The following is a 57671-nucleotide window of genomic DNA, read 5'->3' on the forward strand; positions in this document are numbered from 1 at the left end:
TTTAGGGCCATTCTCATCCAGCGCTTCAACCAGTGCAAAGGCACCGTCCCGCGGTGGGTCTATCAGCATTTTGTCAAAATGCCCCAGCGCGTTCATGCGTTCGGTGGTCATTTCAAATAAATTTTCAGTCAAAAATTCCGTATTGCTGATGCCGTTGCGCGTGGCATTTTGGGCGGCACGTGCAACCAGTTCTTTACTGCCTTCTATGCCGATGACCTGTTTGGCATGACGCGCGATAGGCAGGGTGAAATTGCCCAGGCCGCAGAACATATCCACGATGCGGTCAGTTGGTTGGGGATCAAGCAACTGCATGGCGCGGCGCATGAGAATGGGATTGACGTCAGTGTTGACCTGCGTGAATTCACTGGGACGGAATGGCATCACCAGATCAAATTCAGGCAAGGTATAAGCCAGCTCAGGTGCATCCAGCGGGTACAAAGGCTGAATAGTGTCCGGGCCTTTGGACTGTGTCCACCACTGGATGTGGGGATGGGCATCGGCAAACTCACGTAACAGTATTTCATCTTCCGGCGGGATCGGCACCATATGGCGTATCACCAGCGCATCCACGGCATCCGTGGCAACTACTTCAATTTGCGGTAGCTGGGCACGGATGGTGAGCGTCATGATGAATGTGCGTAGCAACGGTATCAGTGCCGAGATGCGTGGTGGCAGAATCGCACACGAGGTCATATCCGCGATAAAACTGTTACGGCGTTCGTGGAAACCAACCAGTACACCGCCCTTCTTCTCGACCAGACGTACTGACATGCGCGCACGAGTGCGATAACCCCAGGCCGGGCCGTGAATAGGCGAGAGCATGCTGGTAGCTTTCACTTTGCCGATATGGGCCAGGTTGTCTTCCAGTACGCGCTGTTTGGCGGCAATTTGCGCGCCGGGCTCGATATGTTGCAGGCTGCAGCCGCCACATACGCCAAAATGCGGGCAATGCGGTTTTACGCGCATGAAGCTGGCGCGTACCAGTTTGGTGACTTGCGCCATTTCATAACTGTCTTTTTTACGATAAACCGCGTATTGCACGATTTCGCCGGTAATTGCACCGTCGACGAATATGGTTTTGCCATCTTCCCGATGAGCGACACCACGGCCTTCATGGTTAAGTGACTCGATGGTCAGTGTGGCTGGGACGGTAGCTGCAGCAGGGGTGATATTCATATGGTTACTTAATTGTGGCTGGGGCTGCAAAAATACCGGTAGGCCTGTGTCTCAGGCTTTCCGGTCAAGTTGTGGCATGTGGTTTTAAGCTTGGAAATTAACCCAGGGCGGCAAAGATTGCATCACGGATGGTTTCAACATTGCCGATGCCGTGAATTTTTACATACTTAGGGGCCTGATTGGCGGCCGTGGCAGCCCACCCTGAGTAATATTGCACCAGTGGTTCAGTCTGGGCATGATAGACATCCAGGCGCTTTTTGACCGTGTCTTCATGGTCGTCATCACGCTGTATCAGCTGTTCGCCGGTAACGTCGTCGATGCCCGCTACTTTTGGCGGATTGAACACGGTATGGTAAGTTCGTCCGGAAGCCAAGTGTACCCGGCGGCCAGACATGCGCTGAATAATCTCGCTATCAGGGACGTCGATTTCGACAACGTAATCAATGGGTACACCCGCGGCTTTCATGGCTTCAGCCTGAGGTATGGTACGGGGGAAGCCGTCGAACAGAAAACCATTGGCGCAGTCTGGCTGGGCGATGCGGTCTTTGACCAAGCCGATGATGATGTCGTCGGAGACCAGTTGCCCTGCATCCATTACTGCCTTGGCAGCTTTGCCGAGTTCTGTACCTGCGGTAATTGCTGCGCGCAGCATATCGCCGGTGGAAATTTGCGGGATGTTGTAGTGCTGTTTGATGTAGTTGGCTTGTGTGCCTTTGCCCGCGCCGGGGCCGCCTAAGAGTATGACTCGCATTTCAGGTTAACCTTCTTTGGATAATGATGCTAAAAATAAATTTCGTACATGTGCCAGATCTTCTGCCGTATCGACTCCCGGTGCTGCCGGGTGCGGGCTGATGCTGACGCTGATTTTAAAACCGTGCCACAGTACGCGCAGTTGTTCTAATGATTCAAAGCGCTCAATCGGTGCCGGGCTCAAATTGGCATACTGTTTCAGAAAACCGACACGGTAGGCGTATAGCCCGATATGGCGATAAACCGGCAGGTCGGCTGGTAGCTCGGTACCCGCAGCAAAGGCATCGCGGGCATAAGGAATGGGAGCGCGGCTGAAATACATGGCATGGCCGGCGGCATCCATCACCACTTTTACCATGTTCGGATTCATCATCCCGGCATAGTCGTCGATGGCATGGCAGGCAGTGGCCATGACCGATTCCGGGTGTGCCGCCAGTTCAGCGGCTACGGCGCGGATGAGTTCCGGGGCGATCAGCGGTTCGTCGCCCTGGACATTGACCACAATCACGTCATCGGCCAGGCCGAGTTGTATCACCGCTTCTGCCAGCCTGTCTGTGCCGGATGCATGCTCGGGTGAAGTGGTGATGCTCTGGATGCCGTGTTCATTGACTGCATTGATGATACGTTCGTCGTCTGCGGCGACCCATACTGCAGCGGCCTCGCTAAGCGCGGCGCGTTCAGCAACGCGCACCACCATAGGCTTGCCGTGGATATCGGCGAGCGGTTTGGCTGGCAGGCGCGTGGAAGCGTGGCGGGCAGGGATAATGACGGTGAATTGCATTAAACGACTTCGTCCTCGCCCAGGGTGCGTGCTTCACTTTCCAGCATGACGGGAATGTCATCGCGGATGGGAAAAGCCAATCGTTCAGCTTTGCATACCAGTTCCTGTACTGCCTTGTTGTAGATCAGCGGGCCTTTGCAGATCGGGCATACCAGTATGTCTAATAATTTGCTATCCATGATGTTTTCCTAGTTTGGCGAGTATGTGTGGCAGCAGTTCGGCGGGCAGTTGTGCCTGTACCGGCAACACCCACATCGCTTCAGTCGCGAAAGCCTGACATTTTACCGCATCTTTCTCGGTCATGATGATAATGCCAGGGAAATTCAGATCGGCTGGCTGATATTGGTAATGATCGGCAAAGGCGTGCGGGATGATCCTGATGCCCATGCTGGCGAGTTGATCAAAGAAACGTTGCGGATTACCAATGCCCGCGACTGCATGGACCGTCTGCTGGCTGAAATCAGTTGCAACTGCCAGTCGTTCCGGGTGTACTAAATTGGTGAAATCAAGACCGGTTAGCTGCATTGCATAAGTATGGGGCAGCGTCGGGATGCTGGGGTGTGCTGTGCCAGTCTGATTGATGATAACTGCATCTGCCTGTTGCAAGCGTTTAACCGGTTCGCGTAACGGTCCGGCAGGGAGTAAACAGGCGTTGCCAAAGCCACGGGTGCTGTCGATTACGACGATTTCAATATCTCGCGCCAGCGCGTAATGCTGCAAACCATCATCGCTTAGCAGAATATTGACTTCAGGGTGTGCCGCCAGCAAGGCACGTCCGGCGGCAGGGCGGTCGCGGCCTATCCATACCGGGCAGGTTGCGCGTTGCGCCAGTAGGCGTGGTTCGTCGCCGCTGAGGTGCGGGTCGCTGTATGCAGAGACGTGTTGTGGCGTAATGGCGCTGCCGCCGTAACCGCGGCTGATGATCCCAGGTTGCCAGCCATGCGCAGCAAGTTGCTGGGTAAGCCAGATAACCAGAGGGGTTTTGCCGGTGCCGCCAACACTGATATTGCCGATAATGATGACTGGTACAGCCATTCGCTGCTGGCGGAATACACCAGTTTTATATAGCGCGCGTCGCAGGTAGCTGATAGTGCCAAACAGCCAGGATACAGGAATGAGTAGCGCATGCCACAGGGTAATGCTGCGCCATTGACGTTGGAGCCAGTCAGCAGTGCGGTTACGCTTGCCTACCATTCAAATACGCGCTCGACTAATTCCTGGCTCATGGTTTCAGCCAGTCGCCGTTCTTTCCAGAACAGTCGCCGCGCAATGTCCCCTTGCTGACGGGCCTGAATGGCATTGGCGCGGTAAGCTTGCCAGATAGTAAGCGGGTCGGTGCATGCAGTGATTGCAGCATGCAACTCGGCTTTGGGTAATGCGTTATGGTCAGGGCAGGAAATTGCAGCGCCACCCGCCATGGCTTGCCACAACGTCACTGGATGAATTTGGGCGAGGTGAGTGGCGGTAACGGCAGCAGATATGGCGGGTAGCCATTTTTCGTTATCTACCCAGACAATGCGGCTACCGGTAATCGGAGAGCGATCCCACAGGCTGATCTGCATATGCTCGGTTGCTGGACGCTCACCGCTCACGAACAGTACGTCCTCAGGGGCATGGGCAAACAATTGCCCGGCTATCGCAGCGCTGCTTTCTGCAGTCGCGCCGTGTAGCCACCACAGGTGGCGTTCCGCGCCATGATTAACCAGAGATTTGAAATTGGGGTCGATTTGCGCTTGCGCCAGAATCGCACGCATGTCAGCCATCTCTGTGATGTTGTCGGTGTCGCTGATGGATGCGCCATTGTAGATGCGTTCGCAATGGAAGGTGACGGTTTGTGGCGGGTTGACGACCAGGACATGCTGACGCTGGTCGAGAAACTTGCTCAAATTGGCACGCGGCTGGGTGCCGACGACGATAATGCCAAACGGGTCGAAGCGTTGCATGACACGGGTCAAGGCGCGCGGATGGTCACAGGGAGCATAGCCCCAGCCGGTTTTGTCACAGTCATCGAGCAAGGTTAGCATGTCCGTATATTCATGTTCGAAGGTCAGCACCAGGCGGATATCCAGGCGCTTTTCACGTATGGCGCGCACCAGTTCGACAGCCAGGCGCACGCTGTCTTCGCTACCGCCAGCGATCACCCATACGACTTTGCCACGGTCACCCATGGGTTTAAGCCAGCCCCAGCGGGCAGCAATGCGCGAGATGTGTTTGTTTTTGCGGTCGTGACGGTCAGCTAACCATAAACCGAGACGGTTGCTGCCAAACGGGTCTTTCCAAGTGGTCATAGCAAATACGGGAGAGTGCGCCTCGCGCTAGGCGAGGCGTGGGTTAAAACGAGGTTAATCGCCTTTTTGAGTGGCGAAAGTAATACGGGTAAGTCCTGCTTCACGACCAGCTTCCATGACGTTAATCACTGACTGATGGGTGGCTTTGGCATCTGCATTTATGATGATGACTGTGTCAGCTGAGCCTTTGGCTGCCTGCTTCAATGTCTGCGCCAGGTTACTGACGTTGGAAAAATTGATCGCAGTATCATTGACCTGATAGTTGCCAACAGCATCAACCGAAACCATGATTTGAGCCGGTTTCTCTTTGGCAACATCACCGGTTGCCTGCGGTAAATTTATCTGTAGCTCGGAAAATTTGGCGTAGGTTGTGGTAACCATGAGAAAAATCAGTACCACAAGCAATACGTCTATCATCGGAATAAGGTTAATTTCCGGTTCTTCCTGCTTTTGTCGGCGTTGGAAATTCATACGGGTCTCATTTACTGGCGTTCGCCATGCACAATTTCCACCAGTTTGATTGCTTCCTGTTCCATTTCAACTACCAGCGAATCAACGCGAGTGCGGAAAACACGGTAAAAAATCAGGCTGGGGATGGCGACTATCAAACCAAATGCCGTATTGTATAAAGCCACTGAAATACCGTGGGCCAAGACGGCCGGGTTGCCGCCGGACGGTGTCTGCGCGCCAAATATCTCTACCATACCGATAACTGTGCCCAGCAATCCGAGCAAGGGGGCAACGGAGGCGATGGTGCCAAGTGCGGGCAGGAAGCGCTCCAGTTCGTGTACAGCGCCACGACCGGCTTCCTCGATGGATTCTTTCATGATTTCACGCGAATTTTTTGCGTTACGCAGTCCCGCGGCAAAGATGCGACCTAGTGGTGAGCTTTGCGATAGCAGGTTCAACATATCGCTATTTGCACCTTGTTGACGATAGGCCTGTACCGTTTTGTCCAGTAAGCCTTTGGGAGCGACTTCAGTTGCGCGTAACGAGATGAAACGTTCGATAATGATGGCTACGGATAAAACAGAGGCTAAAATCAACGGCCAGATCGGCCAACCAGCCGCTTCAATAATTGCAAACACGCGTGTACTCCCTAAGACCAAAAACGTACATCACTTTAGCGTGAGAACGCAATTTGGGCAAGCGCGTTAACAGCTTAAATGATTTGTCGCCAGCTAAACCCGTCTTCTTGCCTGGCATAATCCAGCCAGTCGGGAGTGCAGCCCAATGTGTCGGCAAGGCTGCCGAGTGCGAGAGCCGGGGTATTGTTGTGTTTGGAGAGGTGGGCGGCAACGAGGTGCTGCAGACGGCTGGTGCCCAGCTTGCCAAGCAGTGTCGCTGCGGCCTGATTGTTCAGATGGCCGAATATGCCGGATATGCGTTTTTTTAAGCTGACGGGATAGCGACTGTTGTTCTGCAATAACTGGCTATCGTGATTGCATTCCAGCACCAGTGCATCGCAGCCGCTGAGCATGGTTTCAATGTGTGCAGTGGATGCGCCGACATCGGTGAGTACGCCCAATTTGCGTACGCCGTCGCTGAACACGAATTGCGCAGGTTCACGGGCATCATGAGGGACGGGGAAGGGGGTAAGTTCAATATCGCCAATACTGAAACGCGTATGGCTGTCGAGGATTTGCACTTCGGGTAAATTGTCGCATTGCTGGCGAAACATGCTGTAAGTGCCGTGAGTCATCCAGACCGGCAGCTTGTGTTTACGCGCAAAGCGGGCTGCGCCGCCAATGTGATCCCCGTGTTCGTGGGTGATCACAATGGCATCGACATCCTTAGCTTCCAGACCTTTCTGGGCGAGGCGGCTGGTGGTGTCGCGCAAGCCGAAGCCACAATCGAGCATGATGCGTGTGTGCTTGACTTCGACGATCAGTGCATTGCCTTCGCTGCCGCTGCCAAGGCTGGCAAAACGCATTATTTCAACTGTTCCTGCAGCAGCTTGATAATTTTATTGGCGGTTTCAGCTTGTGCCGGGGCGCCTTTTGCATCCAGGACGCGAACATTGGTCCCTGTGGCGGCCTGGTTTTCAGACAGCTCCACCTGGTACTGTTCGGTACTGGTTTTGCTGCTGCTCTTCCAGAATGCCAGCTTGCTGAGGAAGCCTTTGTCTTTGCCGGTCTGGTTGTCCTGGGCAGGGTCGATATAACGGACGAAATAAACACCTTTGGCACGATCACGGTCTTCGACGGTGAAGTTGACGCGATCCAGAGCCAGTCCGACACGGCGCCATGCGCGGTCAAATGGTTCGTTAAGGGTGAGCATCATGTTGCCGTCAGCAGATTTACCCAAGACGGCGTGCTGGACTTGGCTCTGGTCGGCAAGTATCGCATCCGCACGGGCTTTCTCTACACCCAGACGCACCATCAGGCGATTAAGCATTTCAGCTTCCAGGCTTGGATCGGCCGGACGCGGTTGCCATACGGTGTGTTTGCTGTCGCTGCCGTCGTAGACTTCGATCATGCCGCGGTGGCTGATGTAAATTTCGGTTTCATTCGGATTTTTGTTGCTGCGTTCAATGCGGGTACGGAATTTATCCCGCTCGCCGGTTGAATATAAGCCATCCAGAACCTTGCCGATGGTGCTGCGGATGATGTCTTGTGGCAGTTTGGCACGGTTTTCTGCCCATTCGGTTTCCATGATGCCGGTCGTCGGCTGATCAACATTGAGTATGAAGCCATTTTCCTGCCAGAAGTCCTTGATGATAGGCCAGACTTTATCGGGTGCCTGATCAACTACCAGCCAGCGCTCGCTACCGGCGCGTTCGAGACGGACTTTATCTTGCGTCGGCAATACACCGTTGCTGGAGGCAGACTTGTCGCTGCGCTCGGCATTGTATGCAGATAACGTGGCGCGGCTGCTCGGGTTCAGATCAGGAACTTGGTAGTGAGTGTCAGTTGTCGGTGTAGTAAGGTCTGGCGGAACTTCTAGCGTAGGAATCTTGCCTGCGGATTTGTAATCGACTTTTTTGGTTTCGAGTATGTCGAGGGTGCTGCAACCGCCTAAACTTATAATAACTCCAGCGCAAATCAGGGCAATAGATATGGGTGTGCGTTTCATCGTTAAATCCTTAAATGGCATGCGCTTGGTGTAAAGCGGCGCGTAAAGTGTCGTGATGTTCGGAGGAAAGTTCGGTCAGTGGTAAGCGGATGCCGGATTTGATTAATCCCATCTCCGCTAATGCCCATTTGACTGGTATAGGATTGGCTTCTACGAATAATTTGCGATGCAGGCCAAATAGTGTGTGATTGATGTCGCGGCCGCGTTGAATCTCCCCGTTGAATGCGGCGATACACATATCGTGCATGGCCTGTGGGGCAATGTTGGCCGTGACTGAAATCACGCCGTGTCCACCTAGCAGCATAAAGGCCAATGCGCTGGCATCATCGCCGGTGTACAGGGCAAAATCATTGGGCGCGCGCATGATCAGGTCGGTGGCGCGCTCCATGTTGCCGGTAGCGTCTTTTATACCAACGATGTTAGGGATCTGCGCCAGGCGTAATGCCGTATCGTTGCTGATGTCGGTTACCGTGCGGCCAGGTACGTTGTACAGAATGAGCGGAAGTTCCACGGCTTCAGCAATGGTTTTGAAATGGCGGTACAGCCCTTCCTGGCCGGGTTTGTTGTAGTACGGCGCAACTGACAGGCCGTAATCAGCTCCCGCTGACAATGCGCACTGGGTGAGGGCTATCGCTTCGGATGTCGAATTGGCACCCGTGCCGGCGATCACCGGTACGCGCCCGGCAGTGTGTTCGACCACGGCGCGGATGAGGGCACAATGTTCGTCATGATTGACCGTCGGAGATTCACCTGTCGTGCCAACGACAACGATGCCGTCGGTTTTTTGCGCGATATGCCAATCGACTAGCGCGCGCAAGCCCGCCAGATCAAGGCTGCCATCTTCAAACATGGGGGTAACAATCGCGACTAAACTGCCTGTGAGCATGTTTTTTACCTGTTGAGTATGCTAAACAATAATCAGAATTTGTGAGTTTACCCGATAACCTGAATGTAGAAAACTCGCAGTGTGCTCTGGACGTTAAAATAGCGATGTTGAGCCGAGGTGTGTAATATTATGGATAAGATCAGCAGGTGGTTAAAAATAGGGGGGTTCCCACTAATGCCATCGCTGGATGTGGGGAATGTAGAGCATCAGGACATTTTCTGTTAAAGGGTGTGCCTGTTACTGTGCTGGTGCGCATGTGCGATTTTAAGATGCGTGTAATTAGGGGGTAGCACTTGCAGATCGAACCATTGCGTGAGCAGCTTGATACATTGTTGTCCGAAGCGCGTAAAAATGAAGATAAATTGCAGCGTTTCGGCCAGCTGGAGCAGAAGTTGATGGCAACGCGAGCGTTGTCGCAACTGGTGAATATCATCCTTTGCGATTTTCGCCAGAGTTTTGATCTGGATGAAGTGCGTTTGCTGCTGCTGGATGAAACTGGCGAATGGGCAAGGATATTGGGTGGCGTGCGCTTACCTGAGTTGCAGAGCATGGGTTTGGAGTTGGTTGCGCATGAATCCCGGTTGTTAGGCTTATATCAGCAGCCGCTAAGAACCCGGCTGGGGGATTATCAGGCAGCGTTGCATGAAACTATGTTCGTCCACACCCAGTCAGGCTCGGTGGCATTATTGCCTTTGGTGCGGCAGGGTAAGCTGATGGGTGGTTTGCATCTGGCGAGCCATGATGTGCGGCGTTTCATGGCATCAAGCGGCACTTATTTTCTGGATCGCCTGTCTGCATTTCTGGTGATGTGTCTGGAAAACGCATTGTATTTTGACAAGCTGGAGCAATTCGGGCTGACCGATGCACTGACGCAGGTCAATAACCGGCGTTATTTTGATGCGCGGTTAAAAGAAGCCGTGAATCACGCCTTGCGTCATCAGCAGCCTCTCGCTGCGATGATGTTTGACCTGGACCATTTCAAGCAGGTCAATGATCAATGGGGGCATCCGGTTGGTGATACCGTGCTGCAACAGGCTGCACAAGTCATTCAGACCGTTTTGCGTGGCAGCGACAGTTTTGCCCGGTATGGCGGGGAGGAATTTGTGGCGCTGTTGCCGGGTGCTGATAGTGACATCGCAAATGACATCGCGCAACGGATACTGCTGGCGATTGATAGTCATGTGTTCAACGTGGGGTTGGCTGAGCCATTGTCACTGACTATTTCGATTGGTGTTGCCGGCATTGCATTACACAATGTGGGTGCGGCTGAGGAAGCTATCGCCAGGCAGTTGATCAATGATGCTGATGCTGCACTTTATAGCGCCAAAGCGCGTGGACGTAATTGCGTGGTGGTGCAGTCGTGACCACTGAAGTTGTCGTATTGCCCGATGTGCTGGCGCTGATTAACGGCCAGCCGCTGACCGAATTCCCGCAGGATCTGTATATTCCACCCGAAGCGCTGGCGGTGTATCTGGGTGCATTCGAAGGCCCGCTGGATTTGCTGCTGTACCTGATTCGCCGGCATTCACTGGATGTGCTGGATATCCCTATGGCCAGGCTTACTGCGCAATACATGGAATACGTGACCTTGATGCGTAAGCAGCAGCTGGAACTGGCGGCAGAGTATCTGCTGATGGCGGCGCTGTTGATCGAGATCAAGTCACGTATGTTGTTGCCGCGTCCGGTACTCGAGGATGATTCTGGTGAAGGCAGTGATCCGCGTGCCGAGCTGGTGAGGCGCTTGCTGGAATACGAGCAAATGAAACTGGCAGCTGAACATCTGGACGAATTGCCGCGCGTTGGTCGTGATTATCTGGCAGTAAGCGTGTGGAGCGAGCAGGTGGAAAAACTGCTGCCGCAAATATCCACGGATGATTTGACTCAGGCCTGGCTGGGGCTGCTGGCCCGTTCCGGTACTCGTCGCCATCATCGGGTAGGGCGTCAGGAGCTGTCGGTGCGTGAAGCGATGGGGCAGATACTGGATGCCTTGCAAGGCGATTTGTTTATGGAGTTTTCCACTCTGTTTGAAGCCGAACTGGGCGTGTCCCATCTGGTGGTAAAATTCCTGGCGATGCTGGAATTAGCCCGTGAACACCGTGTCGAAATCACCCAGAACGAGGATTTCGCGCCAATTTATGTACGATTAGCTCATGTCAATTAAGCACCTTACGGAATTAAAAATAGTACTGGAAACGATATTGTTTGCCAGCGCTGAACCGCTGACGCTGGAGCAGATGCGTGGCGTATTCGATGAGGATCTGGGTGCGGATATGCTGCGTCGGGCATTGGCAGAATTGCGCGATGAATGGCAGGGCAGGGGGGTGGAGCTGGTGATGGTTGCTGACGGCTGGCGCTTTCAGACTCGAGCGGAGTTTCAGCGTTATATGCAACGTATCAACCCGGAAAAGCCGCCCAGATATTCCCGTGCGGTGATGGAAACGCTGGCGATTATTGCATACAAACAGCCGGTTACGCGCGGTGATATTGAAGAAATTCGCGGGGTGGCCGTCAATACGCAGATCATTAAAACGCTGGAGCAGCGTGACTGGATCAAGGTGGTAGGCCATCGTGAAGTGCCGGGCCGGCCTGCGCTCTATGTGACCACCAGGCAGTTGTTGAGTGATTTGAATCTGCGCGCGCTGGATGAGTTGCCGCCATTGGTGGAGCTGGGGAATCTGGTTGCGCCTAACCCGCATACCGCACAACTGGATTTAGCGCAGGAAGACTAGAGTTTTTGCAGTATAATCATCGATTATACGCAACAATCTGGATAGATCATGCCCGCTTCCCCTATACGCCGCCCGCGTAAACCTGCAACGCCTCCCGCCGAACCGAAATTTGCCAAGGATGTGAAATCGTCTCGGGGTGAACGTGCGCCTAAGGCAGAAGCGCCTCGTCGTCATGTGCCGGAAGTCCCTGCGCCCGTTGCGGAGCCGGTGGAAACCGGCGATGGCGCGCAAAAATTACAAAAAATGCTGGCATCGGCTGGTCTGGGTTCGCGTCGCGAGATGGAGACCTGGATTACTGCCGGGCGTGTGTCGATTAACGGCGTGACGGCTACATTGGGCGAGCGGGTATCGCCGGGCGACAGAGTGCTGGTGGATAAACGCCCGGTGAAACTGAGTTTTGACGTGGAACTACCACGCGTGCTGATTTATCACAAGCAGGAAGGTGAAATTGTCAGTCGCGACGATCCTAAAGCACGTAAAACCGTGTTTGATGCGTTACCTCGGGTGCGCAACGGCAAATGGGTGGCGATAGGCCGGCTGGATTTCAATACGGAAGGCCTGCTGATTTTTACCACCAGTGGTGAACTGGCTAACCGTTTGATGCATCCAAGTTTTGAAGTGGAGCGCGAATACACTGTGCGCATCATGGGCGAGTTAAGTCAGGAGCAGATGAAGAGCATGACCGCGGGTGTTGAGCTGGAAGATGGCATGGCCTATTTCGAGCGAATTGCCGAAATGGGTGGTGAAGGCTCCAACCGCTGGTATCAGGTGATCATCAAAGAAGGGCGTAATCGCGAAGTGCGCCGTATGTTTGAAAAATTCGGCATGATGGTGAGCCGGCTGATACGGGTGCGTTTCGGCATGGTGAATTTGCCGCCACGGGTTAAACGTGGGCATATGCTGGAACTGGAATCCGCCCAGGTCGCAGCGATATTGAAATGGGTGGGCTTGCCGGTGCCGGAACAGTTGCCGCAAAATCGTCCGCAGGATAAAAAGAGATAAATCATGCTGGACTTTATTTTCTTTGACGCCGGAATTCGTGAACGATTCGTGGATTATCTGAAAAGTCTGCTGCTTGCCTGTACCGTGCGTGACGACCATTTCGGCTGGGTAGTTGCGGTGCCGGAAGCGCAACTGACGGATGCGCTGATGCATGAGCTGGAGGCGACTTACGACACCTTGCTGGATGAGCAAATGCGGCTGACTGAACAGCAAGCCGACGGGCTGAAAAGACATGTGGCTGGATTTCATGTCGATTTGCCGGATGGACAAACCAGCATGGTGGCGGTTGCACCGGAGATTGCCAGCCGCCTGATGGCACATTTCACGCTGGACGAAATTCATGCGCTGTTTGCCGCCGTAGCGCGCAGTGCGTTACAACCTGACAACGATCCGATTTGTAAAATGTGATGGGTATCTCAGCGTTCATTGCCATAGGTGTGGGAGCGGCGGTTGGAGCCTGGCTGCGCTGGGGTCTGGGTTTATGGCTGAATCCGCTATTCCCGACACTGCCCCTGGGTACATTGACGGCGAACTTGCTGGGTGGCTATCTGATCGGGCTGGCCATTGCCTTCTTTGCTCAGCAACCTGGGCTGTCACCGGAATGGCGTTTGCTGATCATTACCGGTTTTCTGGGTGGCCTGACCACCTTCTCAACTTTTTCTGCTGAGATTTTTACCTTGCTATCCCGCCAGCAATGGGGCTGGGGCGCACTGTCAGTGAGTCTGCATCTGGCCGGATCGGTATTGATGACCGGTTTGGGCGTCTGGACGTATAAGGTATTGAGAGGTTAATCATGGAGCAAATCTGTTTGCGTTTATATGCGCGCGAAGGTCAGCAACACCAGCGTCATTTGCTGTCTGACTGGTTGCTGGACAGTGCGCGTCAACTGGGTGTTGCAGGCGGAACTGTGTTGCGTGCCAGTGCTGGTTTCGGGCGTCACGGTTTGCAGGAGGATAGTTTTTTTGAACTCGGCGGTGAGTTGCCGGTGATCATTGAACTGGTACTGTCCCAAGCGCAGGCTGAAGCAATGCTGGCGCTATGTGCTGAACAAGGGTTGCATCTGTTCTATACCCGCATGTCGGTAACCTCTGGCATAACTGTTTAATCGATGACAGGATTGCTTGATCAGTTCGTGCTGTTTATCGCCTCATTTGCGGCGAACTGGTTTTCGGCTTTATCCGGTGGTGGCGCAGGGTTGATACAGTTCCCGATGCTGATTTTTCTGGGCTTGCCGTTTGCCGTAGCACTGGCGACGCATAAAGTTGCCAGTGTCGCACTGGGCCTGGGTGCAACTCTGCGCCACTTGAAAAACAACCAGTTCGAGCGGCGTTTCTCGCTAATTATTCTGGGTGCCGGGTTGCCTGGTGTAGTACTGGGAGCAAGTGTGATTCTCGCTATCCCCCCTAAACTGGCGATGTTTGCGTTAGGGGTGTTAACTTTTGGGCTGGGCATTTATTCGGTATTCAAACCCAAACTCGGTATGGACTACGCGCCCCGTAATCAGTCCGGTCGCGCGCTGTTGATCGGTATGCTGGGTCTGTTTGTGGTTGGCTTTCTGAATGGCTCGGTGACGTCGGGTACTGGCCTGTTTCTGACCATCTGGCTGATTCGCTATTTCGGCCTCGACTATCAGCGTGCTGTGGCATATACCCTGGTGCTGTGCGGTTTGTTATGGAATGGCACGGGTGCGCTGGTGCTGGGTTATCTTGGCCATATTGCATGGGACTGGATGCCGGCTTTGCTCGCCGGATCGATACTGGGCGGCTATCTGGGCAGTCATATTGCCATCAAAAAAGGCAATTTGTGGATCAAACGCGCGTTTGAAATAGTGACGATCCTGATCGGATTGAAGTTAATCTGGGGTTAAAAGACAATGAATCTAACCGATAGTTTATTACCCTCGACGCTGGGCTGGCTGTGGATAGTGTTTGCGCTGGTGCTGGCTTGGTCGCTGCGTTCTGCGCCGTGGCCGGTGTTGCGTAAGCCGGGCATACTCAATCTCATGCTCGGTGCGTGTGTGCTGGTGCTGGGTTTCTGGCAAATCAAGGCGGGTATACGTCCCGGTCTGAATCTGCACATCCTGGGTGCAACTTTGCTGACTTTGCTGTTCGGCCCCTGGTTCGCGTTACTGGGGTTGATGCTGGTGCTGTTGCTTACCACGTTCTGGGATGGTGCATGGCATGCGTTTGCACTGAATGCTTTACTGATGGGGGTGGTGCCGGTCACGGTAAGCTGGTGGTTGTATCGCTTGACCGATCGCTATTTGCCCAACCATCTGTTCATTTATATTTTCATTAATGGTTTTGTCGGAGCGGCGCTGTCCGTGGCGCTAACCGGTGTGGCAGTGACCTTGTCCCTGGCGGAAATGGGTGCCTACGCGCTAATGGATTTAGTGCACACCTATTTACCGTATTTCCTGTTGATGGCCTGGTCGGAAGCGGTGACTACCGGCATGTTGATTACCGTGTTGGTCGTATATCGCCCGCAATGGGTGGCGACATTTGATGATAAGCATTACGTAGATAATAAATGACAGAAACAACCAGCGTTACGCCACGTTACTGGCAACCGTCCTCAATTAATTATCCCGAAGCTCTGCCCGTCTCAGCGCGACACCAGGAAATCAGTGCAGCGATACAGCAGCATCAAGCCATTATTGTTTGCGGCGCAACCGGTTCGGGAAAAACCACGCAATTGCCGAAAATCTGTCTGGATGCCGGACGCGGGCAGCTCGGGCGTATCGCCTGTACCCAGCCGCGCCGTATCGCGGCACGTACCGTGGCTTCACGCGTGGCGCAGGAGCTGGGTACGCGAGTGGGTGAGGGGGTCGGCTACAAGGTGCGCTTCAGCGATCAGGTGCGCGCCGACAGCGTGATCAAGGTACTTACCGATGGTATGTTGCTGGCTGAAACCACCGGCAATCGCGATCTGCGTGAATACGACACCATCATCATCGACGAGGCGCATGAGCGCAGTCTGAATATTGATTTTCTGTTGGGTTACCTGCGCCAGCTAATGACGCGCCGGCCTGAGTTGAAGATCATTATTACTTCGGCGACCATTGACGCCGACCGTTTCTCTAAACACTTTAATAATGCGCCGGTAATCGAGGTGTCGGGACGGACTTATTCGGTGGAAATCCGTTACCGACCCATCCTTGCGCCTGAACGTCTTGAAGACGGGCAGAAAGCCCGCGAGACCGATGAGGAGCGCGTTACCCAGGCGATACTGGATGCGACAGATGAGCTGGTGCGGCTGGGTGAGGGCGATATCCTGGTGTTTCTGCCGGGTGAGCGTGAAATCCGCGATACAGCCGAAGCCTTGCGCAAACATCATCCGCCGCATACCGAGATTTTGCCGCTGTTTGCGCGGCTGTCGGTCAAAGAGCAGGAGCGTATCTTTCAGCCGACCAATGCGCGACGTATCGTGCTGGCGACTAACGTGGCGGAGACCTCACTGACTGTGCCGGGAATTCGCTACGTTATTGATCCGGGTTATGCGCGCATATTGCGTTACTCGGCGCGAAATAAAGTCGATCAATTGCTCACCGAGCCAGTATCACAAGCATCAGCCAACCAGCGCTCGGGGCGTTGCGGCCGGGTCGCTGCCGGGGTATGCATCCGTTTGTATTCCGAGCAGGAATATGCGGGCCGCCCGGAATATACCGATCCGGAAATTCTGCGCACTTCGCTGGCGGGCGTGATCTTGCGCATGTCGGCATTGCGGCTGGGGCAGCCAACTGATTTTCCATTCCTGGATGCGCCTGCGCCACGGCTGATCGCGGATGGCTATCAGCTGCTGGAAGAGCTGAATGCGGTGGATAGCACACGGCGGCTGACAGCGGTAGGCAAACAGTTGGCACGCTTGCCGCTGGATCCGAAAATCGGTCGGGTAGTATTGGCGGCGCAACAATTTGGCTGTTTGCGCGAGGCGTTGATATTGTGTGCGGCGTTATCCGTGCAGGACCCGCGTGAGCGCCCTGCAGCGCAAGCCGGTGCGGCAGATGACCGGCATCGGGCGTTTGCTGATGAGGCTTCGGATTTTGCCGGTTTGCTTAAATTGTGGGAATTCTATGATGACGCACTACGCCATAAGAAATCCAATCGCAAACTGCAGGAAACCTGCCGCGAGCATTTTCTCAATCCTACCCGTTTGCGGGAATGGCGTGAGGTGCATGGGCAGCTGGCGACAACCGCAAGTGAGCTGGGGTTAGTGGAGAATGCCGAGCCAGCCAATTACGAAGCGATTCATAAAGCCTTGTTGACAGGATTCCTTGGCAATATCGGCGTGAAAATGGACGAAGGTGGCTTTCAGGGTGCGCGCGGGATCAAGTTCTATGTGCATCCCGGCTCGGCGCTGGCGAAGAAGCCGCCGAAATGGGTGATGGCGGCTGAACTGATCGAAACGACTCGGCTGTATGCGCGTACGGTGGCGAAGATAGAACCGGAATGGCTGGAAGCGATTGCCGCGCATCTGTTGAAACGCCATTACTTTGATCCGCACTGGCAGAAGAAAACAGCGCAGGTAAGCGCCTTCGAGCAAGTGCAGTTATTTGGCCTGATTATCATTCCACGGCGCAGCATCCATTACGGCACGGTTGATCCAGTAGAGAGCCGCCGGATTTTTATCCGTTCTGCGCTGGTGGCAGGTGAATTTGAGACGCGTGCGGCATTCTTTGCACATAACCAGCAACTGCTCAATGAAGTCAGCGAGCTGGAACACAAGGCGCGCCGGCAGGATGTGCTGGTAGATGAGGAGCGGTTGTTTGCGTTCTTTGATGCACGGATCCCGGCGGATATCGTTAATGGCAGCGGATTCGAACGCTGGCGGCGTGAGGCGGAGCGGACTAACCCGCGGCTATTGTATTTAAGCCGCGATGACGTGATGCGCCACGATGCCGGCAGCATCACCGAAGACTGGTTTCCGCAGGCCTTGCAATGGGATGGCCTGAGCTTGCCGCTGCAGTACCGGTTTGAGCCGGGGCATGTACTGGATGGGGTAACCGTAACCATACCGCTGGCGTTGCTGAATGCCTTGCCTGCCTGGCGTTTTGACTGGCTGGTGCCGGGTATGTTGCGGGAAAAACTGAGCTGGTATGTGAAAGCGCTACCTAAACATTTACGCCGGGTGTTCGTGCCGGTGCCGGATACGGTGACGGCGGTGATGTCAGCACTGACGCCGACTGCGCCATTGACCGAGGCGTTGGCTGCCTGGCTGGCGAAACGCAGCGGCCTTAAAATAACAGCCAATGATTGGCAGGATGCACCGCCGCTGCACTTGCAAATGAATTTCCGCGTAGTTGACGAGCGTGGGCAGGAATTGGGCATGGGGCGTGAAATTCAGGCGTTGCGCGAGCAGTTGGGTGAAGCCGCGCAGCTGACTTTCAGTGCACCGGATAATACCTTTGAACAAACCGGATTTAAACGCTGGGAGTTTGGTGATGTGCCGGAGTCGCTGCCGTTTACCCGTGCCGGTCAGTCAGTCACCGGCTATCCCGCGATTATCGATGAGCAGGACAGTGTGGCATTACGTTTGCTGGATACGCCGGCTGCTGCTGAGCGCGCGCACCGGCATGGGGTAGTGCGTTTATGCCGGATGAATCTGGTTGATCAGTTTAAATATCTGGAGAAAAACATCCCGGATTTTACGCGGCTGGCATTGGTATATCGGCAGTTTGGTGATGCGGATACCTTACGTGAAGCTTTGCTGGCAGCTATCGCCGAGCGTGCCTGTCTGGGCGATGATCCGTTGCCGCGTACCAACGTACAATTCGACGCGCAGCTGGTTCGGGCGCGGGCACGCATCAAACCAGTTGCTGATGCGTTAACACGTATCGTTGCACAAGTGCTGGCTTTGCATCAGCAGTTAACACCCAGACTGAAGACACCTTGGCCGCATGTGACCAAGGATGTTGCTGCGCAATTGCAGCAGCTGGTTTATCCCGGCTTCATCACCGCGACGCCATGGTTGCGCCTGCAGCATCTACCGCGTTATCTGCAGGGTATGCAGCAGCGACTGGATAAACTGCCGGATCGGTTGGCGCAAGATCAACAGCATACGACGATGCTGGCGACGCTGACCGCGCAAATGCAGGCGCGTGAGCTGAAGCATCGCAAAGCGGGTGTGGATGATCCACAACTGGAGGAGTTTCGCTGGCAACTGGAAGAGCTGCGTATTTCCTTATTTGCACAGCAGTTAAAAACACCACAGCCAGTGTCGATCAAGCGCTTGCAGAAAATGTGGGAGTCGGTACAGGGTTAATGATGTGAATATTCAGACAATAAAAAAGCCGCAGATATCTGCGGCTTTTTTATGTGTTGCTAATGATGCTTAGTTCAGGATTTCGATTTCTACGCGACGGTTTTCTGCGCGGCCAGCTTTGGTCTTGTTGCTGGCGATAGGCTTGGTCTTGCCGTAACCTTTGGTGGTCATGCGGCTAGCAGCAATGCCTTTAGATTCCATGTATTTTTTCACGGTTTCAGCACGCTTTTCAGATAACTTCATGTTGTATTTTTCTGAGCCGATGCTGTCGGTATGGCCAGAAATTTCAACATTGATATCTGAATACTGGGTCAAAGTCTTGACGTTTTCATCAAGCTTTAATTTGCCAGCAGGGCGTAAAGTTGCCTTGTTGAAATCGAAGTTAGTGCCTTCCAGGATGATCTTGGTGTGAGCAGCTGGACGGACAACTTCCGGGGCTGGAGCAGGTGCTGGCTCTGGAGCCGGTGCTGGAGCAACGTAAGGAGCCGGTGCTGGAGCTGGTGCCGGAGCCGGTGCTGGAGCAACTGGCGCTGCGCCCAATGGAATTACCAGGCCAGCGCTAACAATCCAGTCGCTTGGGTTGATGCTTGGGTTGGAACCAACATTGTCGGTGTAACGATAACGCACATCGGAACGGAAACCTACGCCGTTAAACATTTTCATGAAACCGATACCTGCGTTAGCTGCGAAGTTGGTTTCGTTCAAGTTATGCGCACGGCTGTTCAAACCACCAATACCAGCAACCAGGTATGGAGCGAAATCAGCATTGCGATTGAAGAAATACAGGGCATCAACGCTCAAACCGGTGTTATCCAGTGAGCCGGAGTTGCCTGAACCATTCTTAGCGCTATGTGATGCAAAGTTTGCATTCAATTCCAGATTGATGCTTTCGGTAATTGGCTTACCTACAGCAACGCCGAAACCGATTGCGTCATCCACACCCCAGTCTTTATCGGTAAAGGTATAGTTAACGTTTGGTGCGATGTAAGTACGGGTATCCATGTCTGCAGCAGCAGCCTGGCCAGCCAGTAATACACAAGACATTGCAACAAGATTGCGTAAGGTACGGGACATATTATTCTCCTGGTGATTACAAAAAAACGTTGTTATTTTCATGTCAACGATAGGAATAATTTAGCACAGATAAACGCCTACACCTAAGCATACAAATGTTAAATTTGTGTTTGTATGGTAAATCACACGGCAATTGTTGTTTTTATGCTACTTTTTGGGCGAAATGCTTGTATTACCTCCGGATTGGTTTCCAGGTAAGCGCCGCCGATTAAGTCTATACAGTAGGGAACGGCTGCAAATACGCCATCCAGTGTTTCGGCGATGGCTTTGGGTTGTCCCGGTAAATTGATGATCAGACTGTTGCCGCGCACTACGCCGACCTGACGTGACAAGATGGCTGTGGGGACGTATTTCAGACTCACTGCACGCATGGCTTCGCCGAATCCTGGCAGCACCTTGTCTGCCACTGCCAGCGTGGCTTCCGGCGTGACATCGCGTGGCGCAGGTCCGGTGCCGCCGGTAGTGAGGATCAAATCGCAATGGTTGGTGTCAGCCAGCGCTTTTAAGGTGTCCTCAATCAGGGTTTGTTCGTCCGGGATCAGCCGGGTTTCGAATTCGCAAGGGTTGAGCAATGCGCCTTGCAGCCATGCTTGCAAGGCGGGGATGCCTTTGTCTTCATATATTCCGCTGGAAGCACGGTCGGAAATGGATACGATGCCGATTTTAGCTGTGTTCATATTGATCTCAGAAGGGAAGTGCCAGGCCGGGTGCAGCTTGTTCAAACACGCGTCTGAAGTCGGCCTGGATATGCTCTAAGCCGGCCTGGGTATCGGCTTCAAACCGCAACACGATTACCGGGGTGGTATTGGATGGACGCGCCAGGCCGAAACCGTCTGCATATTCCACGCGCAAGCCATCCAGTTTGATGATGTTTTGTGCGTCGGGAAAAATAGCGGTGGCTTGTAGTTTATCCATCAGCTTGTAGTGCTCACCTTCGGGCAGGGTTATGTTGAGCTCGGGGGTGTTGACGGTATCCGGCAGGCTGTGCAGCGTCGCATTGATGTCGGCCTGTTTGCTCAGGTACTCCAGCAGGCGTGCGCCGGCATACAAGCCATCATCAAAACCGTACCAGCGTTCTTTGAAGAATATGTGCCCGGACATTTCGCCAGCCAGCAGTGCGCCGGTTTCTTTCATTTTGGCCTTGATGAAACTGTGACCGGTTTTCCATAATAAGGGGCGACCGCCGCGCGCGCGTATCCAGTCGAACAGGTTACGGGTGGATTTAACGTCGAAAATAATCTCGGCACCGGGGTTGCGTGACAGCACGTCATCGGCAAACAGCATCAGTTGGCGATCGGGGAAAATGATGGTGCCGTCTTTGGTAACGACGCCCAGGCGGTCGCCATCACCATCGAATGCGAGGCCGATTTCGGCATCGCTGGTTTTGAGGCGGGCTATCAGATCAACCAGGTTGGCTGGTTGCGACGGATCAGGATGGTGATTCGGGAAATTGCCATCGACTTCGCAGAACATTTCTTCTACTTCACAACCCAGGCGGCGATAGAGTTCCGGGCCGAATGCACCGGGTACGCCATTGCCGGCATCAACGATGATCTTCATCGGGCGGGCAAGTTTGATGTCACCGACGATACGCGCGATGTATTCAGAGGCTATGTCATGCTCGCTGTAACTGCCATTGCCGTGGGCGAGATCATTATTTTCGATGCGCTGGCGCAGTGCCTGGATAGTATCGCCGGACAAGGTTTCGCCAGCGAGCACCATTTTCAGTCCGTTGTAATCGGGCGGGTTATGCGAACCGGTGACCATGACCGCGCAATGCGTGTTGAGCTGGTAGGCAGCAAAATAGGTCATAGGCGTTGCCACCATGCCGACGTCAATAACGTTGATGCCGGATTTCTGTATGCCGCGGGCCAGTGCTGCGGCCAGTTCGGGGCCGGACAGGCGGCCATCGCGACCGACACAGATGGTGGTTTGCTGGCGAGCAACAGCCTCAGAACCAATCGCGTGACCAATTGCTTCAACAATTTCGGGTGTCAGCGTTTTGCCGACGATGCCGCGTATGTCATAGGCTTTGAAGATTTCTTGAGGCAGGTTTTGCACAGTGAGCTCCCGATCAGGTGTGAGTTAGTATTCGGATGAAGTCTAAAGCGGATTTATGACAATCAGCATACCCTTAACTATTTCCGCAGACAAGGCGTCAGCCCTGGTGTTGCAGGTAATTCAGCACGTGTTTTGGCAGCCAGTCGACATTGCCGGGGAAAGGGCCGCTATGAAAGCCGACATGACCGCCCTGTTCGGGGTAATGCAGCGTAACCGCAGCAGACACTTCCTGCTGGTCAGGCAGTGCGCTGCTGGGTAAAAAAGGATCGTTCTTGGCGTTAATGATGAGGGTGGGGACGCTGATGTGGATGAGGCCAGGTTTGCTGGAAGCGCGTAGCCAGTATTCATCCGCATTGGCGTAGCCGTGCAGCGGTGCGGTGACCACATCATCGAATTCGCGCAAAGTGGTCGCCGCCTGCACCCGGCTGGCATCAAACAATCCGGGAAATTTTTTCAGTTTCTGTAACGCAGTTTGTTTGAGGGTGGTCAGGAAATGCCGAGTATAAAACAGCTGATTGAATCCTTGATCCAGTGTATTGCCAGCTGCAGTTAAATCCAGTGGTGCAGAGATACCAACAGCAGCCTGGATTACACCATTCGCGGCTGAGCCTTGCTCTCCCAGCCATTTGAGCAGGGCGTTACCGCCGAGCGAAACGCCAACGGCGTAGATAATCGAATCCGGCTCTTGTTCACGCAGGCGTCGCAACACGTAGTTGATTTCAGCGCTGTCGCCTGCAAAATAGGCGCGGGGCAGACGATTGGGTTCGCCTGAGCAACCGCGAAAGTGTACGACGACGCCACGCCAGCCGCGATGTTTGATCTGGTTCATCAGCGCCAGGGAGTAAAACCCGCGGGAATGGCCTTCCAGTCCGTGAAACAGCACTACTAATGGCGCGTCGGCCGGATTGTCCACCCAGTCCAGATCCAGGAAATCGCCATCGGGCAGTTCCCAGCGTTCGCGACGGTAGTGGACTTTGGGCCTGGCGGCAAAAAAATAAGGGTAGAGTGTTTGTAAATTGCCCCCTGGTAACCAGTTGGGTGCTTGATATTCGTGAGTGGGGCTAGGTGTGTCCGGCATTGATGATGTTAAGCTGGTCGAATGGTGTGTGCAAGTATAGCAAAGTGCTGAAAAGTGAGCAGAGTTTGGTTGGTAGCGGGTAAAATGGTACATGAAGATGCTGTTGAATGAAGTGAGTCGATTTGCCGCGTTTGCTTGTCCTGACGCAATGATAACGGGTGTGAGTGTGTATATGGTTAGGAAGCTGTTTTGACGATACGTATTCTGGGTATAGACCCGGGTTTGCGCGTGACCGGGTTTGGCGTGATCGATAAAATCGGCAATCGGCTGGTGTATGTCACCAGCGGCTGTGTTAAAAGTGGTGAAGGCGAACTGCCGCAACGGCTAAGTGTGATTCTGGCAGGGTTGGGTGAAGTGATAGATAGCAATCAGCCGCATCAAACTGCGATAGAAAAAGTATTCGTTAATGTGAATCCTCAATCTACCTTGCTGCTTGGGCAGGCACGGGGCGCTGCGATTTGTGCAGCAGTGCTGAAGAATTTGCCGGTGGCGGAATATACGGCATTGCAAGTCAAACAGGCGGTGGTCGGTAATGGTCATGCGGCCAAAGAACAAGTGCAGGAAATGGTTAAGCGCTTGCTCAACTTGCCCGGCCTCCCCGGTCCTGATGCGGCGGATGCCTTGGCGTGTGCGATCTGCCATGCACATGGTGGGCAAGGCTTGGGGTTATTGGCGACGGCGGGATATCGGGTTAAGAATGGACGGCTGATAGGATGACAAATAATGATAGGTAGAATCACAGGGACGCTTATAGAAAAACATCCGCCGCAAATAGTGGTGGATGCGGGTGGCGTGGGGTATGAAATCGATGTGCCGATGAGTACCTTCTATCATCTGCCGGCATTGGGTGAGCGCGTGGCGCTGCATACCCATCTGGTGGTGCGTGAAGATGCGCAGTTACTGTATGGCTTTGGTAGCGAGGCGGAGCGTGCGAGTTTTCGGCAACTGATCAAAATAACTGGCGTTGGTGCAAAAATGGCGCTGGCTGTGCTGTCCGGCTTAAGTGCGGCGGATCTGGCGCAAGCTGTGGCACTGCAGGATGTGGGGTTGCTGACCAGGATACCCGGTATCGGAAAAAAAACCGCAGAACGCTTATTGCTGGAGCTGAAAGGCAAGATTGCGGATGCGCTGCCTGCAGGTGCTGTGGTGAATAGCAGTTCACAGGTTAATGGTGACGTGCTCAATGCGTTACTGGCCTTGGGCTACAACGAGCGCGAGGCGTCTGGCGCGGTGCGTCAGATTGCTGTCAGTGATAGTGTGGAAGATGGCATCCGGCTCGCCTTGAAATGGTTGTCCAAGCCATGATAGAAACTGATCGTTTAATCGCACCCGCCGCACAGAATGTGGTGGAAGAACAGATAGAGCGGGCGTTGCGGCCCAAGCAGCTGTCTGAATATGTGGGGCAGGAAAAAGCGCGCGGGCAATTGTCGATTTTTATCGAAGCAGCGCGTAAGCGTGGGGAATCACTGGATCATGTGTTGCTGTTTGGCCCGCCGGGTCTGGGTAAAACCACGCTGGCGCATATTGTTGCGCGTGAAATGGGCGTGAATCTGCGCCAGACGTCCGGCCCTGTGCTGGAACGGGCGGGTGATCTGGCTGCATTGCTGACCAATCTTGAGCCGAATGATGTGCTGTTTATCGATGAGATTCATCGGCTCAGCCCGGTGGTGGAAGAGATACTCTATCCAGCATTGGAAGATTTTCAGCTTGATATCATGATCGGCGAAGGGCCAGCGGCGCGTTCGGTGAAGCTGGATTTGCCGCCGTTTACTTTGGTGGGTGCGACGACCCGGGCGGGGATGCTGACTAATCCGTTGCGTGACCGGTTTGGTATCGTGGCTCGACTGGAGTTTTATACGGCCGAGGAGTTGACCCGGATTGTGAAGCGCTCGGCGCAACTGCTGGAAATGAGTATTGTCGATGATGGCGCATTTGAGATCGCACGGCGCTCGCGTGGTACGCCGCGTATCGCTAACCGTTTGTTGCGACGGGTGCGGGATTTTGCTGAAGTGCGTGCCGATGGTCGGGTGACGCGGACTGTGGCGGATGATGCCTTGCAAATGCTGGATGTCGATCATGCTGGGCTGGATGTGATGGACAGGAAATTGTTGAGCGCAGTGCTGGAGAAATTTGATGGCGGTCCGGTAGGGCTCGACAATCTGGCCGCTGCAATTGGCGAATCGCGCGATACGATAGAAGATGTGCTGGAGCCGTATTTGATCCAGCAAGGTTATTTGCAGCGCACTCCGCGTGGGCGTATGGCAACCTTGATGGCGTACCGGCATTTCGGGCTGAATGTGCCGAGTAAATCGGATTTGTGGAATGAGCGCGATGCCTGAGATGGAATTTGTTTGGCCGGTGCGGGTCTACTATGAAGATACCGATGCGGCAGGGGTGGTTTATTACGCCAACTATCTGAAATTTATGGAGCGAGCGCGCACCGAATGGCTGCGTGCATTGGGGGTTGAACAAACCACGTTGCGGGATGAGTTGGGCGTGGTGTTTGTCGTGCGGCATGTGACTGTTGATTATCTTAAACCGGCGCGCTTTAATGACGCATTGCAAGTGTTGACGCGGATCAAACGGCTGAGTCCGGCGCGGATTCGCTTTGCGCAAAGCATACAGGGTGAATGCACGCTGGTGATCAGCGAAATCGAAGTGGTCTGCGTCAACGCGCTGACATTTAAACCGGTTAAAATACCGGATCAAATTTTGCAACTTTTGGAATAAATTACAGTGGATATCGGTGTGAATCAGGATTTATCGATGCTGGCCTTGCTGGCCAGCGCAAGTTTGACCGTCAAGCTGGTGATGGGGTTGTTGCTCATCGCTTCGTTCATGTCGTGGTGGTATATCTTCCTGAAAATGTTCGCGGTGAAACGTGCAGCCAGAATGGCGCAGGCGTTTGAACAAGAGTTCTGGAATGGCGCGGATCTGAATCAAATGTATCAGCGCGTTTCGCGTGACCATGACCGTTGTGGCGAACTGGAACGTATTTTTGAAGCTGGTTTTCGCGAATTCATGAAATTGAAAAATCAGCCGGGAACCGATGCGGCGATGATGACCGAGAGTTCGCGCCGCGCCATGCGTGCCGCGTATCAGCGTGAAATGGATGCATTGGAATCGCATTTGTCCTTCCTGGCGACGGTAGGTTCGGTGAGTCCGTATGTCGGTCTGTTCGGCACGGTGTGGGGCATCATGAATGCATTTCGTGGTCTGGCTAATGTGGCTCAGGCTACCTTGGCGCATGTGGCGCCTGGCATTGCCGAGGCCTTGATTGCGACCGCGATGGGCTTGTTTGCGGCCATACCGGCGGTGATTGCCTATAACCGTTATACCTATGATATTGATCGTCTGGCAAACCGCTTCGAGAGCTTTATCGAAGAGTTTTCCAATATTCTGCAACGGCAAGCGCATAAAAAATGAACGCCCGTCGTCCTCGTAAACAGATGAATCAAATCAACGTCGTGCCTTACATCGACGTGATGCTGGTGTTGCTGGTGATCTTCATGGTGACTGCGCCGATGATAAATCCCGGGCAGGTGGATCTGCCCAGCGTGGCGAAAACGCAAACGGTTGCTGTGCAGCCTTTGCAAGTCACCATACGCGCAAATGGTGACTTGCGGGTGCGTGATCAGGCTCATGCCGGTGATGAGCAAAGTGTGAGTCAGGATGAGTTATTGGCCTTGATACGGCAGAAGCAGGTGGATCAGCCTGATCAGCCAGTGGTTATCGCTGCGGATAAAAGTGTGCGCTATGAAGCGGTGATGAAGGTGATGAGCCTGCTGCAGCAAAACCAGGTTAAGCGGGTAGGTTTGCTCGCCGCACCCGGGGCCAATTAAATGCGGAGTGAATCAGCCACGCCCGGACGTTTACCAGCGGCTGTGTTGGCGATATTGGTGCATGTAGTGTTTTTTGCCTTGCTGGTATACAGCATTAACTGGAAAACGCATGCGCCGGAACCGGTGATGGTGGAGTTATGGCAGCCGCCTGTGGCTACATCTAGCCGGTCCGTTCCGGAGCCAAAACCGCGAATTGAAAAGCAGAGCAAACCCGAGCCGGTAGTGCCGAATCCGGATATTGCACTGGCTGAAAAGAAACGCAAGCTGGCGGAACAGAAAGCACGTGAAGCTGAGCAGTTAGCGCAACAGCAGGCCGAGCAGAAAATAGCTGAGCAGAAACTGGCCGAGCAGAAACTGGCCGAGCAGAAACTGAAGCGACAACAGGAACAGCAGAAGCAGGCCGCGCAGCAACTGGCGGAGCAGAAAGTGGCTCAACAGAAAATTGAGCAGCAGAAGTTAGAGCAGCAAAAGAAACAGGCGGCCTTGCGCCAGATGATTACGCAGCAGTCGCAGAATGAGTTTAATGCGGAATCTGCTCGATCCCTGACCAGCAGTCGCCAGGCTGCGCTGGCAAGCAAGCAGGCTGCAGAACAATCGACTATGCGGGCGCAATATCAGGATAAGATCAAAGCAAAAATCCGCAGCAAAATTATCTTGCCGGATAGCTTGCAAGGTAATCCGCAAGCGCGTTTCGAAGTGTCGGTGTTGCCGACGGGTGATGTGGTGCATGTGAAATTGCTGCGCCCCAGTGGTCAGCCTGCTTATGATAGTGCAGTGGAGCGCGCCATTCTCAAAGCGTCACCGCTGCCGATGCCGCCTGATGCAGCATTGGTCAACGAGTTCAGAGATCTGGACTTGAAATTTGCACCTAATGAACATTAACAAAAGGCTTAGATAAATGCGAAATATAGTGAAATTCTGGTTGCCAAGTCTGAGTGTGATGCTGTTATTGCCAGTGTTGGCACATGCCGCGATGACCATAGAAATTATCGGTGGTGCAGCCAGTAAATTACCGGTGGCGATTGCGCCATTTGTCGGTGCGGGTGATGCGTATCGTACGATTACGGATGTGGTGGCGGCAGATCTTGCACGTACCGGTGAGCTAAGTCTGGTGGATGTGGCTGATCTTAACCCGCCGTTAACTGATCCGGCTGACCCGCGTTTCAGCATAGTGCGCAAGCGCGGAGCCGAAGCTGCCGTGCTGGGGCAGGTCAGCGTGCTGGCGAATGGGCAGATTGAAGTCCGCTTTCGCCTGATGGACGCAGTGAAACAGACGCAAATGGCAGGTTACAGCTATACCACCAGCGCCACACAGTTACGCATGGTCGGCCATAAAATCGCTGATGTGGTGTATGAGAAGCTGATGGGTGTACCCGGAATATTTTCCACGCATATTGCTTATGTGATCAAACAGGGCAAGCGCTATGAATTGCAAGTCGCTGATGCCGATGGCCAGGGTGTGCAAACCGTACTGAAATCGACTGAGCCATTGATCTCTCCGGCCTGGTCACCTGATGGCAGCAAGCTTGCCTATGTGTCATTTGAGGCCAAAAAGCCAGTGATTTATGTGCAGAACATGATGACAGGGACAAGGCGGATACTGGCCAATTTCAAAGGCAGTAATAGCGCGCCGGCCTGGTCGCCAGATGGCAGCAAGCTGGCATTGGTGCTGACTCGTGATGACGGCTCGCAGCTGTATTTGATCAATGCAGACGGCACCGGATTGAAACGTCTTACCTTTGGCGGTGGTATCGATACCGAGCCGGACTGGAGTCCCGATGGTCAGTCTCTGCTGTTTACTTCAGACCGAGGTGGCAGTCCACAAATTTATCAAATTTCTGTGGCTGGCGGCAGTGCAAAACGGATGACTTATGATGGCAATTATAACGTGTCGCCGACCTGGGCACCGGATGGGAAACGTTTTGCTTTTGTGCAGCGTAGTGAAGGCCGTTTCCGTATTGCAGTGCAGGATATTTCTAGCGGCCAGATACAAGTGCTGACGAATACCAATCTTGATGAATCACCTAGTTTTGCCGCTAACGGCAAAATGATCGTTTACGCCACGGAGATTAATGGCCGTGGCGTATTGTCTGCTGTTTCCTCGGATGGCAAAACGCAGGTGCGTTTATCTGATCGCGCGGGTGATATGCGCGAACCGGATTGGGGGCATTAAAGGCTCTGTCATTATGACTGGGGCTGTATTTGTGGTACTTTTCTTTAAATCAAAGGAGTGGTAAATGAAAAAAACTGTATTGGGTCTGGTTATTGTGGGTATGTTGGCAGGTTGCTCGTCGGTTGATACCAAGCCGGCGCCAGTGGTAGATACATCCTCACAGGATGCGGCTGCACGTGCTGCTGCCAAAGCCGCTGCTGATAAAGCAGCTGCTGACAAAGCTGCTGCTGAGGCTGCTGCGTTGGAACAGGCTCGTCTGGCTAGTCAGATGAATCCGTTAAAAGACCCATCCAATATTCTGTCACAGCGTAGTGTGTATTTCGATTTTGACAAATATAATGTCAAAGGTGATTTCCGTCCGATGATAGAAGCGCATGCGGCCTATCTGACCAGCCACAAGGATGCAAAAGTGACCTTGCAAGGCAATACCGATGACCGTGGTAGCCGTGAATACAACCTGGCATTGGGCCAGCGCCGTGCAGATAGCGTACGTAAAGCTCTGAATTTGCTGAATGTACCGGAAGCACAAATGGAAGCTGTCAGTTTCGGCGAAGAAAAGCCGAAAGCAACTGGCGAAGATGAAGCGGCCTGGTCACAAAACCGCCGTGCCGATATCGTTTATCAAGGTGAGTAATGCATGAGGATTAAGTCTGTTTCGCGTCTGGTATTGGGTTTGATATGGTTGGGCGCAGTATCGGCAGCTTCGGCTGCTGATGAGGACACGGTACGCAAGCTGGCTGATATTCAGCAGCAATTGAGTGCCGTGAATCAGCGTTTAAGTGCTCTGGAAACGCAACCGCAGGCGTCTGCTTTGTTGACGCTGCAGTCGCAGATTGAAGCGCTTAAAACCGAAGTGGGGCATCTGCGCGGGCAGCTGGACGTGCAAACCCATGATATTGAAACCACCCAGAAACGCCAGACAGACTTATATCAGGATCTGGACGCGCGCTTGCGGACTATGGCAAGCGCACCGGCAGTTGCGGCACCGGCGACTCCTGCAGCAAGCGCAGGGGTCGCCCCTGCTTCGGGTTCAACAACGAAATCCGCCAATGCTGGCGAAGAACAAAGTTATCAGGCCGCTCTGGCCTTATTCAAACAAGGTGATTATGCGGGTGCTATTGCCGGATTTAAGCAATTTGGCAAGGCCTACCCCAATAGCAGTCTGGCTGCGAGCGCTCAGTACTGGATAGGGAATGCCTATTTCTCTACCAAAGATTTTAAAAATGCATTATCAACTCAGCAGAAACTGATTAGTGCCTATCCGACCAACGCCAAGGTGCCGGATGCGATGCTGAATATGTCCAGTGCGCAAATAGAACTGGGCGATATGGATGGTGCGCGTAAAACGCTGGAAACCCTGGTGGCAAAATACGCGGCTACACGCGCCGCCGTATTGGCAAAAAAACGCCTGGAGCTGTTGAAGTAATGGATGCTGCAACGTTACGCATCACCGAAATTTTTTATTCTGTGCAGGGCGAAACCAGTCGGGTAGGATTGCCGACGGTGTTCGTACGTCTTACCGGCTGCCCGTTACGTTGTGGATATTGTGATACGGCCTATGCTTTTCATGGTGGCGAGTCGCTGACGCTGGCAACGATAATGGAGCGGGTGGCAGCTTTTCACCCGCGTTATGTTACGGTGACTGGCGGCGAGCCGCTGGCACAGAAGCATGTATTGACCTTGCTTACGGCCTTATGTGATGTTGGTTACGAAGTGTCGCTGGAAACCAGCGGTGCACTGGATATTAGTGCAGTGGATTCAAGAGTATCACGTATCGTCGATATTAAAACGCCGGGTTCTGGCGAGGTCAGCAAAAATCGATGGGAAAATCTGACGCACTTGACGGCGCATGATGAAGTGAAATTCGTGATTACCGATGAAGATGATTACCAATGGGCACGGCAGACACTGAATGAGCATGCCCTTAACAAGCAATGCCCGGTATTGTTTTCGCCAGTGCATGGCAGCGGCGCCAGTAATCTGGCTGACTGGATATTGCGCGATCGCTTACCGGTACGGATGCAGCTACAATTACACAAAATTTTATGGAATGATGCGGCAGGCCGGTAATGAATGAACCTAAACATGCCATCGTCCTCCTTTCTGGAGGTCTGGATTCGGCAACAGTGTTAGCAATTGCGCAACGTGATGGGTATATTTGCCATGCGTTGAGTTTTGATTATGGCCAGCGCCACTATGCCGAACTGGCTGCGGCTGCGCGGGTTGCCAGTGTGCAAGGTGCGGCTGAACATCGCGTGTTCAAAATGGATCTGGCCGTGTTTGGCGGGTCATCTCTGACTGATAGTGCAATCGCGGTACCGGAATTGCCGAGTGCGGGTATACCGTCGACCTATGTGCCGGCTCGAAATACCATCATGCTGTCTATCGCCTTGGCCTGGGCAGAAGTGCTTAATAGCCGCGCAATTTTTATCGGGGTGAACGCGGTGGATTACTCCGGTTATCCTGATTGCCGTCCTGAATACATTGCTGCGTTTGAAAAGATGGCTAACCTCGCCACCAAAGTTGGCGTAGAAGGACAGGACCTGCATATTCATGCGCCACTGATGCAGATGTCCAAGGGCGATATTATTCAGCTGGGTACGACATTGGGTGTGGATTACGCAGCGACGGTATCGTGTTACCAGGCTGATGAAGAGGGGCGCGCATGCGGGGTCTGCGATTCTTGCCGTTTGCGAGAGCAAGGCTTTCAACAAGCAGGCATTCCCGACCCGACCCGTTACCGTTTAGTATAAATAGCTTATTGTTATTTTCGCCCGATAAATCATAATCGCACAAGTCGTATTTTGCGCTCGCTTCAGGCAATTTCGTTTTAATCAAAATAAGTGGAGAACCTCTATGTTGTTTGATAGCTTTGCTCAAGCACAATCCGTGCTGTTGTGGGCGACGTTCGGTCTGGCTATGGTGCTGGGTCTGGTTGCCAATAAAACCAATTTCTGCACGATGGGTGCTATATCGGACTGGGTAAACATGGGCGATTTAGGCCGTATGCGCGCATGGATGCTGGCTATGGCTGTGGCTATGCTCGGCGTGTCAGTGCTGGAGTATTTTGGCCTTGCTAATCTGGATGCCTCATTCCCGCCATATCGTGGTGCGCAATTGATCTGGGCAGAAAATATTCTCGGTGGTGTGCTGTTTGGTATCGGGATGACCTTTGCCTCGGGTTGCGGTAATAAAACCCTGATTCGTATCGGCGGCGGTAATATCAAATCGATAATAGTGCTGATGATCATTGCCGTCATTGCTTATTTTATGGTTAACCCATTCCCGGGTACCGATAAGACCTTGTTTACTGTGCTGTTTAATGGCTGGATACGTCCTTTAGCCGTGAATGTTGGCAGTCATCAGGATCTGGCTTCATTTCTGGTGAGTGACGCCAGCCTGAAACAGGCTCGTCTGGTATTGGGTGTGCTGGTGGCGCTGGCGATTGCTGTGTTTGTGTTCAAGTCAGCCGATTTCCGCAGCAACAGAGATAACATCATAGGCGGCCTGGTGGTTGGTTTGACTGTGTTGGGTGCCTGGTACATTAGTAGCGTTATCGGCGTTAAAGTGGATGGCACTACTTACACCTTGCAAGGCTACGTGCAGGAATGGGATTTCGTTGCCGGTAGCGCTGATATCAAGCCTGCCGATAGTCGTCCGTTAAGCCCGCAGTCATTTACCTTTATTAACCCTATGGGTCAGACTTTGGGTTATGTTGCCGGTAAATTTGATATCAGCTTGCTCACTTTCGGCGTAATGGCATTGGCTGGCGTGATAGCCGGTTCGTTACTGTGGTCGCTGTTGAGCAGAAACTTCCGTATCGAATGGTTTGCTTCGTTTGCTGATTTCCGCAACCATGTGTTTGGTGCAATTCTGATGGGGTTCGGTGGCGTATTGGCGATGGGATGTACGATCGGTCAAGGTATTACCGGGATGTCGACATTGGCGCTCGGCTCATTCCTGGCGCTGATCAGCATTATTTTCGGCAGCGCGATCACCATGCGTGTGCAGTACTACAAATTGGTTTATGAAGCAGATGCAAGCTTCATCAAGGCATTGTTAAGCAGTCTGGTTGATTTCAAACTGTTGCCATCGTTCATGCGTAAACTGGAAGCAGTGTAAGTCAGGAACGTTGCTGTATTAAGAACGGCTATTACCGTTAAAGGTAATAGCCGTTTTTTTATGCTATATCAAAACGGCAATTCATCATCCACTAGCTGCTGTCCGAAATTCGATTTAAAAACCGATCCAGCTGATTGGCAAATGCCTGCTGGTCACTCTGCGAAAGTGTCGTTGGCCCGCCTGTTTCAACGCCGCTGCCACGCAATTCGGCCATAAAGTTGCGCATGGTCAGGGCTGCCTGGATGTTTTCCGGTGTGTAAAACTCCCCTCTCGGGTTAAGTGCATGACCGCCTTTATCAATGACGCTGGCTGCCAGCGGGATATCGGCGGTGATAACCAGGTCGCTGGCTTGCATGCGTAACATGATCTCGTCATCTGCCACATCAAAGCCGTGCGGTACTTGCAGGGACCGGATATAGGCAGATGGCGGCGTACGCAACAACTTATTGGCAACCAGCGTCATGGAAATGTGCATGCGTTCCGCAGCCCGGAACAGGATGTCCTTGATCACGCCGGGACACGCGTCGGCATCAACCCAGATATGCATCAGCTAATGTCCAGATGACCAACCTTAACGAGTATGGTGCATCCTGACTCGCTAAAAGGTTGGTGTGTGCTCAGGTGCGGACTGCGCAGCCATATGCCTTGCCCATAATCGCCGTGTTCGTCCTGAAACATGCCGTCGAGTACCAGAATTTCTTCGCCGCCGTAATGGCGGTGCGGTTGAAAGCGTGTACCCGGTTGCCAGCGTACTAATGCAGTGTGTTCACCCTTGAATTCGCTCAGAGGCAGTACGCTCAAACCTTCCACTAAGCCCGGTAACCAGGCTGCTTCGTGGGTGCGTACGACAACCTGCTGCATATCATCCGCCTGCATATAGCGTAATTTTACAAATAGGGTGCAGCCGGAATGTGTAAATGGGCTGTGACGGGACCCAGGAGGATTTTTGATATAAGTGCCGGCAGGATAAACCCCGTGTTCGTCCTCGAGCGTCCCTTCCAGTACGAAAATTTCTTCACCCTGAGGATGGTTGTGGGCATCAAACCTCGCTCCGGCCTGATAGCGTACTATGGAGGTTGCACGTGCCTGTTCTGCGCCGTTGCGTTCTAACAGACGACGTTCGACTCCGGGCAGGGGGGATGGTAGCCAAGGTAAAGCGGCAGGATCCACTCGGGCAACCAGATTGTGATCAGCGTTGATTATCATCGATGTAGAGAGTCATGAAAATTTGATGGATAGACACAAAATAATGTAGTTGCTTAGGCTGGGGTTAGCTGGTTCGGTTCCATCCCTACCATTATGCGCTTATGAGCTGTGTCGTTGCGTGGGGATTGCTGCGCTCAGTTGAGTCTGTCTGTTCTTATGATTAAATGTTCAGGATACGCGCATACATTTGTATTAATTTTATGGTTTCATTTGCATAAAACCATAATGATGATAAGGTTACTGCTTGTGTGAGCGTGACTGTATTTCTAAAAATGGAATTGCAGTAGTATAGTCAGCATAAGTACAACGTTTCATCTTAATTATAAATATATTTATTTTGCGATCCAGGCTGGGTATGCAATCACTGATTATCTCATTAAAAACCAAATTAGCTCAAATCCAGACTATTCTGGATAAAACGCCATCATTGATATTCATGATGGAGCCGGAGTCATTGCGTTTTACTTTTGTTAATCAGGGTTTGATGCAATGTCTGGGCTATACGCAGGAAGAAATGCTGACCATGTCGGCGGATAAGCTGAATCCGTCTTTCTCGAATCAGTATTGCCAGCAGGTATTGGCGCCCTTGTTATCAGGCGCGCAGACAGCAGTTGATTTTGAAATGACATTTCTGCGTAAGGATCTGAGTGCAGTACCCGTGAGCCTGTTTCTGCGTCTGGTTGAGCTGGATGATAAACAGCTACTGCTGGCAATTGCTCAGGATATAACGGTCAGACAAGGCCATGAGGCACATATTGCCCGGCTTACCAATTTTTATAAAGCCCTGAGCGAAGTGAATCAGGCCATTGTGCGCATGCATGATGAAACCGAGCTGTTGACACTGGTATGCAAGGTAGCCGTAGAGTTCGGAGGAATGGCATTGGCCTGGATAGGCCGGTTGGATGCAGCTAATCAATACATTCAACCCGTCATGAGTTACGGCCGGGGTAAAGACTATCTTGATGACATAGTGATCTCGGCATCGGAGGATGAAGCTTCCGGTCGTGGCCCGGTTGGTACGGCTTTCAGGGAACGACGTACAGTCGTAGTAAACGATTATCTGGCTGACGAAATGGTGCGGCCATGGTGGGGGCGAGCGGCTAAGGTAGGTTGGCAGTCTGCGGCTGCGTTTCCGGTTACGCGGGCAGGGAAGATATTTGCCATATTGAGCGTGTATCATGCGCAAGCTCAGGCATTTGATCGGGGAATTATCCAGTTGATCGAGGAGATGTGCAGTGATATCTCGTTCGCGCTGGATAATTTTGATCGCGAGAAGGAGCGGAAGCAGCTTGAGCAAGAGCTGAAATTGTCGGCATTGGTGTATCAAAACAGCAGTCAGGCGATGATGGTGACGAATGAGTCCAATTGCATTATTTCCGTTAATCAGGCTTACACCAGCATTACCGGTTATACAGCAGACGAGGTGCTGGGGAAAAATCCGCGAGTATTGAGTTCAGGCAAGCATGATGCATCTTTTTATAAAGAGATGTGGCATACGTTGAAAGAATGCCAGCACTGGCAGGGCAGGATATGGAGCAAACGCAAGAACGGCGATATTTATCCGGAATGGCTGACGATTAATGTGATTCTGGATGAGGAGGGCGACCCTAATTATTTCGTTGCGACCTTTTACGATATCACGGATAAAGTACACTCCGAAGAGCTGATCTGGAAGCAGGCGAATTACGATATGCTTACCGGACTGCCTAATCGCTATCTGTTGCATCAACGTATGACAGATGATGTTCGGCTTGCGCATCAGCATGGTTTGACGCTGGCGGTGCTCTATATTGATCTGGATCAGTTTAAAGAAGTGAATGATACGCTGGGGCACCAGGTCGGGGATCAGTTGCTGATAGAAGTGGCGCAGCGGATTAAGTCGTGTGTGGGTGAGGCGGTTGTGGTGGCGCGACTGGGTGGGGATGAGTTTACTGTGATTTTGCCCGGGCCGGCTGATAACGCGTATGTGGCTGGCATTGCAGAGAAAATTATCGCCAAATTGGTGATGGCATTTACGCTGTCTGAAATTCAGAGTGCAATTTACATCTCTGCCAGCATAGGTATTGCCAGTTATCCGCACGATGCTGAAAATGCTGAAGATTTGTTAAAAAGTGCCGAGCAGGCAATGTACGAGGCGAAACTGGCGGGGCGTAACCGCTTGAGCTTTTACACTTCGGCTTTGCAGATAAAAGCCAGAAATCGATTAAGCTTGCTGGGTGATTTGCGTGGGGCGCTGGCTGCTAATCAATTTGAGCTGCACTTCCAGCCTATCGTGAACTTGGCAACGGGAAAAATCACCAAGGCTGAAGCATTGATTCGTTGGCAGCACCCTCAGCGCGGAATGGTGAGCCCTGCCGAGTTTATTCCCTTGGCAGAAGAAACCGGTTTGATTATCGCAATTGGTGACTGGGTGTTCCGGGAGGCTGCGCGTTGGGCCCGGCGCTGGAAATCGGACCAGGCAGGAGCAAGTATACAGGTGAGCGTGAATATGTCGCCGGTGCAGTTCAAGGACGACACCTTCAATATTGACGGCTGGTTAGCTTATTTGCAGGAATTGGGTTTGCCGGGAAGAAATATGGTCATCGAGATTACCGAGGGGCTGCTGCTGGATGTAACTTCAGTGATCTCGGACAAGCTGCTGGGCTTCCGGGATGCCGGAATCAAAGTGTCCATGGATGATTTTGGCACCGGCTATTCCGCACTATCCTATCTGAAAAAATTCGATATTGATTATCTGAAAATCGATCAGTCTTTTGTGCGCGATATTACGACTGATCCGAGTGATCTGGCATTGTCCGAAGCGATTGTGGTCATGGCCAACAAGCTGGGGCTAAAGGTGATTGCGGAAGGTGTGGAAACTGCAGAGCAACGCGATTTGCTGGCGCAATGCGGTTGCGATTACGCGCAAGGTTATTTTTACGCAAAACCGCTTACACCGGCAGCATTTGAGCTAATGCTCAAAACGGATGACGGTTAAGCTGCCTGTACCGGTATGTAGTTGCGACTATCTTTGATACGGTTGTTGTCATCGACATAGATCAGACGCGGTGCGAATTTTTCCAGTTCGATTTCGTTGTACGTTGCATAGGTGGCAATGATTAAAATGTCGCCCGGGTTAGCTTTGTGGGCTGCAGCGCCATTCACCGAGATAATGCCGGAGTTACGTTCCGCGCGGATGGCGTAGGTGGTGAAACGCTCACCATTGGTGACGTTATAAATGTCGATCTGCTGATATTCATGGATATCGGCCGCTTCCAGCAGTAAGTCGTCTATCGCGCACGAACCTTCATAATGTAATTCTGACTGGGTCACGAATACGCGATGCAACTTCGACTTCAACATGGTTCTTTGCATTAATTCGATACTCATCTGGGGGTGGAATAGCCGAGCATTATAAACCGAACCCCCCGGGTTTGCATGGCCAGCTTATGCCTCTTCGCTATCCTCATCATTGTCAGCAGCATCGGTGGCAAGTTCAGGATGGTCCTGTTCAATGATGCCACGTATCAGTTTAAACAAGGCGCGGCTGCTTTTCGGCGGCTGCTGCTGGCTGGCTTCCTTGCGTGCGTTACGGATCAGGTTGCGCAGTTGCTGTACGTCAGCGCTGGGATGGTCGGCAATAAATAGAGTGAGTGCGTTGTCATCTGCGATCAGGCGTGTGCGCCAGTGTTCCATCTGATGAAACACTGCGTTTTCATCACTGTGGTGATTGCGCCATTTTTCCAGTTGTTCGGCAATAGGCTGCGCATCGACAATGCGCATCAAGCGACCGATATATTGCTTCTGCCGGCTTAGTCCGCCGTGCGCAGTGATGCGTTTGGCGGCATCAATTGCGTCGCGCAGGGTTTCAGGCAAGTCGAGTTTGTCGAGCTTGCCTTTTGGTAGTGCTACCAGTTCTTCTCCCAGCTTCTGTAAAGCGGTCATCTGGCGTTTGATTTCGCTCTTGCTGATGACGGGGATTTCGTCTTCAAATTCTTCCATGGTGCTCTGATATAGCCTAAATGTTGCTATGATAACGGTTTTAGCCTTTCTTAGTCTGGAGTTTTCGTGTCTGATCAATTTAGCCATACTAAAAACGAGTTGCAATCCCTGGTGCAGGACATGCTGGATTACGCCAAACAGCAGGGCGCAAGCGCCAGTGCCGCTGAAGCGTCGGAGGGAATGGGGCAGTCGGTGACAGTGCGCAAAGGCGAAGTTGAAACCATAGAATACAACCGTGATAAAGGTATCGGCATAACGGTTTACATCGGCCAGCGTCGCGGCAATGCGTCTACTTCCGATTTCAGCAGACAGGCACTGCTGGATACGGTGGATAAAGCACTGACCATTGCACGTTATACCGCAGAAGATGAATTTGCTGGATTGCCGGATTCGGATCGCTTAGCAACTGAATTTCCTGAGCTGGATCTGTTCCACCCGTGGACGCAGTCGATTGAAGATGCAATTGCGATGGCGGGTGCGTGTGAAGCGGCGGCGCTGGCGGCGGATACACGTATCAGCAATTCGGAAGGCGGCAGCGTCAACACGCAGAATTCCCTGTTTGTGTACGGTAACAGTCTGGGCTTCTCTGCAGGTTATCCGACTTCGCGCCATGGCGTGAGCTGCGCGGTAATTGCGGAGTCCGAGCAGGGCATGCAGCGCGATTACTGGTACACATCGGCGCGGCGGGCGGAAGATTTGTTATCTGCAGAAGAAGTGGGACGCCGTGCCGGCGAGCGCACCGTGCGCCGCCTGGACGGACGTAAAGTGAAAACCTGCCAGGTGCCGGTGCTGTTTGAGGCACCGATAGCGGCTGGTTTAATATCGAGCTTTGTGTCGGCAACCAGCGGTAGCAGTCTGTACCGTAAATCTTCATTTTTACTGGATAGCCTCGGGCAGAGCATATTCCCCGAATGGCTGCAGATCAGTGAACGCCCGCATTTGCTGCGCGGCCTGGCGAGCAGCCCGTTTGATAACGAAGGCGTGGCAACGGTTGATCGGGAAGTCATCAAGGATGGCGTATTGCAAGGTTATTTCCTCGGCAGCTACAGCGCGCGAAAACTGGGTATGCAGACCACCGGCAACGCGGGCGGCAGTCATAATTTGCTGGTGAGCAGTACCGGCGAGGATTTTGCCGGATTGCTGAAGAAAATGGGCACCGGCTTACTGGTGACGGAGTTGCTCGGCCACGGCACCAATATGGTGACTGGCGATTACTCGCGTGGCGCGGCCGGCTTCTGGGTGGAAAATGGCGTGATTCAATATCCGGTGGAAGAAATTACCATCGCCGGTAATCTCAAGCAAATGTTCAAGGACATCGTCGCCATCGGTACGGATACGGAAACCCGTGGTTCCAAGCAGACCGGTTCTATCCTGATTGCACAGATGACCGTGGCCGGGGATTAATTGAACATGCAGGCTTTATGGCGAGTAGCGCAAGGCATTGACGCGCTGAATGAATGGGTGGGGCGCAGCATCAAGTGGCTGGTGCTGCTGGCAACGCTGATTTCGGCGGGTAACGCGCTGGTACGTTACGGCCTGGGTGAAAGCTCGAATGCAGGTCTGGAGATCCAGTGGTATTTGTTCGGTGCGCTGTTTTTATTGGGCGCCGGCTATACGCTGAAACATAACGGCCATGTGCGCATCGATTTCATTCATGGTCGTTTGTCGCCACGGGCGCAGGCATGGCTGGAAATCGTCGGCACTGTGCTGTTTCTATTGCCATTTGCGCTGCTGATTATCTGGTTCGGCTGGCCGATGTTTGTCAGTGCCTGGCTCAGCGGCGAGATGTCGCCGGATGCCGGCGGCTTGTTGCGCTGGCCAGTGAAATTGCTGATCCCGGTCGGATTCGGTTTGCTGGCATTGCAGGGCGTAGCTGAATTGATTAAAAACATTGCTTTCCTCGCCGGTTATGGCCCGGCCAAGGAGCGCACAGCATGAGTATGGAGTGGATGGCCCCCGCCATGTTTGCGGGACTGGTGATCGTGCTGTTGATGGGTTACCCGGTTGCATTTTCGCTGGCGGCGAATGGGCTGCTGTTTGCCATCATTGGTATTCAGTCGGGTTACTTCGATATGAGCCTGATGCAGGCACTGCCAGAGCGCGTGCTCGGCATCATGGCGAATCAGACCTTGCTGGCAATTCCGTTCTTTACCTTCATGGGTCTGATCCTGGAGCGCAGCGGCATGGCCGAGGAGTTGCTCGATAGCGTAGGTCAGTTGTTCGGTGCAATCCGCGGCGGACTGGCTTACGCGGTGATTTTCGTTGGCGCTTTGCTGGCCGCTACCACCGGCGTGGTGGCGGCTTCGGTGATTGCGATGGGGCTGATATCACTGCCTATCATGGTGCGTTACGGTTATGATACGCGGTTGGCGACGGGCGTCATTGCCGCCTCGGGGACACTGGCGCAAATTATCCCGCCTAGTCTGGTGCTGATTGTATTGGCTGATCAGTTAGGCGTGTCGGTGGGTGATTTATACAAGGGCGCACTGGTGCCGAGTCTGGTGCTGACCGGGTTATATGTGTTGTTTGTATTCATGGTTACACTGATCAAACCGGCCGCTGCACCAGCCTTACCACTCTCCGCACGTACTGTGCGTGGCTGGGCATTATGGCGCAGCGCGATGCTGGCGATATTGCCACCGTTGTTGCTGATTTTTCTGGTGCTGGGCACGATATTCCTGGGTTGGGCGACGCCTACCGAGGGTGGCGCCATGGGCGCTGCGGGTGCACTGTTGCTGGCCTGGGTGAAACGCCGTTTGCCGCTGGCTATGTTAAAGCAGGCCATGGATACCACCACGCGCTTATCCAGTTTCGTGCTGTTCATTCTCATCGGCTCTACCGTATTCAGTCTGGTGTTTCGCGGCGTGAATGGTGATCTGTGGGTGGAACATTTGCTGACGGGTCTGCCCGGCGGAGCGCTGGGTTTCCTGATTGTGGTGAATCTGCTGGTGTTCGTACTGGCGTTCTTCCTCGATTTTTTCGAGATTGCCTTTATCATCATTCCGCTACTGGCGCCTGTCGCCCAGAAGCTGGGTATCGATCTGGTCTGGTTCGGCGTGCTCATCGGCATTAATATGCAAACCTCGTTCATGCATCCGCCGTTCGGGTTTGCGCTGTTCTATCTGCGTAGCGTGGCGCCTAAGGAAATTAAAACCACTGATATCTACCGCGGCGCGATTCCGTTTGTGCTGATTCAATTGGCGATGGTGGTGCTGGTGATCGCTTTCCCGGGAATCACAGGTAGCACGGATCAGCAGACGTTAGCCAAAGGCGTAATCGAAGTACCTATGGAGCAGGATAGCTACGGTGATTATTATTTGCCGAAGGAGTGGCGTTAAGGGGTAGGTGCATGCAGCATGTTTTAATTATTCATGAAGTCGAGGATTATCCGGCATGGAAGGCTGTTTTTGATCAGGCGGCAGGGATCAGAAAACAGGCCGGTGAAATCAGCTACCAGTTGTTGCGCTACGATAACGATGCGAACAATATTGTGCACTTTTCCGCATGGACGTCACTGGAGAGTGCCCGAAGTTTCTTTGAGTCACAGGAGTTGGTGGAAATCAGAATAAAGGCCGGCGTGAAAGCGCCAGCCTTTATTTATCTGCAGGAGTTGGAGCGAGGTGTGCTGTAGCTTATGGGCTTGTTACAGCCCCAGTGCTCGCGCACCCTGATAAAACGCAAAGCTTACCACCCATGCCAGTCCCAGCGGCCAGGCTACGGCGATTACAGTAAACCAGTTGCTTTTGGATTCCTGCTTGAGCACGGCGACAGTAGACAGGCAAGGGGTATAAATCAGCGTAAACAGCATGAAGCTGTAGGCTTGTACCCAGTCCAGTTGGCTGGCGATAATGCCTGACAGATTGCTTTGCCCGGCACCATAGATCACGGCAAGTGCTCCGATGACGATTTCCTTGGCGATGAAACCGAATAACAACGCGACGGACAGTAAACGGTCAACACCCAGCGGCGCGAAGATCGGTTCCATCCAGCTCGCCAGTTGTCCGGCCAGTGTGGTCGGGCTGGCAGGGGGTACGTCAAATGGGTAATGCGTTAGCGCCCAGACGATAATAACGCCGGCAATAATGAAGCCGGAAGCGCCGCGGATGAAATGGCCGGACTGTTGCCAGCCTTGTGCCAGCAGTTGCTTGAAGGTGGGGAAGCGGTATGGTGGCAGTTCCAGTAATAGTGGCTCATGGCTGCGGTATTTGCCGCGCCATACCATGGCGGTTAGAAACGCCATCAGGAAGCTCATCAGGTACAGCGAAAACATCACCATTGCGGCAGCGCGCGGCGCGAAGATGGCGGTGGTGAAGAATAAAAATACCTGCAGCCTGGCCGAACACAGCGAAAACGGTATCACCATCATGGTCAGTAGCCGTAACGCGCGTGAACGCATGACGCGAGTCCCCATCAGCGCGGGTACGTTGCAACCAAATCCCATCAGCTGCATTACGAATGAGCGCCCGTCCAGCCCCATTTTGGCCATGATGGCATCCATCAGGTATGCGGCACGGGCCAGATAGCCGCTGTCTTCGATGATCGCCATAAACATGAAAAATACGATGATGATAGGCAGAAAGGTCAGTACCGTGCCGACACCGTCAAACAAGCCCTCAACAATGAAACTCTTGAGGGCTGCAGGCGCGTGGCTTAGCGCAGGGACCAGGATAGCGTTCTTGAATTGGTCCAGCAGCCAGCCAGTAGCGTCCTGCAGCGGTGTGCCGATGCCATACACCAGCTGGAACAGCAAAAATACGGTAATGAAAAACAGCGGCAGGCCCAGCCAGGGGTGCAGTAAAACTTTGTCCAGGCGGCGGCTGAGATCGGGTGGCAGTGTAATGGGTGTAGTAACCGTATCGCTGACGATGCGATCAAGCTCTGCCTCGATATTGTCGTCCTGATTAAAGGCTGCAGTGTTCGCGTGTATGGCCTGCGGCTGCTTGTGTAGCAGTGTTTCAATGGCAGTGCGTACGCTACCAAAACCTTGACCGTACTTCGCGCTTATCATGGTTACAGGTACGCCAAGATCAGCGGAGAGCCGTTCCAGATCAATTTTGACACCCATCTGCTTGGCTTCGTCTGCCATGTTGAGCACCAGGGTCAGTGGCAGTTTGAGTGATTTGAGCTGCAATAGTAGCGCGAGCTGGCGATCGAGCTGGGTGGCGTTGAGGATGACGGCCAGACCGTTCACTGCTTGCGATTCGAGGAAGTGACGCACGACCTGTTCGTCGTCGGAAAAGCCATGCAGGTTGTATATGCCCGGTAAATCGACGATTTCCACCATGCTGCCGGCTAACAGGACTTTGGCAGAGAGTAAATCGACTGTTATGCCTGGCCAGTTACCTACGCGGGCGCCAGCACCTGTCAAGCGATTGAAAAAAGTCGATTTGCCGGTATTGGGCATTCCAAGCAGGGCGATGCGTTTCATGATGGTTTTTTAAGCGCTTAGCTGAATGTTGATTTTAGACGCATCAATGCGACGGATCATGAGCTCGGTATGTCCTACCCGGATTTGCAAGGGGCCTTGCCATGGAGCAATACGTATCACTTCGACGCGACGACCCAGACGTAAGCCCAGGGCTGACATGCGTCTGGTTAATTCCGCTCCGGCTTCAATAGCTGTGATGGTGCCGCTTTGATTGGGGTGCAGATGATCAAGTGAAGTATGCATTTTTTCTTAAATGAGAAAGATTCTTATTTATATCATGCCAAAGTTGAATTCGCAAGTTTGAAATGTGGTTATTTGTAACATATAACTAGGATGATAAGTCTGGCCTGGGTATTGCTTAGTATTAATCACATGCTTAAGTTATTGGGGAAATAGAATGTCCGCTATTCCAGTCAAATCTTCTTACGCTGAACCACTGCCTAATGTGCCGTTGCACCGCCATATTTGTCAACAGTTGCAGCAGCATTATCAAGCGCTGCGTCATCAGCATATGCGCGATATGTTTGCGGAGGATCCGCAGCGCTTTGAGCGCTTCTCTTTGCAAGTGGGGGATTTGTTCCTGGATTACTCCAAAAATCGGATTAACAGTGAAACCATGGCGTTATTGGTTAAGCTGGCAGAGGAAGCCGACATAACCGGTTGGCGTGATCGCATGTTCGGTGGCGAGAAAATCAACAATACCGAAAATCGTGCTGTGTTGCATGTGGCTTTGCGCAATCGCAGTGATCGGCCAGTCTGGGTCGATGGTGTAGATGTGATGCCAGATGTGCGCGCGGTCATTGATAAGATGGCAGCGTTTGCCGAGCAGGTGCGCGAAGGTGCATGGCTTGGATACAGCGGTAAACGCATTACTGACGTCGTCAATATCGGTATCGGTGGATCAGATCTGGGACCGCAGATGGTGTATCAGGCGCTCAAGCCGTATCGTCATCCCGATCTGAAAGTGCATTTCATTTCCAATGTGGATGGAACGCATGCTGAAGAAGCGCTGGAAGCACTCAACCCGGAAACGACGCTGTTCATTATTTCTTCAAAAACCTTCACGACACAGGAAACCATGACTAACGCATTCTTTACGCGGAGCTGGTTTTTGCAACATGCACAATTAGAGTGCCATATTGCGCGCCATTTTGTGGCAGTTTCGACTAACCGGGATGCGGTGGTGGCATTTGGCATCGATGCGGCGCAGATGTTCGAATTCTGGGATTGGGTGGGTGGGCGCTATTCGTTATGGTCGGCCATCGGTTTGTCCATTGTGCTGGCCATCGGTCATGAAAACTTTCTCGCGCTGTTGCAGGGTGCACATGACATGGATGAGCATTTTCAGCATGCACCGCTGGCGCAGAATATGCCGGTGATCATGGCTATGCTGGGTGTCTGGTATAACAATTTTTTCGGGGCTGAGTCGCAGGTGATTTTGCCCTATGACCATTATCTGCGCAGTCTGCCAATGTATCTGGAGCAGGCAGATATGGAAAGTAACGGCAAATCCGTCGACCGTAATGGTCAGGTGGTTGATTATGCGACCGGTGCTATCGTCTGGGGGGCAAGCGGGATTAATGGTCAGCATGCGTTTTATCAGCTGATCCATCAGGGTACGAAATTGATCCCGGCGGATTTTATTGTGTCGATGCAGTCACACAGTAGCCTGCAGTCGCATCATGATATTTTAGTGGCGAATTTCCTGGCGCAAACCGAAGCATTGATGCGCGGTCGTACTCTGGAGGAAACGCAGTCCAGCGTAACTGATCAGGCTTATCTGGCACAAAAAGTCTTTGCCGGGAATCATCCGAGTAATGCCTTGCTGGTGAATCAATTAACCCCTCATGCTCTTGGGATGCTGTTAGCTGCATACGAACATAAAATTTTTGTCCAAGGCGTTATCTGGAACTTGAATTCTTTCGATCAATGGGGCGTAGAATTAGGTAAACAGCTGGCGAAGCAGATATTGCCTGAGCTGAGTCTGCATGATGCGGTAACGTCGCACGATGCATCGACTAACGGGCTGATTAATTACTATCACCGTTGGCGTAAGGCAAGTTAACCATGGGTGGATGATGCAAACTACAGTCCGGTGGGGTGATCCTCATAATTACTTTAAAACAAAAACAGCACACATCATTGCGGGAGATGTCGGCGGGACGAAAAGCTGGCTGGTGTGGTTTACGCAGGCTGCACATCAACCATCGCGAGTATTGTTTGAACAGCGTTACGAAAGTGCGAAATTTGGCAGCGCCAGTGAAATGCTGCGCACGTTCATGGCAGAAGCCGGACGCACACTAGCGCCGGATAGTGTGTGTCTGGCATTGCCGGGGCCGGTCGAGCAGCGTCGCGTGACACTGACCAATCTTGATTGGGTGGTGGATGCGGATGAACTCGGCAAAGATCTGGGAATAGCGGACGTTCGTTTCGTTAATGATTTTCAGGCCGCGGCTGCCGGGGTAGCGACACTGCATAAGCATGATTATGAGGTACTTAATTCCGGTTTGACCCGGTTGGGCGCAACGCGGGTGATTACTGGAGCGGGAACAGGTTTGGGGCTGGCCTGGATGCAAGCGGATCAGCATGGTGAGTATCAAACTTTTGCTACTGAAGGAGGTCATATAGATTTTGCACCCGCCAACGCGCAACAGTGCGAGTTGTTAGCGTGGATGGCAGAACACCTGGACAAACAAAAGGCGGTGCATGTGTCATGGGAGCGGATGTTATCCGGCGCAGGACTGGAAGCATTGTATCAATATCAGCACTGGTCTATTACCGGACAAGTGGAAGTGGTAAAAATGGATGCCGCACGGATTCATAGTGCTGCGCTACAAAATGAGCCAATTGCATTGGCCGCGGTACAGTTATTTACGGATATCTATGCGGCCTGGATAGGAAATCTGGCATTGCTGTATCAACCGCGCGGGGGGCTGTATATCGCGGGGGGAATGGCGATCCATTTGCAAGCGTGGCTCAAAGCTGAGCGATTCTTGCATATAGCAGCGGATAAAGGGCGTATGGCATCACTCGTGTGGCAAACGCCTGTTTATCTGATAACGAACCCGCGCCTTGGCGTTCAGGGGGCGATGAAGATTGCAACTGGTTGATTAGTTGGGTCGTAGCTAAATAATAAGGAGAAGTAGGATGACAATGACGAAACACGAACAAGGCAAACTGTACCGTTATTATACTGAACCTAAAATGGTGACAGAGTTAACGCGCAGAACGTTGGTGCTGGTATTGGCGGGAGGTGAAGGTTCCCGTCTGAAAAATTTGACAGCCTGGCGTGCCAAGCCTGCTGTGCCTTTTGGCGGAAAATATCGCATCATTGATTTTGCCTTATCCAATTGTGTTAATTCCGGTTTACGCCGTATCGGCGTTCTGACCCAGTACAAATCCCATTCTTTAATTCGCCATTTGCAGCGTGCATGGAGTTTTATGCGTGCCGAGATTGGCGAATTTGTGGAAATTCTCCCCGCCCAGCAGCGCACCCATAAAAAAGAATGGTATCAGGGCACTGCTGATGCGTTGTTCCAGAATCTGGATATCGTGCGGCGCCATGATCCGCAGTACGTCATTGTGCTCGGTGGTGATCATATCTATACCATGGACTATTCCGCGATGCTGCTGCGCCATGCTGAAACGGGAGCGGATTTTACTGTAGGTTGCATTGAAGTGCCATGTGAAGAAGCCTCTGAATTTGGTGTGATGTCAGTCGATGAAAACATGCGCATTACCAAGTTTACGGAAAAACCGGCCGAGCCGGAGGAGATACCAGGCAAACCGGGCATCGCGCTGGCTTCAATGGGTATCTATATCTTCTCCACCGAGGCGTTGTTCAAAATTCTGGATGACGATGCAAATAAGCTTGGTTCATCACATGACTTTGGCAAAGATATTATTCCAGCCAATATCCATACTTCACTTGCTGTCGCTTACCCGTTCCGTAATGAAGATGGCGAACCTGGCTATTGGCGCGATGTCGGCACCGTGTTTTCCTACTGGAAAGCCAATATGGAATTATGCGAGATTGATCCCGAGCTGAATTTGTATAACCGCGACTGGCCGATCTGGACTTATCAGCCGCAGTCAGCGCCTGCCAAGTTTATCTTCGATGACGAAGGGCGACGTGGTGAGGCAATAGATTCGCTGATTTCTGCCGGTTGCATTATTTCAGGCGCACGGGTAAAGCGCTCGGTGGTGTTCTTCGGTTGCCGCATTGAGAATTTCAGTCTGGTAAAAGACTGCGTGATCCTGCCTAAAGTCTCCATCGGCAAAAATTGCCGGATTACCCGTGCAGTGATTGATAAGGCCTGTGATGTCCCTGACAACACCGTGATCGGGGAAAATCTGGAAGAGGATGCAAAGCGTTTCCATGTGACCAAGGAAGGTATCATTCTGGTGACACCAGAAATGCTGGGCCAACATTTATATCGTTAAGCGGAGTTGGACATGATAGACAGTCGATTAAATGTGGTGTTGTGCTGGCACATGCATCAGCCCTATTACCGTAAAGGTCTGACAGGCGAATATCAGCTGCCATGGGTGTACCTGCATGGCCTCAAGGATTACAGCGACATGGCAGCGCATCTGGAACGCTATCCGCAGATGCGGGCAGTGGTGAATTTTGCACCCGTATTGCTGGAACAGCTGGATGATTACGCACAGCAGATCGGGCGATTTCTGGAGCAGGGTACGCCTACACAAGATCGACTATTGAATTTACTCGCGGGAATAGAGCCTATTCCGTCTGATATAGAAGCGCGCTGGAAAATTGTACGCGATTGCCAGCGCTGTCATGCACCACGCATGATCCATCCTTATCCTGCCTTCAGCCGCCTGTTGCAGATGATAGGCGCAACGGATGATGTGGGGATGGGCAGTCATGGCATGGAGCATGCACTGAGTTATCTGAATGACCAGTATTTTCTGGATTTGCTGACCTGGTATCACCTGGCCTGGCTGGGGCAGAGTTTACGTGCACAACCCATGGTTCAGGCATTGTTTGCGCAGGGTACCAGCTTTACCGAACAGCGTAGACGCGAGTTGCTGACGGTGATGTTCGAGTGCTTGAGCGGATTGATTCCGCGATATCGGGCATTGTCTGAACGTGGTCAGGTTGAATTGTCGATGACGCCGTATGGTCATCCTATCATTCCGTTGCTGCACAGTTTTGACAATATGCAATGTGCAACACCGGAAGCGCCGCGCCCGTTGGCGTCACATTATCCGGATGGCGATGCGCGAAGTCGCTGGCATATTGAACAGGGGCTTGCGGTATTCGAGCATTATTTCGGCCACAAGCCGCAAGGGGTATGGCTGGCTGAGGGCGGCATCAGTGATGATGCTGTGCGATTGCTGGATGATTACAAGATACGCTGGACAGCATCAGGGGAAGGCGTATGGCGCAATAGCTGTCATTTGGCGGGTAGCGGTGAAGAGGATGTGGATCGCAAGCGTGGTTTGTTTACACCGCGTCAACTCCCGAATAGTGAAACGCGCTTATTTTTCCGTGATGATGGGCTGTCTGATTTGATCGGTTTCCGGTACAGCGACTGGCACGCCGATGATGCTGTTGTGGATTTCGTGCAGCACTTGAATAATATAGCTACGTTTTTAGGGGATAAAGCCAGTCAGTATGTGGTTACCATTATTCTGGATGGTGAAAATGCATGGGAATATTATCCTGAAAATGGTCACCATTTCCTCGATGGTTTGTATGATGCATTGTCGCAGGCGCCGCGGGTAAATACCACGACCTTCTCCTCTGTTGCTGCGACTCTGCCAAGCAAACCGATTCCACGTATCTGTGCCGGAAGCTGGGTGTATGGCTCATTCTCTACCTGGATAGGTTCTACTGACAAGAATCGGGGCTGGGATTATCTGGTGGCAGCCAAGCTGGTGTTTGATAAGGTGATGGCAGAAGGCAAGCTGGACGCGGACCGGCAAAAACTGGCTGCCCGGCAACTGGGTATTTGCGAAGGCTCGGACTGGTTCTGGTGGTTTGGCGATTATAACCCTGCCGGGAGTGTCAGTGACTTTGAGCAACTGTTCCGTGAGCAATTGCGTGAATTATATAGTTTGTTGGGCGTAGCGCCACCTGACCATCTTGGTGTGACCTTGTCGCAAGGTGGTGGCAATGCGGAAAATGCAGGCACCATGCGCAGGAACGTAGAATGAGTACTCTGGCACAGCAACAGCGGCAGGCTGGCGTGTTGCTGCATCCAACGTCGTTGCCGTCCGGGCGGGTGGGAGCCGATGCACGGCGCTGGGTGGATCTGCTGGCGGCGGCTGGCGTGGGTGTGTGGCAGATGTTGCCGCTGGGTGTGCCCTTGGCGGGTGTGTCGCCATATCAATGCGCGTCTGCATTCGCAATCAATCCGAAGTTGTTTCCGGAAGACCTGCCGGCGATTAAAAAGACAGATGCGGCATACGCTGACTGGTATCAACGGCAAAGTCACTGGATCGACAATTACGCGATGTTCATGGAGATAAAGCAGCAACATGATTGCGCGCCATGGGTGGAGTGGCCTGAGCCATTGCGGCAGCGTGATCCGGTCGCGCTGCAGGCATTCAGGCAACAGCATCAGGTCAAGATAAACAAGCATGTCCGCCAGCAATATCAGCTCTATGTGCATTGGCAAAATTTACGCAGTTATGCGGCGGAGCACGGTGTGGCGCTATTCGGAGACATGCCGATTTTTGTTGCGCATGACAGTGCGGATGTGTGGGCCAACCCGGATTGTTTTTTATTGGATGCGGCCGGACAGCCAACGCTGGTGGCAGGTGTACCGCCAGATTATTTTTCCGAAACCGGGCAGCGCTGGGGTAATCCCCAGTACAACTGGGAATCTATGCGATTGTCGGATTTCAGCTGGTGGCGTCAACGTCTGCACTATCATTTTGAACTGTTCGATCTGGTACGAATTGACCATTTTCGTGGTCTGGTAGCGTCGTGGATGATACCAGCAGAGAGCCCGACTGCAATGGAAGGATATTGGCAGGAGGTACCTGGTGCTGCACTATTGCAGTGCATTGAGCAGGATATGGGGTCAATGCCACTGGTTGCAGAAGACCTGGGTGTGATTACACCGGATGTCGAGGCATTGCGGCAGCAATTTAAATTGCCAGGTATGAGTGTGTTGCAGTTCGCATTTGATGCTTTTGAGGATAATCCGCATAAGCCGCAGAATGTGACTGAAGACCGGATTTATTACACGGGTACGCATGATAACGATACGACGCAAGGCTGGTTTGACAGTCTTGATCAGGAGCAGCAAGCTGCTGTTTTGGCAGTTTTAAATTTGACGGATACAACAGAAGTGAATGCCGCCATGATCCGTACTGTGCTGGAGAGTCGAGCGGACATGGCTGTTATTCCTTTGCAGGACTTGCTGGGGCTGGGCAGTGAGGCGCGTATGAATACACCGGGTACAACCGACGGTAATTGGCTATGGCGGTTCCGATGGCATGATATCCCGACTGATTTGGCATTAAATTTGCATGAACAATTACAACAAACACGGCGACTAAAATAATGAATAAAGCCTTACACCGCATACAACAAGGTACACATCATGATCCTTTCGACGTACTGGGCTGGCATCCGCAGCCGGGTGGGGATTGGTTACTCCGTTTATTCATGCCTGCCGCTGAAAGGCTGGCGCTGGTGGATGGCAGCATGTTGGCACGGGTTGAGGGCAGTGACGTATTCGAGCTGCGTGTAGCAGAAAAAATTCAGCAGCATCCGCGCTTGCGCTGGCAGGATAAGGCGAGCGATGCATGGCATGAAACTGTCAGTCCATACACGTTCACCCCGCAAATAGGCGAGCTGGATTTGTATTTGCTGGCGGCTGGCAAGCATCATCATGCCTGGCACGTGCTTGGATCACGCTTGTGCGTGATTGATGGTATTGCGGGTTGCCAGTTTGCGGTTTGGGCGCCCGGCGTGCAGCGGGTAAGTGTTGTCGCGGATTTTAATCAATGGGATGGGCGCAGTCATCCAATGCGCTCACGCGGTGAGAGTGGTATCTGGGAATTATTTGTCCCCGGTTTGCAGGCCGGGCTGGCTTATAAATACGAAATCCTCGGGCGGCATGGTCAGTTGTCCATTAAAGCCGATCCTTATGCGCAGCAGGCGTTCATTCGCCCTGAGACGGCATCATGCATCCCTTCAGTCAGCCAGTATGCCTGGCAAGATACGGACTGGATAACGCGGCGTGCCCAGTTTGACTGGCAGCATCAGCCCATTAGTGTCTATGAGCTGCATGTCGGCTCCTGGCGACGCCATGCGGATGGCTCGTTCTATAGCTGGGCCGAATTGGGCGCGAGTTTGATTCCCTATGTACGCGAGCTGGGGTATACCCATATCGAGTTGCTGCCGATTGCTGAGCATCCGCTGGATGAGTCGTGGGGTTATCAGGTGTCCGGCTATTATGCGCCGACCGCTCGCTACGGTTCTCCTGACGATTTGCGTGCGTTTGTGGATGCCTGTCATCAGGCTAATCTGGGGGTGATTCTGGATTGGGTGCCGGCCCATTTTCCCAAAGATGATTTCGGTCTGGCACGCTTCACTGGCGAGCCCTTGTATGAACATGCCGACCCGCGGCGCGGAGAGCATCAGGACTGGGGTACGCTGATCTTTGATTTCGGGCGTAACGAGGTCAAAAATTTTCTGGTTGCCAATGCGCTGTACTGGATAGATGAATTCCATATCGACGGCTTGCGAGTCGATGCGGTCGCTTCCATGATTTATCTGGATTATTCGCGTAAAGCCGGTGAGTGGGTGCCGAATCAATATGGCGGGCGCGAGAATCTGGAGGCGCTTGCCTTCCTGCGCGAATTGAACACCGTGGTACACGGTGAGTTTGCCGGTGTGCTGACGATTGCAGAAGAGTCCACAGCATGGCCAATGGTATCGCGCCCTGTCGAGTTGGGTGGTTTGGGCTTTTCCATGAAATGGAACATGGGCTGGATGAACGATAATCTGGCCTACATCGAACAGGATCCGGTGCATCGCAAGTATCACCATGATCAACTGACTTTCAGCCAGATTTACGCATATACAGAAAATTTTGTACTGCCGCTGTCACATGATGAAGTTGTGCATCTCAAGGGCAGTATGCTGGATAAAATGCCGGGAGATTACTGGCAGAAATTTGCCAATCTGCGGCTATTTTATGCCTGGCAGTATGCGCATCCCGGCAAGAAACTGTTATTCATGGGCTGCGAGTTCGGGCAGTGGAATGAATGGAGTGACCGCGGGGAGCTGGACTGGACCTTGCAGCAGTTCCCTGTTCACGATGGAGTTCGGCATCTGGTACAGGATTTGAACCGGCTTTACACCACCCAGCCAGCGCTGCATCAATACGATTTCGAATCGCGTGGTTTTGCCTGGATTGATTGTCACGATAGCGATCAGTCGGTATTAAGCCTGATGCGCAAAAGTGATACCGAACAAATTATTGTGCTACTGAATTTTACGCCTGTTCCACGCATGGCTTATCGTATTGGTGTGCCGCAGGGTGGCGTGTATGTAGAAATGCTTAATACCGACTCGGCTTATTACGGCGGCAGCAATAGTGGCAACGCGGGGGAATTGCATAGCGAAGCGTTGCCGTGGATGGGATTCACTCAATCGCTGGTCTTGACCTTGCCGCCATTGGCAGCGGTGTATCTGAAACTAAAAACGGAATAAAAAATGACTGTATCAATACGGGTCCTGTTTGCCGCAAGCGAGGTTTACCCTTTAGTTAAAACCGGCGGGCTGGGTGATGTGGGGTATAGCTTGCCTCATGCATTACATCGTGCAGGTGCTGACGTGCGTCTGGTGTTGCCGGCCTACCGTACGGTGCTGGCTCAGGTCGAAAACATTCGCATACTGGGCTGGCTGGAAGTGCGTGGCGCAAAGCGCACACATTCGGTGCGTATTCTGGAAGTACGCCACCCTGATTTTGCATTCCCGCTCTGGCTGGTGGATTGCCAGGTGCTGTTTGATCGTCCAGGCAATCCTTATGTGCGCGCAGATGGCCAGGACTGGCCAGATAATGCTGAGCGATTCACCGTATTTGCGAGAGCTGTCACAGATTTGGCACGCGACGTGCTAGGTATTCATTGGCAGGCGGATGTGGTGCATGCTAACGATTGGCAAACGGGTTTGGTGCCGGCATTGTTAGGTGAGTTCCCCCACCCGCCCAAGCGTATATTTACGATTCATAACATGGCATACGGTGGGCATTTCAGTCTGGCTGATTTCAACCGTCTGGCATTGCCGCTCCATTGGTGGACACATGAAGGTGTCGAATTTTACGGTGGATTTTCCATGTTAAAAGCAGGCATAGTCTATGCGGATGAAGTGACGACAGTCAGCCCTACTTATGCACGTGAAATCTGCACTTCGGAATTTGGCTATGGTTTACATGGTGTGCTGCAAGTGTATCGGCACAAGCTGCACGGCATTCTCAACGGTATTGATGAAGCGGTCTGGGATCCGGCGACAGACGCTTATTTGCCCGCGCATTATTCTGCCAATCGTCGCCAGCCGGGCAAAGCGTTAAACAAACAGGCGTTGCTGGCCCGCTTCGGAATGGCGACGGATGACCTGGCGATGCAGGTGCCCCTGTTCGGCATGGTAAGTCGCCTGGTTCAGCAAAAAGGCCTGGATCTGGTGCTCGCCGCTTTACCGCATTGGCTGGCGCATACGGATGCGCGCTTCGTGTTTGTCGGTAGCGGCGATAGTAAATATGAAGCCAGTCTGTGTGAGTTTGCTGTGGGCTACCCACACCGCATTGGCGTGTGTATCGGGTATGACGAAGCACTGGCGCATCTGGTAGAGGCGGGGTCAGATTTGTTCCTGATGCCGTCGCAGTTTGAGCCTTGTGGCCTGAATCAAATGTATAGCCTGCGTTATGGAACCCCCCCCGTTGTTTACCGTACCGGAGGATTGGCCGATACGGTAATTGATGCGAGTATGGAACATCAGACGCAGGGGATAGCTAATGGATTTGTATTTGATAAATTTGACGTTGAAACCCTGATTGCTACCGTTGAACGGGCGATAGCCTGTTATGACCAACCACGCCTTTGGCAGGCATTGTTAAGAACCGGCATGAAGCATTCGTTTGGCTGGGAGCATAGTGCGCAATCGTATTTGGCTTTATATAGAGCGACATCCAGTAAATGAAAAACTGAGGGAGATGAATAATGACCATTAAGCCATATACACCGTATTATTATCGACCATTTACGTTGGAACCATTGGGGTGTGATGCTGTTACATTAGGACACAATTTTAAGCATTATTTGTCCTATCATCTGGGTCGGTTTCATGGTTGTGCGCCGAATTATATTTACGAGGCCCTCGCCTACACCGTGCGAGACAGACTGATGGTGGATTGGCGCAATACCTGGAACACCCAGCTGGAACAAGGTACGCGGCGTGGTCATTATATGTCCCTGGAATTCCTTATTGGTCGTGCAATGGGTAATCACTTGCTCAATATGGGGATCAAAACAGCTGCAGATCAGGCGATGCTGGATTACAGCCATAAACTGGAAGAAGTGATAGAGGAAGAGCCTGACGCCGGATTGGGTAACGGTGGTCTAGGTCGGCTGGCAGCCTGCTTTATGGATAGTTGTGCCTCATTACGGCTGCCGGTAATGGGGTACGGTATCCGTTATGAATATGGCATGTTCCGTCAATATATTGAAAACGGTTATCAGAAGGAAGCGGCCGATCACTGGCTGCAAAACGGTAATCCGTGGGAAATAGAACGTATTGAGTATGCGCAGCATATCCAGTTCGGCGGGCATACCGAGCATTATATTGATAATAATGGCAGAGCTCGTGCGCGCTGGGTCGGAACGGAAGACATTCTGGCGATTCCGTTTGATATGCCGGTCTCGGGTTATCGCAATCAGACCGTTAATACATTGCGGTTATGGAAAGCAGCGGCTACCGAAGAGTTTAATCTTGATGAATTTAATGCGGGCAGTTACACGGAAGCCGTGCAGGCCAAAAATCAGGCAGAGCATATTTCCATGGTGTTGTACCCGAATGACAGCAGTGAGAACGGTAAGGAATTGCGATTGCGTCAGCAATATTTCCTGGCTTCTGCCAGTCTGAAAGATGCGATTCGTATCTGGGTCAAACATGGTGAATTTGATTACCAGCGTTTTGCGGCGGAAAATGTGTTCCAGATGAATGACACTCATCCCACCATTGCGGTTGCCGAACTGATGCGGATATTGCTGGACGACAATGGCGTGGAATGGGATGAGGCTTGGGCGATTACTTCGCAATGCATGGCTTATACCAATCATACCTTGTTGCCGGAAGCGCTGGAAAAATGGCCGGTTAGCCTGTTTGAACGGTTGTTGCCGCGATTGCTGGAAATTATTTATGAAATCAATGCGCATTTTCTGCGTGTTGTGTCGATGAAATGGCCGGGTGATACCGACCGCCAGCGTCGCATGTCTATCATAGAAGAAGGACCGGTGCGGCACGTGCGCATGGCTTGGTTAGCCATAGTCGGCAGTTTTTCTGTTAATGGGGTGGCTGCGCTGCATTCCCAGTTATTGCGCGATGGCTTGTTCCATGATTTCTATCAATTGTGGCCAGAGAAGTTCAACAATAAAACCAATGGCGTCACGCCGCGACGCTGGGTAGCGCATGCGAATCCAGGCATGACCGCATTGATTAGTGAGCATATCGGTGACGAGTGGATAGCTGATTTAAGTCTGATCGAGCGGCTTAAATCTATGGTGCCAATGGAAAACAAAGTGTTTCATGCAAACTGGCATGCTGTGAAAATGGCCAATAAACAACGTCTGGCCGCGTTGGTTAAATCGGACTGCCATGTGGATTTTGATCCTGCTGCATTGTTTGATGTGCAGGTGAAACGCATCCATGAATATAAGCGGCAGTTGCTCAATGTGTTGCATGTCGTGCATCTGTATCTGCGCATCAAACATGGCCATTTGGATAACTGGGTGAATCGCTGCGTGCTGATTGGAGGCAAGGCGGCGCCAGGTTATTACATGGCAAAGTCCATCATCAAGCTGATAAATAGTGTGGCGGATGTGGTTAACAATGACCCGGATGTGAATGGGCGTTTGAAGCTCGCATTTCTGCCAAATTACCGCGTGTCGGCCATGGAGATCATTGCACCTGCAACAGATTTATCTGAGCAGATTTCCACCGCAGGTAAAGAGGCATCCGGAACAGGTAATATGAAGTTCATGATGAATGGCGCACTGACTATCGGTACCTATGACGGTGCTAATATTGAAATCATGGATGCTGTGGGAGCGGAAAACTTCTTCCTGTTTGGATTGCGTGCCGAGCAGGTCGAAGTGCTACGACATGATTACCGTCCGTGGCAGTATGTTGAGCAGGATCAGGATCTACGAGAAGTGATTGATTTGATTCGCTGTGGCCATTTTAATCCATCCGAGCCGGGGATATTTGATAGTATCCTCGATGGAATGCTGAGCCCATCAGATCCATGGATGACTTTAGCTGATTTCCGTGGCTATGTTGAGGCGCAACAAGCTGTATCTACCGCTTGGCAGGATACGGAGAAATGGACGCAAATGAGTATCATGAATACGGCTTGCAGCGGCTTCTTCTCTACGGACCGCACTATGATGGAATATAACCGTGATATCTGGAAACTGACTCAGGCTGAATCTGCCTGAGTGATGGGCAAAGAAGGGCGCTGTCCCCACACTGGCGGGGACGGTGTTCAGGCTTGT

General features: G+C 52.6%; 58 protein-coding genes (2 of these 58 only partly in view). 36 read left to right on the forward strand and 22 right to left on the reverse strand.

Translation table 11 applies throughout. From position 1 onward, the window contains the following. The 11 genes from rlmD to dapA form a co-directional block, all read right to left on the reverse strand. Positions 1–1176 carry the 5' portion of a 23S rRNA (uracil(1939)-C(5))-methyltransferase RlmD gene (gene rlmD / locus EJE49_RS10940; RefSeq protein ID WP_124950722.1) on the reverse strand. 156 nt of this gene lie to the left of the window's left edge, so 1176 of the gene's 1332 nt are visible here — the first part of the coding sequence; it begins with the start codon at positions 1174–1176; its stop codon lies beyond the left edge, outside the window. Positions 1177–1273: 97 nt separating this feature from the next. Beyond that, a complete protein-coding gene (gene adk, locus EJE49_RS10945) occupies positions 1274–1927 on the reverse strand; it encodes an adenylate kinase (RefSeq protein WP_124950724.1) in 654 nt (217 codons plus the stop codon). A gap of 6 nt (positions 1928–1933) precedes the next feature. Continuing rightward, positions 1934–2707 carry a 3-deoxy-manno-octulosonate cytidylyltransferase gene (kdsB, locus tag EJE49_RS10950; RefSeq protein ID WP_124950726.1) on the reverse strand — a complete coding sequence of 258 codons (774 nt, stop codon included), beginning with the start codon at positions 2705–2707 and terminating at the stop codon, positions 1934–1936. Next, complete coding sequence (locus EJE49_RS10955) at positions 2707–2886, reverse strand: Trm112 family protein (protein ID WP_124950728.1); 180 nt, start codon at positions 2884–2886, stop codon at positions 2707–2709. The genes kdsB and EJE49_RS10955 overlap by 1 nt, the downstream gene beginning before the upstream one ends. Beyond that, positions 2879–3901 (reverse strand): tetraacyldisaccharide 4'-kinase, encoded by a 1023-nt coding sequence (gene lpxK / locus EJE49_RS10960; RefSeq protein ID WP_124950730.1) that lies wholly within the window; start codon positions 3899–3901, stop codon positions 2879–2881. The genes EJE49_RS10955 and lpxK overlap by 8 nt, the downstream gene beginning before the upstream one ends. Beyond that, on the reverse strand, positions 3895–4995 hold the full coding sequence (locus tag EJE49_RS10965) for a hypothetical protein (protein ID WP_124950732.1): 1101 nt from the start codon (positions 4993–4995) through the stop codon (positions 3895–3897). The genes lpxK and EJE49_RS10965 overlap by 7 nt, the downstream gene beginning before the upstream one ends. A gap of 54 nt (positions 4996–5049) precedes the next feature. Continuing rightward, complete coding sequence (locus EJE49_RS10970; RefSeq protein ID WP_124950734.1) at positions 5050–5466, reverse strand: ExbD/TolR family protein; 417 nt, start codon at positions 5464–5466, stop codon at positions 5050–5052. An 11-nt stretch (positions 5467–5477) separates the two neighbouring features. Beyond that, a complete protein-coding gene (locus tag EJE49_RS10975; RefSeq protein WP_124950736.1) occupies positions 5478–6083 on the reverse strand; it encodes a MotA/TolQ/ExbB proton channel family protein in 606 nt (201 codons plus the stop codon). Between the two features lie 74 nt (positions 6084–6157). Further along, on the reverse strand, positions 6158–6928 hold the full coding sequence (locus EJE49_RS10980) for an MBL fold metallo-hydrolase (RefSeq protein ID WP_124950738.1): 771 nt from the start codon (positions 6926–6928) through the stop codon (positions 6158–6160). Further along, positions 6928–8070: an NlpB/DapX family lipoprotein gene (bamC, locus tag EJE49_RS10985; RefSeq protein WP_124950740.1), complete on the reverse strand. Its 1143-nt coding sequence runs from the start codon at positions 8068–8070 to the stop codon at positions 6928–6930. Before bamC ends, EJE49_RS10980 begins: the two co-directional genes overlap by 1 nt. A 10-nt stretch (positions 8071–8080) precedes the next feature. Further along, on the reverse strand, positions 8081–8956 hold the full coding sequence (gene dapA, locus EJE49_RS10990) for a 4-hydroxy-tetrahydrodipicolinate synthase (protein ID WP_124950742.1): 876 nt from the start codon (positions 8954–8956) through the stop codon (positions 8081–8083). A 293-nt stretch (positions 8957–9249) separates the two neighbouring features. Here dapA and EJE49_RS10995 point away from each other — a divergent pair, with 293 nt between their 5' ends. From EJE49_RS10995 to hrpA, 10 genes are read left to right on the forward strand one after another with little or no spacing between them, the layout of a single operon-like run. Next, on the forward strand, positions 9250–10320 hold the full coding sequence (locus EJE49_RS10995; RefSeq protein ID WP_124950744.1) for a sensor domain-containing diguanylate cyclase: 1071 nt from the start codon (positions 9250–9252) through the stop codon (positions 10318–10320). After that, positions 10317–11117 carry a segregation and condensation protein A gene (locus EJE49_RS11000; RefSeq protein ID WP_223246924.1) on the forward strand — a complete coding sequence of 267 codons (801 nt, stop codon included), beginning with the start codon at positions 10317–10319 and terminating at the stop codon, positions 11115–11117. Before EJE49_RS10995 ends, EJE49_RS11000 begins: the two co-directional genes overlap by 4 nt. Then, complete coding sequence (gene scpB, locus EJE49_RS11005) at positions 11107–11685, forward strand: SMC-Scp complex subunit ScpB (RefSeq protein WP_124950748.1); 579 nt, start codon at positions 11107–11109, stop codon at positions 11683–11685. Before EJE49_RS11000 ends, scpB begins: the two co-directional genes overlap by 11 nt. A 48-nt stretch (positions 11686–11733) precedes the next feature. Next, positions 11734–12687, forward strand: a complete 954-nt coding sequence (gene rluB, locus EJE49_RS11010; RefSeq protein WP_124950750.1) for a 23S rRNA pseudouridine(2605) synthase RluB — start codon at positions 11734–11736, stop codon at positions 12685–12687. Between the two features lie 3 nt (positions 12688–12690). Next, positions 12691–13095 (forward strand): hypothetical protein, encoded by a 405-nt coding sequence (locus EJE49_RS11015; RefSeq protein ID WP_124950752.1) that lies wholly within the window; start codon positions 12691–12693, stop codon positions 13093–13095. Further along, a complete protein-coding gene (gene crcB / locus EJE49_RS11020; protein ID WP_124950754.1) occupies positions 13095–13478 on the forward strand; it encodes a fluoride efflux transporter CrcB in 384 nt (127 codons plus the stop codon). The genes EJE49_RS11015 and crcB overlap by 1 nt, the downstream gene beginning before the upstream one ends. A 2-nt stretch (positions 13479–13480) precedes the next feature. Next, a complete protein-coding gene (locus tag EJE49_RS11025) occupies positions 13481–13792 on the forward strand; it encodes a DUF190 domain-containing protein (protein WP_124950756.1) in 312 nt (103 codons plus the stop codon). A gap of 3 nt (positions 13793–13795) precedes the next feature. Beyond that, complete coding sequence (locus EJE49_RS11030) at positions 13796–14554, forward strand: sulfite exporter TauE/SafE family protein (RefSeq protein WP_189941862.1); 759 nt, start codon at positions 13796–13798, stop codon at positions 14552–14554. 6 nt (positions 14555–14560) lie between these two features. Further along, complete coding sequence (locus EJE49_RS11035) at positions 14561–15220, forward strand: energy-coupling factor ABC transporter permease (RefSeq protein WP_124950758.1); 660 nt, start codon at positions 14561–14563, stop codon at positions 15218–15220. After that, the gene (gene hrpA, locus EJE49_RS11040) at positions 15217–18948 is read left to right on the forward strand and encodes an ATP-dependent RNA helicase HrpA (RefSeq protein WP_124950760.1); all 3732 of its coding nucleotides are present in this window, start codon (positions 15217–15219) and stop codon (positions 18946–18948) included. The genes EJE49_RS11035 and hrpA overlap by 4 nt, the downstream gene beginning before the upstream one ends. A gap of 69 nt (positions 18949–19017) precedes the next feature. On the opposite strand, the gene EJE49_RS11045 is transcribed toward hrpA, so the two are convergent. From EJE49_RS11045 to EJE49_RS11060, 4 genes are all read right to left on the reverse strand, one after another. Then, positions 19018–20022, reverse strand: coding sequence for an OmpA family protein (locus EJE49_RS11045; protein ID WP_189941864.1), 1005 nt, complete (start codon positions 20020–20022; stop codon positions 19018–19020). A gap of 122 nt (positions 20023–20144) precedes the next feature. Next, positions 20145–20699 (reverse strand): molybdopterin adenylyltransferase, encoded by a 555-nt coding sequence (gene mog / locus EJE49_RS11050; protein WP_124950764.1) that lies wholly within the window; start codon positions 20697–20699, stop codon positions 20145–20147. Positions 20700–20706: 7 nt separating this feature from the next. Continuing rightward, positions 20707–22083, reverse strand: coding sequence for a phosphomannomutase/phosphoglucomutase (locus tag EJE49_RS11055; protein ID WP_124950766.1), 1377 nt, complete (start codon positions 22081–22083; stop codon positions 20707–20709). Positions 22084–22180: 97 nt separating this feature from the next. Beyond that, positions 22181–23161 (reverse strand): hydrolase, encoded by a 981-nt coding sequence (locus EJE49_RS11060; protein ID WP_124950768.1) that lies wholly within the window; start codon positions 23159–23161, stop codon positions 22181–22183. A 189-nt stretch (positions 23162–23350) separates the two neighbouring features. Here EJE49_RS11060 and ruvC point away from each other — a divergent pair, with 189 nt between their 5' ends. The 13 genes from ruvC (at position 23351) to EJE49_RS11125 (ending at position 33298) form a co-directional block, all read left to right on the forward strand. After that, positions 23351–23878 carry a crossover junction endodeoxyribonuclease RuvC gene (ruvC, locus tag EJE49_RS11065; protein WP_189941866.1) on the forward strand — a complete coding sequence of 176 codons (528 nt, stop codon included), beginning with the start codon at positions 23351–23353 and terminating at the stop codon, positions 23876–23878. A 6-nt stretch (positions 23879–23884) separates the two neighbouring features. Continuing rightward, positions 23885–24466 (forward strand): Holliday junction branch migration protein RuvA, encoded by a 582-nt coding sequence (gene ruvA, locus EJE49_RS11070; protein ID WP_124950770.1) that lies wholly within the window; start codon positions 23885–23887, stop codon positions 24464–24466. After that, complete coding sequence (gene ruvB, locus EJE49_RS11075) at positions 24463–25500, forward strand: Holliday junction branch migration DNA helicase RuvB (RefSeq protein WP_124950772.1); 1038 nt, start codon at positions 24463–24465, stop codon at positions 25498–25500. Before ruvA ends, ruvB begins: the two co-directional genes overlap by 4 nt. 1 nt (position 25501) lies before the next feature. Next, the gene (ybgC, locus tag EJE49_RS11080) at positions 25502–25891 is read left to right on the forward strand and encodes a tol-pal system-associated acyl-CoA thioesterase (protein ID WP_370685827.1); all 390 of its coding nucleotides are present in this window, start codon (positions 25502–25504) and stop codon (positions 25889–25891) included. Positions 25892–25903: 12 nt separating this feature from the next. Further along, complete coding sequence (gene tolQ / locus EJE49_RS11085) at positions 25904–26587, forward strand: protein TolQ (RefSeq protein WP_124950896.1); 684 nt, start codon at positions 25904–25906, stop codon at positions 26585–26587. After that, positions 26584–27003 carry a protein TolR gene (tolR, locus tag EJE49_RS11090; RefSeq protein ID WP_124950774.1) on the forward strand — a complete coding sequence of 140 codons (420 nt, stop codon included), beginning with the start codon at positions 26584–26586 and terminating at the stop codon, positions 27001–27003. The genes tolQ and tolR overlap by 4 nt, the downstream gene beginning before the upstream one ends. Continuing rightward, on the forward strand, positions 27004–27885 hold the full coding sequence (gene tolA / locus EJE49_RS11095; RefSeq protein ID WP_124950776.1) for a cell envelope integrity protein TolA: 882 nt from the start codon (positions 27004–27006) through the stop codon (positions 27883–27885). A 16-nt stretch (positions 27886–27901) separates the two neighbouring features. Then, on the forward strand, positions 27902–29176 hold the full coding sequence (gene tolB / locus EJE49_RS11100; RefSeq protein ID WP_124950778.1) for a Tol-Pal system beta propeller repeat protein TolB: 1275 nt from the start codon (positions 27902–27904) through the stop codon (positions 29174–29176). Positions 29177–29240: 64 nt separating this feature from the next. Further along, positions 29241–29810, forward strand: a complete 570-nt coding sequence (gene pal / locus EJE49_RS11105; protein WP_124950780.1) for a peptidoglycan-associated lipoprotein Pal — start codon at positions 29241–29243, stop codon at positions 29808–29810. Between the two features lie 3 nt (positions 29811–29813). Then, positions 29814–30602 carry a tol-pal system protein YbgF gene (gene ybgF, locus EJE49_RS11110; protein ID WP_124950782.1) on the forward strand — a complete coding sequence of 263 codons (789 nt, stop codon included), beginning with the start codon at positions 29814–29816 and terminating at the stop codon, positions 30600–30602. Beyond that, positions 30602–31246 carry a 7-carboxy-7-deazaguanine synthase QueE gene (gene queE, locus EJE49_RS11115; protein WP_124950784.1) on the forward strand — a complete coding sequence of 215 codons (645 nt, stop codon included), beginning with the start codon at positions 30602–30604 and terminating at the stop codon, positions 31244–31246. Before ybgF ends, queE begins: the two co-directional genes overlap by 1 nt. Next, complete coding sequence (queC, locus tag EJE49_RS11120) at positions 31246–31929, forward strand: 7-cyano-7-deazaguanine synthase QueC (RefSeq protein ID WP_124950786.1); 684 nt, start codon at positions 31246–31248, stop codon at positions 31927–31929. The genes queE and queC overlap by 1 nt, the downstream gene beginning before the upstream one ends. Before the next feature lie 103 nt (positions 31930–32032). Then, positions 32033–33298: a YeeE/YedE family protein gene (locus EJE49_RS11125; protein WP_124950788.1), complete on the forward strand. Its 1266-nt coding sequence runs from the start codon at positions 32033–32035 to the stop codon at positions 33296–33298. A 91-nt stretch (positions 33299–33389) separates the two neighbouring features. Here the strand turns inward: EJE49_RS11125 and EJE49_RS11130 are convergent, their stop codons facing one another. After that, positions 33390–33845 carry a YaiI/YqxD family protein gene (locus EJE49_RS11130; protein ID WP_124950790.1) on the reverse strand — a complete coding sequence of 152 codons (456 nt, stop codon included), beginning with the start codon at positions 33843–33845 and terminating at the stop codon, positions 33390–33392. Next, positions 33845–34504, reverse strand: a complete 660-nt coding sequence (locus EJE49_RS11135) for a cupin domain-containing protein (RefSeq protein ID WP_124950791.1) — start codon at positions 34502–34504, stop codon at positions 33845–33847. The genes EJE49_RS11130 and EJE49_RS11135 overlap by 1 nt, the downstream gene beginning before the upstream one ends. 355 nt (positions 34505–34859) lie before the next feature. Here EJE49_RS11135 and EJE49_RS11140 point away from each other — a divergent pair, with 355 nt between their 5' ends. Continuing rightward, positions 34860–37481, forward strand: coding sequence for a sensor domain-containing protein (locus tag EJE49_RS11140; RefSeq protein WP_124950793.1), 2622 nt, complete (start codon positions 34860–34862; stop codon positions 37479–37481). Here EJE49_RS11140 and panD read toward each other — a convergent pair. Both panD and yjgA read right to left on the reverse strand, forming a co-directional pair. Beyond that, a complete protein-coding gene (gene panD, locus EJE49_RS11145) occupies positions 37478–37858 on the reverse strand; it encodes an aspartate 1-decarboxylase (protein WP_124950898.1) in 381 nt (126 codons plus the stop codon). The two genes, EJE49_RS11140 and panD, sit on opposite strands and share 4 nt — an antisense overlap. 72 nt (positions 37859–37930) lie before the next feature. Then, positions 37931–38485, reverse strand: coding sequence for a ribosome biogenesis factor YjgA (yjgA, locus tag EJE49_RS11150; RefSeq protein ID WP_124950795.1), 555 nt, complete (start codon positions 38483–38485; stop codon positions 37931–37933). Between the two features lie 66 nt (positions 38486–38551). On the opposite strand from yjgA, the gene pmbA reads away from it, so the two are divergent. The 4 genes from pmbA to EJE49_RS11170 are packed head-to-tail and all read left to right on the forward strand — an operon-like array spanning position 38552 to position 42116. Next, entirely contained in the window at positions 38552–39889 is a 1338-nt protein-coding gene (gene pmbA / locus EJE49_RS11155) for a metalloprotease PmbA (RefSeq protein ID WP_124950797.1), read from the forward strand. Between the two features lie 6 nt (positions 39890–39895). Continuing rightward, positions 39896–40423: a TRAP transporter small permease subunit gene (locus EJE49_RS11160; protein WP_124950799.1), complete on the forward strand. Its 528-nt coding sequence runs from the start codon at positions 39896–39898 to the stop codon at positions 40421–40423. Continuing rightward, the gene (locus EJE49_RS11165; protein WP_223246926.1) at positions 40420–41823 is read left to right on the forward strand and encodes a TRAP transporter large permease; all 1404 of its coding nucleotides are present in this window, start codon (positions 40420–40422) and stop codon (positions 41821–41823) included. The genes EJE49_RS11160 and EJE49_RS11165 overlap by 4 nt, the downstream gene beginning before the upstream one ends. Positions 41824–41834: 11 nt before the next feature. Continuing rightward, entirely contained in the window at positions 41835–42116 is a 282-nt protein-coding gene (locus tag EJE49_RS11170; RefSeq protein ID WP_124950801.1) for an antibiotic biosynthesis monooxygenase, read from the forward strand. A 12-nt stretch (positions 42117–42128) separates the two neighbouring features. On the opposite strand, the gene feoB is transcribed toward EJE49_RS11170, so the two are convergent. Together feoB and EJE49_RS11180 are read right to left on the reverse strand one after the other, a co-directional pair. Beyond that, positions 42129–43913 (reverse strand): ferrous iron transport protein B, encoded by a 1785-nt coding sequence (gene feoB / locus EJE49_RS11175; RefSeq protein WP_124950803.1) that lies wholly within the window; start codon positions 43911–43913, stop codon positions 42129–42131. Between the two features lie 9 nt (positions 43914–43922). Further along, complete coding sequence (locus tag EJE49_RS11180) at positions 43923–44156, reverse strand: FeoA family protein (RefSeq protein ID WP_124950805.1); 234 nt, start codon at positions 44154–44156, stop codon at positions 43923–43925. Between the two features lie 154 nt (positions 44157–44310). On the opposite strand from EJE49_RS11180, the gene pgi reads away from it, so the two are divergent. From pgi to EJE49_RS11220, 8 genes are read left to right on the forward strand one after another with little or no spacing between them, the layout of a single operon-like run. After that, complete coding sequence (pgi, locus tag EJE49_RS11185; protein WP_124950807.1) at positions 44311–45978, forward strand: glucose-6-phosphate isomerase; 1668 nt, start codon at positions 44311–44313, stop codon at positions 45976–45978. Between the two features lie 10 nt (positions 45979–45988). After that, entirely contained in the window at positions 45989–47023 is a 1035-nt protein-coding gene (locus EJE49_RS11190; RefSeq protein ID WP_223246927.1) for a glucokinase, read from the forward strand. Between the two features lie 37 nt (positions 47024–47060). Continuing rightward, positions 47061–48356, forward strand: coding sequence for a glucose-1-phosphate adenylyltransferase (gene glgC, locus EJE49_RS11195; protein ID WP_124950811.1), 1296 nt, complete (start codon positions 47061–47063; stop codon positions 48354–48356). Between the two features lie 12 nt (positions 48357–48368). After that, a complete protein-coding gene (locus EJE49_RS11200) occupies positions 48369–50096 on the forward strand; it encodes a glycoside hydrolase family 57 protein (RefSeq protein WP_124950813.1) in 1728 nt (575 codons plus the stop codon). Further along, positions 50093–51454 (forward strand): 4-alpha-glucanotransferase, encoded by a 1362-nt coding sequence (malQ, locus tag EJE49_RS11205; protein WP_124950815.1) that lies wholly within the window; start codon positions 50093–50095, stop codon positions 51452–51454. The genes EJE49_RS11200 and malQ overlap by 4 nt, the downstream gene beginning before the upstream one ends. After that, the gene (gene glgB, locus EJE49_RS11210) at positions 51454–53613 is read left to right on the forward strand and encodes a 1,4-alpha-glucan branching protein GlgB (protein WP_124950817.1); all 2160 of its coding nucleotides are present in this window, start codon (positions 51454–51456) and stop codon (positions 53611–53613) included. The genes malQ and glgB overlap by 1 nt, the downstream gene beginning before the upstream one ends. Before the next feature lie 3 nt (positions 53614–53616). Then, entirely contained in the window at positions 53617–55098 is a 1482-nt protein-coding gene (gene glgA / locus EJE49_RS11215) for a glycogen synthase GlgA (RefSeq protein WP_223246928.1), read from the forward strand. 20 nt (positions 55099–55118) lie between these two features. Continuing rightward, entirely contained in the window at positions 55119–57614 is a 2496-nt protein-coding gene (locus EJE49_RS11220) for a glycogen/starch/alpha-glucan phosphorylase (RefSeq protein ID WP_124950819.1), read from the forward strand. 47 nt (positions 57615–57661) lie between these two features. Here the strand turns inward: EJE49_RS11220 and EJE49_RS11225 are convergent, their stop codons facing one another. Continuing rightward, on the reverse strand, positions 57662–57671 hold the end of the coding sequence (locus tag EJE49_RS11225; RefSeq protein ID WP_124950821.1) for a SpoIIAA family protein. 338 nt of this gene lie beyond the right edge of the window; only the last 10 of its 348 coding nucleotides appear in the window; the start codon falls outside the window, past its right edge; it ends in the stop codon at positions 57662–57664.

The organism is Sulfuriferula thiophila (assembly GCF_003864975.1).
GTDB classification, from domain to species: domain Bacteria; phylum Pseudomonadota; class Gammaproteobacteria; order Burkholderiales; family Sulfuriferulaceae; genus Sulfuriferula; species Sulfuriferula thiophila.

Coding starts and splice junctions, on each gene's coding strand:
- kdsB (WP_124950726.1), bottom strand. CDS start 2,707: ATGCAATTCACCGTCATTATCCCTGCCCGCCACGCTTCCACGCGCCTG.
- EJE49_RS11170 (WP_124950801.1), top strand. CDS start 41,835: ATGCAGCATGTTTTAATTATTCATGAAGTCGAGGATTATCCGGCATGG.
- EJE49_RS11190 (WP_223246927.1), top strand. CDS start 45,989: ATGATGCAAACTACAGTCCGGTGGGGTGATCCTCATAATTACTTTAAA.
- EJE49_RS10955 (WP_124950728.1), bottom strand. CDS start 2,886: ATGGATAGCAAATTATTAGACATACTGGTATGCCCGATCTGCAAAGGC.
- EJE49_RS11200 (WP_124950813.1), top strand. CDS start 48,369: ATGATAGACAGTCGATTAAATGTGGTGTTGTGCTGGCACATGCATCAG.
- EJE49_RS11125 (WP_124950788.1), top strand. CDS start 32,033: ATGTTGTTTGATAGCTTTGCTCAAGCACAATCCGTGCTGTTGTGGGCG.
- feoB (WP_124950803.1), bottom strand. CDS start 43,913: ATGAAACGCATCGCCCTGCTTGGAATGCCCAATACCGGCAAATCGACT.
- EJE49_RS11160 (WP_124950799.1), top strand. CDS start 39,896: ATGCAGGCTTTATGGCGAGTAGCGCAAGGCATTGACGCGCTGAATGAA.
- ruvB (WP_124950772.1), top strand. CDS start 24,463: ATGATAGAAACTGATCGTTTAATCGCACCCGCCGCACAGAATGTGGTG.
- scpB (WP_124950748.1), top strand. CDS start 11,107: ATGTCAATTAAGCACCTTACGGAATTAAAAATAGTACTGGAAACGATA.
- dapA (WP_124950742.1), bottom strand. CDS start 8,956: ATGCTCACAGGCAGTTTAGTCGCGATTGTTACCCCCATGTTTGAAGAT.
- EJE49_RS10970 (WP_124950734.1), bottom strand. CDS start 5,466: ATGAATTTCCAACGCCGACAAAAGCAGGAAGAACCGGAAATTAACCTT.
- glgA (WP_223246928.1), top strand. CDS start 53,617: ATGACTGTATCAATACGGGTCCTGTTTGCCGCAAGCGAGGTTTACCCT.
- EJE49_RS11130 (WP_124950790.1), bottom strand. CDS start 33,845: ATGCATATCTGGGTTGATGCCGACGCGTGTCCCGGCGTGATCAAGGAC.
- EJE49_RS11180 (WP_124950805.1), bottom strand. CDS start 44,156: ATGCATACTTCACTTGATCATCTGCACCCCAATCAAAGCGGCACCATC.
- lpxK (WP_124950730.1), bottom strand. CDS start 3,901: ATGGTAGGCAAGCGTAACCGCACTGCTGACTGGCTCCAACGTCAATGG.
- rluB (WP_124950750.1), top strand. CDS start 11,734: ATGCCCGCTTCCCCTATACGCCGCCCGCGTAAACCTGCAACGCCTCCC.
- EJE49_RS11030 (WP_189941862.1), top strand. CDS start 13,796: ATGACAGGATTGCTTGATCAGTTCGTGCTGTTTATCGCCTCATTTGCG.
- queE (WP_124950784.1), top strand. CDS start 30,602: ATGGATGCTGCAACGTTACGCATCACCGAAATTTTTTATTCTGTGCAG.
- hrpA (WP_124950760.1), top strand. CDS start 15,217: ATGACAGAAACAACCAGCGTTACGCCACGTTACTGGCAACCGTCCTCA.
- ruvA (WP_124950770.1), top strand. CDS start 23,885: ATGATAGGTAGAATCACAGGGACGCTTATAGAAAAACATCCGCCGCAA.
- tolA (WP_124950776.1), top strand. CDS start 27,004: ATGCGGAGTGAATCAGCCACGCCCGGACGTTTACCAGCGGCTGTGTTG.
- EJE49_RS10965 (WP_124950732.1), bottom strand. CDS start 4,995: ATGACCACTTGGAAAGACCCGTTTGGCAGCAACCGTCTCGGTTTATGG.
- EJE49_RS10980 (WP_124950738.1), bottom strand. CDS start 6,928: ATGCGTTTTGCCAGCCTTGGCAGCGGCAGCGAAGGCAATGCACTGATC.
- glgC (WP_124950811.1), top strand. CDS start 47,061: ATGACAATGACGAAACACGAACAAGGCAAACTGTACCGTTATTATACT.
- EJE49_RS11015 (WP_124950752.1), top strand. CDS start 12,691: ATGCTGGACTTTATTTTCTTTGACGCCGGAATTCGTGAACGATTCGTG.
- EJE49_RS11220 (WP_124950819.1), top strand. CDS start 55,119: ATGACCATTAAGCCATATACACCGTATTATTATCGACCATTTACGTTG.
- EJE49_RS11135 (WP_124950791.1), bottom strand. CDS start 34,504: ATGATAATCAACGCTGATCACAATCTGGTTGCCCGAGTGGATCCTGCC.
- EJE49_RS11165 (WP_223246926.1), top strand. CDS start 40,420: ATGAGTATGGAGTGGATGGCCCCCGCCATGTTTGCGGGACTGGTGATC.
- yjgA (WP_124950795.1), bottom strand. CDS start 38,485: ATGGAAGAATTTGAAGACGAAATCCCCGTCATCAGCAAGAGCGAAATC.
- EJE49_RS11140 (WP_124950793.1), top strand. CDS start 34,860: ATGCAATCACTGATTATCTCATTAAAAACCAAATTAGCTCAAATCCAG.
- crcB (WP_124950754.1), top strand. CDS start 13,095: ATGGGTATCTCAGCGTTCATTGCCATAGGTGTGGGAGCGGCGGTTGGA.
- EJE49_RS11035 (WP_124950758.1), top strand. CDS start 14,561: ATGAATCTAACCGATAGTTTATTACCCTCGACGCTGGGCTGGCTGTGG.
- ybgC (WP_370685827.1), top strand. CDS start 25,502: ATGGAATTTGTTTGGCCGGTGCGGGTCTACTATGAAGATACCGATGCG.
- pal (WP_124950780.1), top strand. CDS start 29,241: ATGAAAAAAACTGTATTGGGTCTGGTTATTGTGGGTATGTTGGCAGGT.
- ybgF (WP_124950782.1), top strand. CDS start 29,814: ATGAGGATTAAGTCTGTTTCGCGTCTGGTATTGGGTTTGATATGGTTG.
- glgB (WP_124950817.1), top strand. CDS start 51,454: ATGAATAAAGCCTTACACCGCATACAACAAGGTACACATCATGATCCT.
- EJE49_RS11060 (WP_124950768.1), bottom strand. CDS start 23,161: ATGCCGGACACACCTAGCCCCACTCACGAATATCAAGCACCCAACTGG.
- bamC (WP_124950740.1), bottom strand. CDS start 8,070: ATGAAACGCACACCCATATCTATTGCCCTGATTTGCGCTGGAGTTATT.
- tolB (WP_124950778.1), top strand. CDS start 27,902: ATGCGAAATATAGTGAAATTCTGGTTGCCAAGTCTGAGTGTGATGCTG.
- adk (WP_124950724.1), bottom strand. CDS start 1,927: ATGCGAGTCATACTCTTAGGCGGCCCCGGCGCGGGCAAAGGCACACAA.
- mog (WP_124950764.1), bottom strand. CDS start 20,699: ATGAACACAGCTAAAATCGGCATCGTATCCATTTCCGACCGTGCTTCC.
- EJE49_RS11045 (WP_189941864.1), bottom strand. CDS start 20,022: ATGTCCCGTACCTTACGCAATCTTGTTGCAATGTCTTGTGTATTACTG.
- panD (WP_124950898.1), bottom strand. CDS start 37,858: ATGCAAAGAACCATGTTGAAGTCGAAGTTGCATCGCGTATTCGTGACC.
- EJE49_RS11025 (WP_124950756.1), top strand. CDS start 13,481: ATGGAGCAAATCTGTTTGCGTTTATATGCGCGCGAAGGTCAGCAACAC.
- pgi (WP_124950807.1), top strand. CDS start 44,311: ATGTCCGCTATTCCAGTCAAATCTTCTTACGCTGAACCACTGCCTAAT.
- queC (WP_124950786.1), top strand. CDS start 31,246: ATGAATGAACCTAAACATGCCATCGTCCTCCTTTCTGGAGGTCTGGAT.
- malQ (WP_124950815.1), top strand. CDS start 50,093: ATGAGTACTCTGGCACAGCAACAGCGGCAGGCTGGCGTGTTGCTGCAT.
- tolR (WP_124950774.1), top strand. CDS start 26,584: ATGAACGCCCGTCGTCCTCGTAAACAGATGAATCAAATCAACGTCGTG.